This window comes from Streptomyces bluensis (genome assembly GCF_014650715.1).
Classification (GTDB): domain Bacteria; phylum Actinomycetota; class Actinomycetes; order Streptomycetales; family Streptomycetaceae; genus Streptomyces; species Streptomyces bluensis.
The window spans coordinates 114,509-170,782 of the sequence record NZ_BMVM01000009.1 but is presented as its reverse complement, the minus strand read 5'-3'; the positions used below and the strand labels follow the sequence as shown (position 1 = coordinate 170,782).

General features: G+C 70.4%; 52 protein-coding genes, 1 tRNA gene and 2 pseudogenes (2 of these 55 only partly in view). 27 read left to right on the top strand and 28 right to left on the bottom strand.

The window, feature by feature from the left end:
• A protein-coding gene (locus IE262_RS22690; protein ID WP_189876058.1) for a carbohydrate ABC transporter permease crosses the window boundary here: on the bottom strand, positions 1-240 show its start. Its footprint begins 774 nt before the window's first position; 240 of the gene's 1,014 nt are visible here — the first part of the coding sequence; it begins with the start codon at positions 238-240; its stop codon lies off the left edge, out of view.
• Positions 241-245: 5 nt separating this feature from the next.
• The gene (locus tag IE262_RS22685; protein WP_189876057.1) at positions 246-1,559 is read right to left on the bottom strand and encodes an ABC transporter substrate-binding protein; all 1,314 of its coding nucleotides are present in this window, start codon (positions 1,557-1,559) and stop codon (positions 246-248) included.
• 428 nt (positions 1,560-1,987) lie between these two features.
• On the opposite strand from IE262_RS22685, the gene IE262_RS22680 reads away from it, so the two are divergent.
• Both IE262_RS22680 and IE262_RS22675 read left to right on the top strand, forming a co-directional pair.
• Positions 1,988-3,043, top strand: a complete 1,056-nt coding sequence (locus IE262_RS22680; RefSeq protein WP_134035753.1) for a LacI family DNA-binding transcriptional regulator — start codon at positions 1,988-1,990, stop codon at positions 3,041-3,043.
• Positions 3,044-3,111: 68 nt separating this feature from the next.
• Entirely contained in the window at positions 3,112-3,756 is a 645-nt protein-coding gene (locus IE262_RS22675; protein WP_189876055.1) for an SMI1/KNR4 family protein, read from the top strand.
• Between the two features lie 273 nt (positions 3,757-4,029).
• On the opposite strand, the gene IE262_RS22670 is transcribed toward IE262_RS22675, so the two are convergent.
• The 4 genes from IE262_RS22670 to IE262_RS22655 all read right to left on the bottom strand — a co-directional run bounded on the left by IE262_RS22670 (position 4,030) and on the right by IE262_RS22655 (position 6,858).
• A tRNA-His gene (locus IE262_RS22670) sits at positions 4,030-4,102 on the bottom strand.
• A 115-nt stretch (positions 4,103-4,217) separates the two neighbouring features.
• Positions 4,218-4,820, bottom strand: coding sequence for an oligoribonuclease (gene orn / locus IE262_RS22665; RefSeq protein ID WP_134035773.1), 603 nt, complete (start codon positions 4,818-4,820; stop codon positions 4,218-4,220).
• Positions 4,821-4,911: 91 nt separating this feature from the next.
• A complete protein-coding gene (locus IE262_RS22660; protein WP_189876053.1) occupies positions 4,912-6,132 on the bottom strand; it encodes a helix-turn-helix domain-containing protein in 1,221 nt (406 codons plus the stop codon).
• Positions 6,133-6,510: 378 nt separating this feature from the next.
• A complete protein-coding gene (locus IE262_RS22655; RefSeq protein WP_134035779.1) occupies positions 6,511-6,858 on the bottom strand; it encodes a hypothetical protein in 348 nt (115 codons plus the stop codon).
• 348 nt (positions 6,859-7,206) lie between these two features.
• Here IE262_RS22655 and IE262_RS22650 point away from each other — a divergent pair, with 348 nt between their 5' ends.
• Complete coding sequence (locus IE262_RS22650) at positions 7,207-7,737, top strand: universal stress protein (protein WP_134035782.1); 531 nt, start codon at positions 7,207-7,209, stop codon at positions 7,735-7,737.
• Positions 7,738-7,986: 249 nt separating this feature from the next.
• On the opposite strand, the gene glmS is transcribed toward IE262_RS22650, so the two are convergent.
• The 3 genes from glmS to IE262_RS22635 all read right to left on the bottom strand — a co-directional run bounded on the left by glmS (position 7,987) and on the right by IE262_RS22635 (position 11,124).
• Entirely contained in the window at positions 7,987-9,804 is a 1,818-nt protein-coding gene (gene glmS, locus IE262_RS22645) for a glutamine--fructose-6-phosphate transaminase (isomerizing) (RefSeq protein ID WP_189876051.1), read from the bottom strand.
• Between the two features lie 68 nt (positions 9,805-9,872).
• Positions 9,873-10,130 (bottom strand): hypothetical protein, encoded by a 258-nt coding sequence (locus tag IE262_RS22640; RefSeq protein WP_134035993.1) that lies wholly within the window; start codon positions 10,128-10,130, stop codon positions 9,873-9,875.
• 133 nt (positions 10,131-10,263) lie between these two features.
• Positions 10,264-11,124, bottom strand: coding sequence for a DUF4429 domain-containing protein (locus IE262_RS22635; RefSeq protein WP_189876049.1), 861 nt, complete (start codon positions 11,122-11,124; stop codon positions 10,264-10,266).
• Between the two features lie 81 nt (positions 11,125-11,205).
• On the opposite strand from IE262_RS22635, the pseudogene IE262_RS22630 reads away from it, so the two are divergent.
• A pseudogene (locus IE262_RS22630) lies at positions 11,206-12,450 on the top strand (beta-N-acetylhexosaminidase); the annotation flags it as partial.
• A 381-nt stretch (positions 12,451-12,831) separates the two neighbouring features.
• Here IE262_RS22630 and IE262_RS22625 read toward each other — a convergent pair.
• The 8 genes from IE262_RS22625 to IE262_RS22590 all read right to left on the bottom strand — a co-directional run bounded on the left by IE262_RS22625 (position 12,832) and on the right by IE262_RS22590 (position 21,349).
• Positions 12,832-14,601 carry an IucA/IucC family protein gene (locus IE262_RS22625; protein ID WP_189876047.1) on the bottom strand — a complete coding sequence of 590 codons (1,770 nt, stop codon included), beginning with the start codon at positions 14,599-14,601 and terminating at the stop codon, positions 12,832-12,834.
• On the bottom strand, positions 14,598-15,128 hold the full coding sequence (locus IE262_RS22620) for a GNAT family N-acetyltransferase (RefSeq protein WP_189876241.1): 531 nt from the start codon (positions 15,126-15,128) through the stop codon (positions 14,598-14,600). The genes IE262_RS22625 and IE262_RS22620 overlap by 4 nt, the downstream gene beginning before the upstream one ends.
• A 20-nt stretch (positions 15,129-15,148) precedes the next feature.
• Complete coding sequence (locus IE262_RS22615) at positions 15,149-16,441, bottom strand: lysine N(6)-hydroxylase/L-ornithine N(5)-oxygenase family protein (RefSeq protein WP_189876045.1); 1,293 nt, start codon at positions 16,439-16,441, stop codon at positions 15,149-15,151.
• Complete coding sequence (desA, locus tag IE262_RS22610; protein WP_189876043.1) at positions 16,425-17,867, bottom strand: lysine decarboxylase DesA; 1,443 nt, start codon at positions 17,865-17,867, stop codon at positions 16,425-16,427. The genes IE262_RS22615 and desA overlap by 17 nt, the downstream gene beginning before the upstream one ends.
• Positions 17,868-18,000: 133 nt before the next feature.
• Positions 18,001-18,867: a siderophore-interacting protein gene (locus IE262_RS22605; protein WP_189876041.1), complete on the bottom strand. Its 867-nt coding sequence runs from the start codon at positions 18,865-18,867 to the stop codon at positions 18,001-18,003.
• Positions 18,868-18,893: 26 nt separating this feature from the next.
• The gene (locus IE262_RS22600) at positions 18,894-19,949 is read right to left on the bottom strand and encodes an ABC transporter substrate-binding protein (RefSeq protein WP_189876040.1); all 1,056 of its coding nucleotides are present in this window, start codon (positions 19,947-19,949) and stop codon (positions 18,894-18,896) included.
• Between the two features lie 302 nt (positions 19,950-20,251).
• The gene (locus IE262_RS22595; protein WP_189876037.1) at positions 20,252-20,458 is read right to left on the bottom strand and encodes a DUF397 domain-containing protein; all 207 of its coding nucleotides are present in this window, start codon (positions 20,456-20,458) and stop codon (positions 20,252-20,254) included.
• 3 nt (positions 20,459-20,461) lie between these two features.
• Entirely contained in the window at positions 20,462-21,349 is an 888-nt protein-coding gene (locus IE262_RS22590; RefSeq protein ID WP_229877396.1) for a helix-turn-helix domain-containing protein, read from the bottom strand.
• A gap of 162 nt (positions 21,350-21,511) precedes the next feature.
• Between IE262_RS22590 and IE262_RS22585 the strand changes: the two genes are divergently transcribed.
• Genes IE262_RS22585 through IE262_RS22575 form a run of 3 tightly spaced genes read left to right on the top strand, consistent with a single transcriptional unit; the run spans position 21,512 to position 22,627 of the window.
• The gene (locus IE262_RS22585) at positions 21,512-21,982 is read left to right on the top strand and encodes an ATP-binding protein (RefSeq protein ID WP_189876035.1); all 471 of its coding nucleotides are present in this window, start codon (positions 21,512-21,514) and stop codon (positions 21,980-21,982) included.
• A complete protein-coding gene (locus IE262_RS22580) occupies positions 21,973-22,383 on the top strand; it encodes a hypothetical protein (RefSeq protein ID WP_134035817.1) in 411 nt (136 codons plus the stop codon). Before IE262_RS22585 ends, IE262_RS22580 begins: the two co-directional genes overlap by 10 nt.
• Positions 22,376-22,627: a hypothetical protein gene (locus IE262_RS22575; RefSeq protein ID WP_189876033.1), complete on the top strand. Its 252-nt coding sequence runs from the start codon at positions 22,376-22,378 to the stop codon at positions 22,625-22,627. The genes IE262_RS22580 and IE262_RS22575 overlap by 8 nt, the downstream gene beginning before the upstream one ends.
• Positions 22,628-22,676: 49 nt before the next feature.
• Here IE262_RS22575 and IE262_RS22570 read toward each other — a convergent pair whose 3' ends face one another.
• From IE262_RS22570 to IE262_RS22555, 4 genes are read right to left on the bottom strand one after another with little or no spacing between them, the layout of a single operon-like run.
• A complete protein-coding gene (locus IE262_RS22570) occupies positions 22,677-23,837 on the bottom strand; it encodes an acyl-CoA dehydrogenase family protein (RefSeq protein ID WP_134035823.1) in 1,161 nt (386 codons plus the stop codon).
• 6 nt (positions 23,838-23,843) lie between these two features.
• Complete coding sequence (locus tag IE262_RS22565; protein ID WP_189876029.1) at positions 23,844-24,824, bottom strand: hydroxymethylglutaryl-CoA lyase; 981 nt, start codon at positions 24,822-24,824, stop codon at positions 23,844-23,846.
• Positions 24,821-26,740 (bottom strand): acetyl/propionyl/methylcrotonyl-CoA carboxylase subunit alpha, encoded by a 1,920-nt coding sequence (locus tag IE262_RS22560; protein WP_189876027.1) that lies wholly within the window; start codon positions 26,738-26,740, stop codon positions 24,821-24,823. The genes IE262_RS22565 and IE262_RS22560 overlap by 4 nt, the downstream gene beginning before the upstream one ends.
• An 11-nt stretch (positions 26,741-26,751) precedes the next feature.
• Positions 26,752-28,368, bottom strand: coding sequence for a carboxyl transferase domain-containing protein (locus IE262_RS22555; RefSeq protein WP_134035833.1), 1,617 nt, complete (start codon positions 28,366-28,368; stop codon positions 26,752-26,754).
• Between the two features lie 86 nt (positions 28,369-28,454).
• Here IE262_RS22555 and IE262_RS22550 point away from each other — a divergent pair, with 86 nt between their 5' ends.
• The 3 genes from IE262_RS22550 (at position 28,455) to IE262_RS22540 (ending at position 31,658) form a co-directional block, all read left to right on the top strand.
• The gene (locus tag IE262_RS22550) at positions 28,455-29,066 is read left to right on the top strand and encodes an SACE_7040 family transcriptional regulator (RefSeq protein ID WP_189876025.1); all 612 of its coding nucleotides are present in this window, start codon (positions 28,455-28,457) and stop codon (positions 29,064-29,066) included.
• A 427-nt stretch (positions 29,067-29,493) separates the two neighbouring features.
• Positions 29,494-30,651, top strand: coding sequence for an acyl-CoA dehydrogenase family protein (locus IE262_RS22545; protein ID WP_189876023.1), 1,158 nt, complete (start codon positions 29,494-29,496; stop codon positions 30,649-30,651).
• A 140-nt stretch (positions 30,652-30,791) separates the two neighbouring features.
• Entirely contained in the window at positions 30,792-31,658 is an 867-nt protein-coding gene (locus IE262_RS22540; protein ID WP_134035845.1) for an acyl-CoA thioesterase, read from the top strand.
• 5 nt (positions 31,659-31,663) lie between these two features.
• Here IE262_RS22540 and IE262_RS22535 read toward each other — a convergent pair whose 3' ends face one another.
• Together IE262_RS22535 and IE262_RS22530 are read right to left on the bottom strand one after the other, a co-directional pair.
• Positions 31,664-32,458 (bottom strand): phosphatase, encoded by a 795-nt coding sequence (locus tag IE262_RS22535; protein ID WP_189876021.1) that lies wholly within the window; start codon positions 32,456-32,458, stop codon positions 31,664-31,666.
• A gap of 94 nt (positions 32,459-32,552) precedes the next feature.
• Positions 32,553-34,067, bottom strand: coding sequence for a PucR family transcriptional regulator (locus tag IE262_RS22530; protein ID WP_189876019.1), 1,515 nt, complete (start codon positions 34,065-34,067; stop codon positions 32,553-32,555).
• 198 nt (positions 34,068-34,265) lie between these two features.
• On the opposite strand from IE262_RS22530, the gene IE262_RS22525 reads away from it, so the two are divergent.
• The 5 genes from IE262_RS22525 (at position 34,266) to IE262_RS22505 (ending at position 40,975) form a co-directional block, all read left to right on the top strand.
• A complete protein-coding gene (locus IE262_RS22525) occupies positions 34,266-35,735 on the top strand; it encodes a sodium:solute symporter family protein (protein WP_189876017.1) in 1,470 nt (489 codons plus the stop codon).
• Positions 35,736-35,793: 58 nt separating this feature from the next.
• The gene (gene speB, locus IE262_RS22520; protein ID WP_189876015.1) at positions 35,794-36,816 is read left to right on the top strand and encodes an agmatinase; all 1,023 of its coding nucleotides are present in this window, start codon (positions 35,794-35,796) and stop codon (positions 36,814-36,816) included.
• Positions 36,813-38,501 carry a thiamine pyrophosphate-binding protein gene (locus IE262_RS22515; RefSeq protein ID WP_189876013.1) on the top strand — a complete coding sequence of 563 codons (1,689 nt, stop codon included), beginning with the start codon at positions 36,813-36,815 and terminating at the stop codon, positions 38,499-38,501. Before speB ends, IE262_RS22515 begins: the two co-directional genes overlap by 4 nt.
• Positions 38,502-38,697: 196 nt before the next feature.
• Positions 38,698-40,188: an FG-GAP-like repeat-containing protein gene (locus IE262_RS22510; RefSeq protein ID WP_189876011.1), complete on the top strand. Its 1,491-nt coding sequence runs from the start codon at positions 38,698-38,700 to the stop codon at positions 40,186-40,188.
• Between the two features lie 166 nt (positions 40,189-40,354).
• Positions 40,355-40,975, top strand: a complete 621-nt coding sequence (locus IE262_RS22505; protein WP_189876009.1) for a DUF7691 family protein — start codon at positions 40,355-40,357, stop codon at positions 40,973-40,975.
• 95 nt (positions 40,976-41,070) lie between these two features.
• On the opposite strand, the gene IE262_RS22500 is transcribed toward IE262_RS22505, so the two are convergent.
• Positions 41,071-41,874: an endonuclease I family protein gene (locus tag IE262_RS22500; RefSeq protein WP_134035869.1), complete on the bottom strand. Its 804-nt coding sequence runs from the start codon at positions 41,872-41,874 to the stop codon at positions 41,071-41,073.
• A gap of 429 nt (positions 41,875-42,303) precedes the next feature.
• On the bottom strand, positions 42,304-43,191 hold the full coding sequence (locus tag IE262_RS22495; RefSeq protein ID WP_189876007.1) for a septum formation family protein: 888 nt from the start codon (positions 43,189-43,191) through the stop codon (positions 42,304-42,306).
• A 129-nt stretch (positions 43,192-43,320) separates the two neighbouring features.
• Here IE262_RS22495 and IE262_RS22490 point away from each other — a divergent pair.
• Positions 43,321-43,817 (top strand): annotated as a pseudogene (locus IE262_RS22490) (YciI family protein).
• Between the two features lie 70 nt (positions 43,818-43,887).
• Entirely contained in the window at positions 43,888-44,415 is a 528-nt protein-coding gene (locus IE262_RS40555; RefSeq protein WP_373305108.1) for a hypothetical protein, read from the top strand.
• A 48-nt stretch (positions 44,416-44,463) separates the two neighbouring features.
• Here the strand turns inward: IE262_RS40555 and IE262_RS22485 are convergent, their stop codons facing one another.
• Together IE262_RS22485 and IE262_RS22480 are read right to left on the bottom strand one after the other, a co-directional pair.
• Positions 44,464-44,685, bottom strand: a complete 222-nt coding sequence (locus tag IE262_RS22485) for a DUF397 domain-containing protein (RefSeq protein ID WP_189876005.1) — start codon at positions 44,683-44,685, stop codon at positions 44,464-44,466.
• The gene (locus IE262_RS22480; RefSeq protein WP_189876003.1) at positions 44,678-45,472 is read right to left on the bottom strand and encodes a helix-turn-helix domain-containing protein; all 795 of its coding nucleotides are present in this window, start codon (positions 45,470-45,472) and stop codon (positions 44,678-44,680) included. The genes IE262_RS22485 and IE262_RS22480 overlap by 8 nt, the downstream gene beginning before the upstream one ends.
• A 138-nt stretch (positions 45,473-45,610) precedes the next feature.
• Here IE262_RS22480 and IE262_RS22475 point away from each other — a divergent pair, with 138 nt between their 5' ends.
• Positions 45,611-45,844 (top strand): hypothetical protein, encoded by a 234-nt coding sequence (locus IE262_RS22475; RefSeq protein ID WP_134035881.1) that lies wholly within the window; start codon positions 45,611-45,613, stop codon positions 45,842-45,844.
• Positions 45,841-46,179 (top strand): hypothetical protein, encoded by a 339-nt coding sequence (locus IE262_RS22470; protein ID WP_229877395.1) that lies wholly within the window; start codon positions 45,841-45,843, stop codon positions 46,177-46,179. Before IE262_RS22475 ends, IE262_RS22470 begins: the two co-directional genes overlap by 4 nt.
• 118 nt (positions 46,180-46,297) lie before the next feature.
• Here IE262_RS22470 and IE262_RS22465 read toward each other — a convergent pair whose 3' ends face one another.
• The gene (locus IE262_RS22465) at positions 46,298-46,996 is read right to left on the bottom strand and encodes a glycoside hydrolase domain-containing protein (RefSeq protein WP_189876235.1); all 699 of its coding nucleotides are present in this window, start codon (positions 46,994-46,996) and stop codon (positions 46,298-46,300) included.
• A gap of 421 nt (positions 46,997-47,417) precedes the next feature.
• On the opposite strand from IE262_RS22465, the gene IE262_RS22460 reads away from it, so the two are divergent.
• The 8 genes from IE262_RS22460 to IE262_RS22425 all read left to right on the top strand — a co-directional run.
• Positions 47,418-47,978 (top strand): RNA polymerase sigma factor, encoded by a 561-nt coding sequence (locus IE262_RS22460; RefSeq protein WP_189876001.1) that lies wholly within the window; start codon positions 47,418-47,420, stop codon positions 47,976-47,978.
• Complete coding sequence (locus tag IE262_RS22455) at positions 47,975-48,883, top strand: zf-HC2 domain-containing protein (protein WP_229877394.1); 909 nt, start codon at positions 47,975-47,977, stop codon at positions 48,881-48,883. Before IE262_RS22460 ends, IE262_RS22455 begins: the two co-directional genes overlap by 4 nt.
• Positions 48,880-49,713, top strand: coding sequence for an ABC transporter ATP-binding protein (locus IE262_RS22450; RefSeq protein ID WP_189875999.1), 834 nt, complete (start codon positions 48,880-48,882; stop codon positions 49,711-49,713). Before IE262_RS22455 ends, IE262_RS22450 begins: the two co-directional genes overlap by 4 nt.
• Positions 49,710-51,107: a hypothetical protein gene (locus IE262_RS22445; protein ID WP_189875997.1), complete on the top strand. Its 1,398-nt coding sequence runs from the start codon at positions 49,710-49,712 to the stop codon at positions 51,105-51,107. The genes IE262_RS22450 and IE262_RS22445 overlap by 4 nt, the downstream gene beginning before the upstream one ends.
• A complete protein-coding gene (locus tag IE262_RS22440) occupies positions 51,104-51,679 on the top strand; it encodes a hypothetical protein (protein WP_189875995.1) in 576 nt (191 codons plus the stop codon). The genes IE262_RS22445 and IE262_RS22440 overlap by 4 nt, the downstream gene beginning before the upstream one ends.
• A gap of 155 nt (positions 51,680-51,834) precedes the next feature.
• Positions 51,835-52,767 carry a serine hydrolase gene (locus IE262_RS22435; protein ID WP_189875993.1) on the top strand — a complete coding sequence of 311 codons (933 nt, stop codon included), beginning with the start codon at positions 51,835-51,837 and terminating at the stop codon, positions 52,765-52,767.
• A gap of 71 nt (positions 52,768-52,838) precedes the next feature.
• On the top strand, positions 52,839-53,891 hold the full coding sequence (locus IE262_RS22430) for an esterase-like activity of phytase family protein (protein WP_189875992.1): 1,053 nt from the start codon (positions 52,839-52,841) through the stop codon (positions 53,889-53,891).
• A gap of 382 nt (positions 53,892-54,273) precedes the next feature.
• Positions 54,274-56,274: the 5' portion of an ABC transporter ATP-binding protein gene (locus IE262_RS22425; protein WP_189875990.1), read on the top strand. It continues 1,845 nt past the right edge of the window; the window shows 2,001 of its 3,846 coding nt (coding positions 1-2,001); its start codon is at positions 54,274-54,276; the stop codon falls past the right edge of the window.

The following is a 56,274-nucleotide window of genomic DNA, read 5'->3' as shown; positions in this document are numbered from 1 at the left end:
CACGGTGTGCAGCGACGCCCAGGCCGTGTAGAGCAGCGGGAACAGGCCGAACGCGAGGAACAGCAGGAAGAACGGCGAGACGAAGGCGTACGGGCTCCAGCGCACGTCCCGCTGCCAGCGGCGGGAGAGCCTGGCCCGCTTCTTCGCGTCCTGCGAAGGCACGGTGTCGGAGGGCGGGCGGGCCGGGGCCGCGCCCCCCTCCTTCGCGGGGGGCGCGGCGGTGTCGTGCCGGGTGGCCATACCGGTCACTTCTCCAGAGCGTTGTCGATGGTCTTGACGGCGTTGTCCCACGCCTGCTTGGGCGACTTGCCCTGGGTCACGAGGATCACGCCGTTGTCCGTCAGACCCTGCATGATGATCTGGTCCTTCGGGCCGATGACCTGGATCGGGCTCTTCTCGGCGGCCGCCGCGAAGATCGTGCCGATCGGGGTGTCACCGGTCATCTCGTTCTTCGCGCCGGTCACTTCGGGTAGCTTGTAGGCGGTCTGCGCGCTGGGGAAGCTGCCCTGCTTGGCGAAGAGCTTCGCCTGCTGCTCGGGCGCGGTCAGCCAGGCGGCCAGCTTCGCCGCCTCCTCCGCGTTCTTCCCCGACTTGGGCACGGCCAGGAAGGAACCGCCCCAGTTGCCGGGCTTGGGCGCCTGGGCGACGTCCCACTTGCCGGCGTTCTCCGGCTTCGACTTGCCCTTGATGGTGCCGAGCATCCACGGCGGGCAGGAGATCGCGGCGAACCTGCTGTTGGCGATCGTCTGGTCCCACGCGGGCTGGAACTGCGTCTGGTTGCCGGTCAGCCCGTCCTTCGCGGCCGCGGCGGTCAGGTCGAAGGCCTTCTTGATGGCCGGGTTCGACTTGTAGACGACCTCGCCGGAGGTGTCGTAGAACCGCTCCTTCTCACCGCCGATGATGGCCTGGATCAGGCCGCCGGGCGAGTCGAGGAAGGTGGTGCCCTGCGGGGCCTTCTTCTGGTACTGCCGGCCGACGCCGACGAACTTCTCCCAGCTGCCCGCCCACAGCTTGCCCACGTCCTCACGGTCGGTGGGCAGCCCGGCCTGCTGGAACAGGTCCTTGCGGTAGCAGATGGCCATCGGCCCGACGTCGGTGCCGAGCCCGATCGTCTGGCCGTTCCTGGCGGTGGCCTGCTTCCACTTCCAGGGCAGGAAGTCGCTCTCCTTGCCGTACTTGGACAGGTCCACCAGCTTGTCCGCGTAGGTGTTCGCGACCTCGTTGATGTTGGCGACCTCGACGGCCTGGATGTCCTGGAGGCCGCTGTTGGTGGTGAGGTGGTTGACGAGAGCCGGGTAGTAGTTCTCGTTCCGCTCGATCACGGTCTGCTGGATGGAGATGTCAGGGTGGAGCTTCTCGTACTCTTTGTAGAGTCCGGCTTCCTCGAAGCCGAAGGTGCCGAAGAGCCCGAGCGTAATCTTGGTCTTGCCGCTGTCACCGCCGGACGACGAGGTGCCGCCGTCGTTGCCGTCATCGGCGCAGCCGGCCAGCAGCCCGGTGCCCAGCGCGGCGACGGCCGCGAGGACCACCGTCTTGCGGGTCCAGGTACGTGCTCGCATTGCGTCCTCCTGATGCCCTGACGTGCCGACCCCCCGGCCAACTGCGTTGTTGGTGCCCGTTGGTTCGTGCTGCGGCTCGGGCGGGGAACGTGCGGGATGTGTATGTGTCAGGTACTGTGGGAGCGCTCCCACAAGTGATGTGTTGAAGAGTCGTCGGTTCGTGCGGGGGTGTCAAGGGAGCGGACGACGAGAGATGTGTTCGGTTATCGGGCTGTTAACTAACCCGGCGGCCCTCGACCGAGCCCTCACGGCGCGGTGCGGCGCCGCTGTCCGGCCTGTCCTTCGCCGATACTCGGGGGACTGCTGAGGCTTCAGAGGGTGGGGGACCCAGGCCCGCGGCAGGCGGGCCCGAACGCTCCCGGACCGTTGTACGGGGATCAGGACTGTTAGATTCCACGCTGGCGCGGTGTTGACGGGAGGGGCGGACCATGGCTGGTCACGGAGGGCGGGGCCGGAGCGGCGGGCGCCCGACTCTGGAGGAGGTCGCCGCGCGGGCCGGTGTCGGCCGCGGCACGGTCTCCCGGGTGATCAACGGTTCGCCCCGGGTCAGCGACGCGACCCGCGCGGCGGTCGAGGCGGCGGTGGCGGAGCTCGGCTACGTCCCGAACACGGCGGCGCGGGCGCTCGCCGCGAACCGCACGGACGCGATCGCCCTCGTCGTCCCCGAGCCGGAGACCCGTTTCTTCGCCGAGCCGTACTTCTCGGACATGCTGAGGGGCGTGGGTGCCGCGCTGGCGGACACCGAGATGCAGCTGTTGCTGATCTTCGCGGGCAGCGACCGCGAGCGCCGCCGCCTGGCCCAGTACCTGGCGGCGCACCGGGTGGACGGCGTCCTCCTGGTGTCGGTCCACGCCGACGACCCCCTCCCCGACCTCCTGGCCCAGCTGGAGATCCCGGCCGTGATCAGCGGCCCGCGCTCGGAGCACGAGACGCTGCCGTCGGTGGACTCCGACAACCACGGCGGGGGCCGCTCGGCGGTGGAGCACCTCATGGCCCGGGGCCGCAAGAAGATCGCCACGATCACCGGCCGCCTCGACGTGTACGGCGCCCAGCGGCGCATCGAGGGCTACCGTCAGGCGCTGGTCGACGCCGGACGCGAGGTGGACGAGCGACTGATCGCGCCGGGTGACTTCACGGAGGTGGGCGGCCGCCGGGCGATGGCGGAGCTCCTTCAGCGGTGCCCCGACCTGGACGCGGTCTTCGCGGAGTCGGACGTGATGGCGGCGGGCGCCCGGCAGGTGCTGCGCGAGGCGGGCCGCCGTATCCCCGACGACGTCGCCCTCGTCGGCTACGACGACTCGGCGATCGCCCGCCACATGGACCCGCCCCTGACCAGCGTCCGCCAGCCCATCGAGGAGATGGGCCACGCCATGATCAACCTCCTCCTGGACGAGATCGCGGACCACCGCCCGGCGGTGTCACGGGGCCTGGAGCGGCGGCAGGTGGTGCTGCCGACGGAGCTGGTGCAGCGGTACTCGTCGTAACGGGTACCGCCGCCGGCGAACTCGCCTCGGTCGTGGTGAGTTGGGCATGCGGCGGCTACGGTGGGCGAATGTCTGTTCGGCACACCAGTGAGGTCGAGCGGGTCGCGGCTGCCTGGCGGAAGGTGACCGGCTGGCTCGCCGAGCATGCGCCCGTCTCCCACGCGTCTCTCCTTGCGCCCGCGATGGAGGAGGAGATCGCCGCGGCCGACTCCCGCCTGAGGCATGCCGTCGGGTTCGGGCTGCCCACGGAATTGGCGGCGCTGTGGCGGCTGTGCGGCGGTGTGGAGCACCAGTACATCGAGGCCAATGAGGAAGCGGGCGAGGTCGGTTCGGGGGCGTTCCTGCCGGGCGGGGTTCTGCTCGGTCCGGAGGATGCGCTCCGGCCGCGGCTGCCGGAGGTCGGGCGCGGCGATATGTGGGGCTCCGCGGTGGTGCCTTGGCTGACCGGCGACGAGGCAGGACCCGAGTCGGGGCTCTACGTGGGCGAGGACGGCGTCGGCCCCTGGTCGCTGCCGGACAATCTCGCGTGCGACAAGCCCGGGTATCCGTCGATCGCCGCCTATCTTGAGGCCGTTCACCGCACGCTCACCGAGGGGCCGGCCGACGCCATGGGCCCCGATGTGCCCGGCCTGGTGTGGGGCTGTCTGATCTGGGACGACCCCGAGGCGCCTCGGCTGGACGATGCGTTGGAGCACTGGCACCCCGTCCACTGACCGTGACTCTTCCCGGGGCCCGCCTGGCGGGCGGGCCCCGGGAAGAGTGCGGTGGCTACGGCTTCTTCATCTTCCGGCGGTGGCGGGCAGGCCGGCGGTCTCGTACGTCGAGGCGAACGGCACCTCGTCGCAGTTCACCTTGTCGGGGTTCGGCAAGGGGACCTGCGGGCGGAACTCCGGGAATCCGGCCGCGTTTGGCCGCTGTTTGGCCAAGCCGGGTGACCAAAAGGCCCCTGACCCGCGTTTCCGCAGGTCAGGGGCCATTTGCGCGAGGGTGAGTGACGGGACTTGAACCCGCGACATCCTGGACCACAACCAGGTGCTCTACCAGCTGAGCTACACCCACCACGACCGGCGGTTCTCCGAGTGGTTCACCGACCGGCCGAGAAAAAGTGTACAGGGTCCGAAGGGGTGCTCGCGCCAGGGTTTCGGCGCGGCCCGGCGGCACTCCGGTGGAGCCGTCAGCCGGCGGGCAGGACGTGTTTCGCGGCGATCGTCCGCGCCGTGTCGGAGTCCGGACCGGGCTGGGGGACGAAGATCGCCTCCCGGTAGTAGCGGAGTTCCGCGATGGACTCGCGGATGTCGGCGAGGGCCCGGTGGTTGCCGTTCTTCTCGGGGCTGTTGAAGTACGCCCGCGGGTACCAGCGGCGGGCCAGCTCCTTGATCGAGCTGACGTCCACGATCCGGTAGTGGAGGTATTCCTCCAGCTCCGGCATGTCGCGGTGGAGGAAGCCGCGGTCCGTGCCGACCGAGTTGCCGCACAGCGGGGCCTTGCCGGGCTCCTTGACATGCTCACGGATGTAGCTGAGGACCTGTTCCTCCGCCTCGACCAGCGTCGTGCCGCCGGCGAGCTCGTCCAGCAGCCCGGACGCGGTGTGCATCAGACGGACCACCTCCGGCATCGTCTCCAGTGCCTTGGCCGGAGGACGGATGACGATGTCCACGCCCTCGCCCAGTACGTTCAGCTCCGAGTCGGTGACCAGCGCGGCCACTTCGATGAGCGCGTCGTCGGACAGCGAGAGCCCGGTCATCTCGCAGTCGATCCACACCATGCGATCGTTCATGTGTCTCACCTTACGGCCCGTGACAACCGAACGACCCGGTCCTGCACCTGGGTGATCAGGGCGGGACCGGGCCGATGGCGTCCGAGGGCGGCTACGGGGCGCTGCGCTGGCCCGGCAGACGGCCCGTGGCGTACAGCTCGGGCTTGGCGCCCTCCGTGGAGAGCGAGGCCGCCGGAGCCAGGGCGCTCGCGGCCGCCGTACGGCGGGTCTGGAGCGGCAGCGCGGCGGACTCCTGCGGCACCGGCTGCGGCCCGCCCGAGCCCGGGGAGCCGTCCGTGTCCGGCTTCTCGCCCTGGGGCCGCCGCGCCCGGTACGCCGCCCGGTAGGCCGCCGGGGACGAGCCGAGCTGCCGGCGGAAGTGTCCGCGCAGCGCGACGGGGGAGCGGAAGCCGCAGCGCCCGGCGACCTCGTCCACGGAGTAGTCCGACGTCTCCAGCAGACGCTGGGCCTGGAGGACGCGCTGGGTGATCAGCCACTGCAGCGGGGCGCTCCCGGTGAGGGAGCGGAACCGGCGGTCGAAGGTGCGGCGGCTCATGTACGCACGCGCGGCGAGGGTCTCCACGTCGAACTGCTCGTGGAGGTGCTCCAGCGCCCAGGCGACGACCTCGGCGAGCGGGTCGGCGCCGATCTCCTCCGGTAAAGACCGGTCGAGGTAGCGTTCCTGGCCGCCGCTGCGGCGCGGGGGGACCACCAGGCGGCGGGCCAGCGCGCCGGCCGCCTCGTTGCCGTGGTCCGTGCGCACGATGTGCAGGCACAGATCGATACCGGCCGCCGTACCGGCCGAGGTCAGCACGTCTCCGTCGTCCACGAAGAGTTCGCGTGGATCGACGTGCACCGACGGGTAGCGCTTGGCCAGCGTCGGCGCGTACATCCAGTGGGTGGTGGCCGGGCGGCCGTCCAGCAGGCCGGCGGCGGCCAGCACGAAGGCGCCGGTGCACAGCCCGACGATGCGGGCGCCCTCCTCGTGCGCCCGGCGCAGGGCGTCCAGCGCCTCCTCCGGCGGTGGCGAGGTGATCGAGCGCCAGGCCGGCACGACGACGGTGCCCGCCCGTGAGATCGCCTCCAGGCCGTTCGGCGCGGTGAGTTCCAGGCCCCCCGTGGTCCGCAGCGGGCCCTCTTCTCCGGCGCAGACCAGCAGCCGGTAGCGCGGTACTCCGGCGTCCTGGCGGTCGATCCCGAACACCGAAAGTGGTATGGAACTCTCGAAGATGGGGCCGCCGCTGAACAGCAGCACCGCGACGATCTCCTTGCGGCGTCGCCCGGAAAGCTTCCGGGCCGCGGCTTCCGGCGCGGCAGTGGAGTCGTGGCTCATCCTGCTAAGCCCCCCTCGGTGGTCGCGGCTCCTCGGTTGTGTCGCTCCTGCACGTTTCCCCTTGGTCCTGCACGAGTCCCCCGCCGTAAGACAGTCAAGATCGAATCTACTGTGTCCCGTGGTGCCGGCGTGACCAGTTCGGCAACCGGCACATTGTCGACTTGGCAACTTGGCGTGAAGCATTCGATCACGAAGCGTTGCACTCGTGGGCCCTACAGGGAAGTGCGCCTCGTCGCAGTGGCCAATCCACGTAGGGTGCGCGCGCCCTACGGGCCCCTTTCAGTGCAGGTCGAACGGGTGGTGTGGGGGTGTTCGAGCAACACATGCACAGGGACCCGAAGTTGGCTGAAAAGGTGCGGTAGTGTGCGCGGAAACCGGTCAGTCGACCGAAGTGCTTCCCCCCGAGTGGCGCCCGCCCCTGTGCGCCCCCGAGCCGACCCGGCCGTGCCGGCCCCGCCGTGGCGCGCCCTTCTCGGCCGGCACGCGCGCCGCTCCCCGCTCCGACTGGCGCAGCAGGAGCCGGCACGCCGCGGTCACGGCCGCCAGCCCCAGGGCCGCGCCGGCCGCACCGGTGAGCGAGATGCCGTACCCGAGGAGGACCACGGGTACGAGGGCACAGCTGAAGGAGGCCCAGCGGATGAGGTCTCCCGCCGTGTCGGGGGCGGGACGCTCCGTGGGGCGCGGGCGTGTGGGGGCGGACCGGGAGGCCCTCGGGTGTCCGGGCACTGCGTGCTCCCTGGAGGAGTGACGTACCCGGATTCAACGCGTGTTCGACCGCTCGGTCACTGCCAGAGGGTGGATCCGGGCCGGAGTGGCTCGTACTCTGAGTGGGCCCCACGCCGCACACCCGGGTGAACCCGGGGCAAACCGCCTGTACGGGGCAGCGACCATTGCGTTACGGCTGTCCCCTCGTGCATGCTCCCTGGAACCCCGCGCGGCATGTTGCGGGGCATGGGCTTAAGGAGGCGTGGCGCCGTACCCTTGGGGGTATGGGGTTGGGAAGATGATTCCCGGACACAGCTCCGCCGCACACTGTCGTCCCACACCCACAAGGACCCGAACGCCGAGACATCCATGGCCGGTCACGAATTCTTCGACCCCGCTGACCGCAAGCGGCGGCCGGTAGCCGATCCCACGGCGGCCGACCCGCTGGCGGCGGAAGAGGCACGCCCCACCCGCGATCCCGCTTTCCAGCACGGCGTCGTCGTCGGCTTCGACGGCTCGACGTCCAGCGAGCGCGCCCTCGCGTACGCGATCGGCATAGCCCATCGCTCCGGCTCGGGCCTGATCATCGTGCACGTCGCCAACCGGCTGCCCACGACCGTGTGGGCGGGCTGCGAGCCGCCCGTGTTCGTCGACGTCCCCGACCACCGCACCGAGGTCCTCGGCCTCGAACTCGCCTGCGCCGACTACCTCGCCGAGGTCCCCTGGATCCTCGTCGAGCGCGGCGGCGACATCTGCCACGAACTCGAAGAAGTGGGGCGGGAGTACGAGGCGGACGCGATCGTGGTCGGTTCCACGCACGGGATCGTGGGGCGCATTTTCGGGTCGGTCGCGGGGCGGCTCGCGAAGCGGGCGCAGCGGCCGGTGATTGTCATTCCGTGACGGTTGGCTCCGCCCTTCCCCGTAACTCGTGGTTGGGCTGGGTGAGATGTGCTCCGAGGGTGGCGTCCACGGGCTGACCCTGGCGAGATGACGGACCCCCACGTGTGGTGGCATACGTGGGGGTCGGGTCTGTTTGTTTTGCCTGTGCGGGTGGGTGGGGGCTGGTCGCGCCCACGCGGCGGAGCCGCATATCTATACAGCCCCGCGCCCCTTTTGGCGCCCCGTTGGGGCGCCTTCAGGGGCGCGTTCCTACTCCACCGTCACCGACTTCGCCAGGTTCCTCGGCTTGTCGATGTCCCGGCCCAGGGCCAATGCCGTGTGGTAGGCGAGGAGTTGGAGGGGGATGCCCATGAGGATCGGGTCGAGTTCGTCCTCGTTCTTCGGGACGATGATCGTCTGGTCGGCCTTCTCCTGCTCCTGGTGGGCCACCGCGAGGATCCGGCCGCTGCGGGCCTTGATCTCCTCCAGGGCCGCGCGGTTCTTCTCCAGCAGGTCGTCGTCCGGGACGATCGCGACCGTCGGCAGGGCGGGCTCGATGAGCGCCAGCGGGCCGTGCTTGAGCTCGGAGGCGGGGTAGGCCTCGGCGTGGATGTACGAGACCTCCTTGAGCTTCAGCGAGGCCTCGCGGGCCACCGGGTAGCCCCGGACACGGCCGATGAAGAGCATCGAGCGGGCCTCGGTGAACTGCCCGGCCAGCTGCTTGATCTCCTCCTCCTGCTTCATGATCGCGGAGATCTGCCCGGGCAGCCTCCGCAGGCCCTCGATGATCCGCTTGCCGTCGCGGACGGACAGGTCACGGGTGCGGCCCAGGTGCAGGGCGAGCAGCGCGAAGGCGACCGTGGTGTTCGTGAAGCACTTGGTGGAGACCACGCAGACCTCGGGGCCCGCGTGGACGTAGATGCCGCCGTCCGCCTCGCGGGCGATCGCCGAGCCGACGACGTTCACGACGCCCAGCACCCGCGCGCCCTTGCGCTTGAGCTCCTGCACGGCGGCCAGCACGTCGTACGTCTCACCGGACTGCGAGACGGCGACGTACAGCGTGTCGGGGTCCACGACCGCGTTGCGGTAGCGGAACTCCGACGCCGGCTCGGCGTCGGCGGGGATGCGGGCCAGCTCCTCGATCATCTGGGCGCCGATCATGCCCGCGTGGTACGAGGTGCCGCAGCCGAGGATCTTCACACGGCGGATCTGGCGCGCCTCACGGGCGTCCAAGTTCAGGCCGCCGAGGCGCACGGTGGAGAACCGGTCGTCGATCCGGCCGCGCAGCACCCGGTCCACGGCGTCGGCCTGCTCGTGGATCTCCTTGTGCATGTAGGTGTCGTGGCCGCCCATGTCGTACGACGCGGCCTCCCACTCGACGGTGGTCGGCTCGGCGGTCGTGCGGGTGCCCTCGGTGGTGTACGTGCGGAAGTCGTCGGCCTTGAGGGTGGCCATCTCGCCGTCGTCGAGGGTCACTATCTGCCGGGTGTGGGTCACCAGGGCGGCGATGTCCGAGGCGACGAACATCTCCTTCTCGCCGATGCCGAGGACGACCGGCGAGCCGTTGCGGGCCACCACGATCCGGTCGGTGAAGTCGGCGTGCATGACGGCGATGCCGTAGGTGCCCTCGACGATCCTGAGCGCCTGGCGGACCTTCTCCTCCAGGGTGTCGGCCTGGGAGCGGGCGATCAGGTGGGTGAGGACCTCGGTGTCGGTCTCGGAGAGGAACACGACACCGTCGGCCTCCAGCTTCCGGCGCAGCTCGGAGGCGTTGTCGATGATGCCGTTGTGCACGACCGCGACCTTGTTGTCGGCCGACATGTGCGGGTGCGCGTTGATGTCGGACGGGGCGCCGTGCGTGGCCCAGCGGGTGTGGGCGATGCCGGTGGTGCCCTTGAAGCGCGCGGGGACCCTGGCCTCCAGGTCACGGACCCGGCCCTTGGCCTTGACCATCTTCAGGCCGGCCGTCTTCGGCGACGTCACGACGATGCCCGCCGAGTCGTAGCCGCGGTACTCCAGCCGCTGCAGCCCCTCCAGCAGCAGCGGGGCCACATCGCGCTTACCGATGTATCCGACGATTCCGCACATACAGTTCTCCCTTTGTTTCCCCGTTTGCGGCCATGCATCACGTTTGTGGTCGGTCGTCCCCGGCGGTCTCAGCCGTAGACGATGCGGCGCAGTTGTCTGAGCGTGAGCTCGGGCGGTGCCACCGCGCGGTACTTCAGGTCCGCCTCGATCCGTTCGAAGATCGCCGAGTTCACCAGGCCCTGGGTCTGGAGTTCTCGGTGGCGGCGACGGACGTAGTCCTCGGTCGTCTCGTCGAAGTACGCGAGCACGTCCTGGATCACGCGCAGCGCCTCCCCCCGGCTGAGGGGCGTGGACCGCGTCAGATGATCAACGAGTTCGTCGTGCACCCGGTAGATCCTGAGGTACGGGCGGCCGTTTCGCAAGAATCCTGCCCGATTCCGGGCAGGAGTGTGGCGAAACTCCTCCTGAGTCAGGCGGGTGGTCCTGTGGGATGTGACACATTCGCCATCGGCGGATGTGTCACATTCGTTTGAGGACGGCCTGCTTGGCCAGCGTGAATTCCTCGTCCGTGAGGACGCCGGACCTGTGCAGCTCGCCGAGCTCGCGCAGACGGCGCAGCAGGGCGTCGGGATCGGAGCCCGCCTGGGAGAGCTGCTTCGGGGGTTCGTCCTCGGGCGGGGTCGACGGGTGCGGGAGCCGCGCCTGCACGGCCGCCGCGATCAGGGTCATCAGCGGGTCCTTCTTGAAGCCCCACAGCTCCACGGCGTTGGGGTCGTACTTCGGCGGGGCCTTGGTGGGCGCGTTCTTCACGGTGAAGCGGAGGTAGCCGTTCTCCAGGCCCACCGCCGGGTGCCACTCCACGGACCGGATGTCGGCGAGCGCGAGGGTGCGTGAGCCGGCCGCGGCCTTCGCGTCCTCCGTCTTCCAGTTCCACTCCAGGCGTACGTGCTCGCCGTCGAAGTTCGCGGTGCCGTCCCCGGCCGAGACGGAGAGCGGCACCGCCGGGCCGGGGAGCAGATAGTCCTCGACGGCGTCGGTCGGGACCTGGTCGAGGAGCAGGGCGTTGCGAACCTCGTCCACGAAGTACTCCGCGACGCCGTAGCGGTCCGACTCGACGGTGAGCTGGTACGGGTCGAGAGAGTCGGTGAGCCGGCCGCCGGTCGCCTGGAGGAGGGGGTCCGCGCCGTCGCGCAGCCTCAGCCGCAGCCGCCCGGACCTCTTCCCCTGTTCCAGGGAGACGCCCGCCAACGCGGCCAGCGGGACGGTGAGTTCACCCAGGGTCTTGCGCAACAGGTGCACGTTCTTGTCGCGTCCCGGTGTCAGCCTCAGGGTGTCGCCGTAGAAGGCCCACGTGCCGTCGCGCTGGATGATTTCCGCCATGAGGGGATTGTTCCACCGCCTGTACGGGGAGGTTGGTCTGTACCTTTTCGCTGGCACGTGGGTCGATGGAGGGACGCTCAGGTGAGACAGCACCGCAGAACCACGCGCATTCTCGGATCCCTGCTGCTCGTGACGGCGGCCGGAGCCTTCGCCGTTGGGGCGGCACCCCCCGGGGAGACATCCGCGGGGGACACGCCCACCCCGCTCGGGCGCGTGATCCCGGCCCCGGCGTCCGTGAAGGCGGGCGGAGCCCCGTACCGCATCACGAACAGCACCCGCATTCACGTGGACGACTCACGCGAGGCCCGCCGGATCGGCACCTACCTCGCGGACGTCCTGCGGCCCTCTACCGGCTACCGCCTCCCGGTGACGGCCCGTCAGGGCCCCGGGATACGCCTGAAGCTGGGCTCCAAGGACGCCTCCCTCGGCGACGAGGGCTACCGCCTCGACAGCGGCCGGCACGGGGTCACGATCAGCGCCCGCAAGCCCGCCGGGCTCTTCCACGGCGTGCAGACCCTGCGTCAGCTCCTGCCGGCGGCCGTCGAGAAGGACTCCGTGCAGCCCGGCCCGTGGCTCGTCGCGGGAGGCACCATCAAGGACACGCCGCGCTACGGCTGGCGCGGCGCCATGCTGGACGTCTCGCGGCACTTCTTCACCGTGGACCAGGTCAAGCGCTACATCGACCAGTTGGCGCTCTACAAGGTCAACAAGCTGCACCTGCACCTCAGCGACGACCAGGGCTGGCGCATCGCGATCGACTCCTGGCCCCGGCTCGCCACGTACGGCGGCTCCACACAGGTCGGCGGCGGCCCCGGCGGCCACTACACGAAGGCCGACTACAAGGAGATCGTCCGGTACGCCTCCTCCCGCTATCTGGAGGTCGTCCCGGAGATAGACATGCCCGGCCACACCAACGCCGCGCTCGCCTCCTACGCCGAGCTGAACTGCGACGGCGTCGCACCCCCGCTCTACACCGGCATCGACGTCGGCTTCAGCTCGCTGTGCGTGGACAAGGACGTCACCTACGACTTCGTGGACGACGTGATCCGCGAACTGGCCGCGCTCACCCCCGGCCGCTACCTCCACATCGGCGGTGACGAGGCGCACTCCACCAGCCACGACGACTACGTCAAGTTCATGGACCGGGTGCAGCCCCTCGTCGCCGAGTACGGCAAGACGGTGATCGGCTGGCACCAGCTGACCGGGGCGACCCCGGCGAAGGGCGCCCTCGCCCAGTACTGGGGCCTGGACCGCACGAGCACGGCGGAGAAGGAACAGGTCGCGGCGGCGGCACGGGCCGGTACGGTGCCGATCCTCTCGTCTGCTGTTCTCCCGGAACGGTGAGCCGCGTGAGTGTGTCACTCGTGCGGGTGGTAGTCGGGCGTATGGTCGGGGAAACGGCACGGGCATGGAAGGCGGAGGCTACTGTGACGAAAGTCCGCTGGCGACAACCAGGTTGGCGGACATGTCGGAGGGGTCCCTGACCCATCCCGGTTGCCGGCAGGGCAGTCGTCAGGCGGACGCAAGTGCCGTCCAACTCGCTGGAGCGATCCAGGGGAGAGTCTCCGGCGGAGCGCCGGAGAGAGCTGCAACTCGACATGAAGTACACATGTCGCACGGGCCGGGAAACGGCCGAGCAAGAGAAGACGGGCACCCCCGGAGGACCGTACTCCGGGGCTGCCCGCCCGTCTGTTTGGAGCCGTTGCCTTACAGCCCCGCGATGGGGTTCTTCAGATGGCCGACGAGCTGGAGCGCGCCCGCCGGGTCGGCGAGGTCGACCATCTGCTTGTTGTTGCGCAGCTGGAGCCGGTTCAGGCAGGAGAGCGCGAACTCCGGGGCGAACATGTCGTACTGCGCGAACCTTGCGGAGAGCTCGGGGACCTGAGCCTGGTACGCGCGGACGGTCTCGGCGACCGTGCGCCAGAAGTCGTCCTCCGCCAGGACACCCTCGTCCGCGAGGTTCGCGGCGAGGAAGCGGAAGAAGCAGTCGAAGACGTCCGTGAAGATCGACAGGAGCTTCTTCTCCTCCGGGACCTCCACGCGCAGCCGCTCGACCGCCGGAGGCAGCGCCGCGTCGGGGTCCATCACCGCGATCTCCTCGGCGATGTCCTTGTAGATCGCGCGCTGCACGACACCGTCCTTCAGGACGAGGATGACGTTCTCGCCGTGCGGCATGAAGACGAGGTCGTACGCGTAGAAGCTGTGCAGCAGCGGTGTGAAGTACGCCCGCAGGTAGCGGCGCAGCCACTCCACCGGGGTGAGGCCCGAGCGCTCGATCAGCGCCGTCGCGAAGCCCCTGCCCTCGTGGTCGACATGGAGGAGGGACGCCATGGTGGCCAGCGACTCGCCCTCCTGGAGCGAGGGCACCGGGCTCTCGCGCCACAGCGCGGCCAGCATCTTGCGGTACGGGGAGTAGCGGTCCGTGGCCGCCTCGTACTCCAGATGCCGGTAACCGACCGCCGCGCGCTCGCGGATGATCGACAGTCCCGTGGCCTTCAGTACCGGGTCGCCCTCGATGAGCTGGGCGAGCCAGTCGTTGATCGCCGGGGTCGCCTCCATGTACGCGGCCGAAAGTCCCCGCATGAAGCCCATGTTGAGGACGGACAGGGCTGTCTTGACGTAGTGCCTCTCGGGCCGGGACGTGTTGAAGAACGTCCGGATCGACTGCTGGGCGAGGTACTCGTCGTCGCCTTCGCCGAGGCACACCAGGTGCCGCTGGGCGATCTCCGCGGCGAAGGTGACGGTGAGCTTGTTCCACCACTGCCAGGGGTGGACGGGGATGAGGAGATAGTCGGCGGGGTCGAGGCCCTGCGCCGAGAGTGTGTCGCGGAAACGGTTCAGCGTCACCTCCCCCAGCTCGTCCCGCAGGAAGGACTCGTACTCGATCCCGACACCCGCCGTGAACGCCGCCCGCGAGCGGTGCGCGGCCAGCCAGACCAGCCGGAGGGGGCTCGCGGTCTCGGGGGCGTACGAGAGGTACTCGTGGACGCCGAAGCCGAGGCGTCCGTTGTTGGCGACGAAGCAGGGGTGGCCCTCGGTCATGCCGCTCTCGATGGCCTGGAAACCGGAGCGGGCCAGCTCGGCGACGGGGATCTGCGGCTTGCCGAGCTTGTAGCAGGTTCCGGAGAGGGTGGAGGAGATCTCCTCCAGATAGACGGGCAGGACCTCGTCGCTCAGGCCCAGCGTCTCCTTCAGCTCGATGAAGAACTCCAGGGCGGCGAGCGGGAGTTCGCGGCCGTCGCGATGGCGGGTGACGGAACCGGCGTCGACCTGCCAGTGGTCGAGGGCGCGGACCACGGCCGTGAAGGTGTACCGGGTGCGGCCGTCGTCGCTGTGGACGGCGTACCGGTCGCCGTCCTTCTCCGGTGTGATCAGCCGCTCGTGGGCGAACTCGGCGAGTGCCTTGCGGACGAGCAGGCGGTTGGCGCGGTCCCAGCGCTCGGGGGACAGGTGGGCCACGGCGTCGGACAGGGTCATACCGTCACTCCTCGTGCCGCCAGGTACTGCTCACGTGTGCAGAAGCTCAGCAAGGCCTTCTTCTCCGGCGTCTGGATCTCTCGTTCGGGCACGAAGCCGACCGCCTCGTTCAGGGCGTGGACGGCCTTGTTGGACACGTCCGGTTCGACGACCACACGGGCCGTGGCCGGGTCCTCGAAGAGGTGGGTCATCACCGCGGTGATGACGGCCCTGGTGAACCCGTGCACGGGTGTGTCCGTCGGCGGCACCAGGAAGTGCATCCCGACGTCTCCGGGCTCGGGCTCGTACAGGCCGACCAGTTCACGGTGGGCGGGGTCGTACTTCTCCATGAGGAAGGCGGGTTCGCCGTCGAGCAGCCCGAGCAGCGCGTGGTGGTGTTCGTCGGCCGCGATCTCCGTGTAGGCGCGTTCGACGTCCGCCGGCCTGGCGTCCTGCATCATCCAGTAGGCCGCCTTGGGGTGGGTGACCCAGGTGTGCAGGAGCTCGGCGTCGTTCGGGGGATCGACGGGACGGAAGGTGAAGGTCATACCGAAGGTCGTGCGGAAGGTCATACGGCGAACTCCTGGAACGCGATGGTCTTCTCGACGGGGTAGTACTCGGTGCCGAGCAGCTCGCGGATGATCGACGAGTTCCGGTACGCGCCCATGCCCAGGTCCGGGGACGTGACGCTGTGCGTGTGCACGCCCGCGTTCTGCAGGAAGATCCCGCGTCCCGTGGTGTCGATGGCGTAGTTGCGGCCCACGTCGAAGCGGCCGTGGCCGTCGAAGCGGAGGCGGTCGCGGATCGGGTCGAGGAAGGCCGGGGGCCGGTAGTGGTAGCCGGTGGCGAGGATCAGGCCCTCGGTCCGGATCTCGAAGTCCTTGTCCTGCTCGTCCTGGTGGAAGCCGAGGGTGTAGAGCCCGCTCCGGTAACTCGCCGTGACGAGGGAGGAGTTGGTGATGAGGCGGGTGGGGACGGGGCGGCCTCCGGCCGTGACGTTCTTCTGGTACAGCAGGTCGAAGATCGAGTCGATCAGGTCCGAGTTGATGCCCTTGAACAGGCCCTTCTGCTGCTTCTCCAGCCGGTAGCGGGTCTCCTCGGGCAGCGCGCGGAAGTAGTCGATGTAGTCCGGGGACGTCATCTCCAGCGTCAGCTTGGTGTATTCGAGGGGGAAGAAGCGCGGGGAGCGCGTGACCCAGTTGAGCTGGTAGCCGTGGACGTCGATCTCGGTGAGGAGCTCGTGGTAGATCTCCGCGGCGCTCTGGCCGCTGCCGACGATCGTGATGGACTCCTTCGCGCGGAGCTCCGCCTTGCGGTGCGTGTACTGCGCGTTGTGGAAGAAGTCGCCGTCCAGGTCCCGGCACGCCTCGGGGATGTACGGGACCGTGCCGGTGCCGAGGACGAGGTGGCGGGCGCGGTACGTCTCGCCGCTCCCGGTCCGTACGGCGTACAGCCCGGCCCCTTCGTCGTACCGCACCTCGTCGACGGTCGTGCCGAAGCGGACGCTGCTCAGTTTCCCGGCGGCCCAGCGGCAGTAGGCGTCGTACTCGACCCGCAGGGGGTAGAAGTTCTCGCGGATGTAGAACGAGTACAGACGGCCGGACTCCTTGAGGTAGTTGAGGAAGGAGTACGGGGACGTCGGGTCGGCCAGCGTCACCAGGTCCGACAGGAACGGGGTCTGGAGGTGGGCGCCGTCGAGGAACATGCCCGAGTGCCACGCGAAGTCCTGTTTCGACTCCAGGAAGATTCCGTCGAGTTCGGCGATCGGTTCGGTGAGGCAGGCCAGGCCGAGGTTGAACGGGCCGAGCCCGATGCCCACGAAGTCGTAGGTCTTCTTCGTGGCGTCAGGAAGCGCGGTCAAGGGACTCTCCCAGGTACTGCTCGGCGTGGCCGGCGATCAGGTCGAGGACGGCGGCGATGTCGGCGGCCGAGGTCTCGGGGTTGAGCAGGGTGAACTTCAGGTAGTGGCGCCCGTCGGCCTTGGTGCTCGCGACCACCGCGTCACCGGAGGCGAACAGGGCCTTGCGCGCGTACAGGTTGGCGCGGTCGATCTCAGCCGGGTCGGTGACGGCACGGGGGATGTAGCGGAAGACCAGCGTGGACAGCCGCGGCTCGACCACGACGTCGTAGCGCGGGTCGGCGGCGAGCAGTTTCCAGCCCTCCTCCGCAAGGTCGCAGACCTCGTCGAAGAGCCGCCCTATGCCGTCGGCGCCCATCGTGCGCAGGGTCATCCACAGCTTGAGCGCGTCGAAGCGGCGGGTGGTCTGGAGGGACTTGTCGACCTGGTTGGGGATGCGCTCGTGCACCATGCGGCGCGGGTTGAGGTACTCCGCGTGGTAGGTGGCGTGGCGCAGCGTCGCCGCGTCCCGGACCAGTACGGCGGAGGAACTCACCGGCTGGAAGAAGGACTTGTGGTAGTCGACGGTGACGGAGTCGGCGCGCTCGATGCCGTCGAGCAGCGCACGGCGCCTGAGGGAGGTGAGCAGACCGCAGCCGTAGGCCGCGTCGACGTGCATCCACGCCCCGAACCGGGCGCACAGCTCGGCGATCTCGGGCAGTGGGTCGATGGAGCCGAAGTCGGTGGTGCCGGCGGTGGCGACGACGGCCATGGGAATCAGGCCGTCCCGGGCGCAGCGCTCCAGTTCGTGGGCGAGGGCGAGGGTCTGCATGCGCTTGTCGTGGTCGACGGGGACGGAGACCACGGAGTCGGCGCTGAGGCCCAGCAGCTTCGCGGACTTCCTGACGCTGAAGTGGCTGACCTCGGAGGCGAAGACGCGCAGTGTGGCGAGGGAGCCGGCCTTCGCCTCCTCGCGGGCCAGCAGCAGCGCCTGGAGGTTGGACTGGGTGCCGCCGGAGGTGAACACGCCGTCGGCGGCCGGGCCGAGGCCGATGCGCTCGGCGGTCCAGTCGATCAGCTTGCGCTCGATGAGGGTGCCGCCGGCCGACTGGTCCCAGGTGTCGAGGGAGGAGTTGACGGCGGACAGAACGGCTTCGCCGAGCAGGGCCGGGATGACGACCGGGCAGTTGAGGTGGGCCAGGTAGCGCGGGTGGTGGAAGTAGACCGCGTCCCGGAGGTAGACCTCCTCCAGCTCGTCCAGTACCGCTGTGGTGTCGTGCAGGGGCCGGTCGAGGTCGATCTGTTCGATGCGGGGGGTGAGGGCGTCGACGGTGACGCCCGTGAACGGACGGTCGGTGGTGGCGAGTTTGGCCGCCACCCGCTCGATTCCTTCGGTCACGGAGCGGCGGTACCGCTCCGCGGTCGTGTCATTGAGCAGGTGCGAGCGCATGGTGGGCGTTCCTCCGAGCGGGGACGGTCCGTGCGGACGGGGAGAGGGGAACAGGGGATTGCCAGGCCCCTAGGTACTTAGGTAAGGCTAACCTAACTAACTGCCCGGAAACGTGCCCCACCTGTGACTGCTGTCACTCTCCTCGCTCACGCAACTGCTCCTCCGTGAGCCCCTTTCGCCAGTAACCGACAAACGTCACACGCCTCTTGTCGATCCCGCGCTCGCGCACGAGATGGCGGCGCAGCTCCTTCACGCGGCCGGACTCGCCCGCGATCCACGCGTACGGCCGCTCGGCGGGCGGGAGTTCGGCGTCGCGGATCGCGTCCAGGGCCGAGGGGGACTTCTCGTCGCGTACGAGCCAGGTGATCTCGGCGTCGGCCTCGGTCGCCAGGTCCTGGATGTCCCCGGCGTGGTGGACCTCCAGCCAGACCCGGGCGCGGGTGCCCGCCGGCAGTGACTCCAGGATCGCGGAGGCGGCGGGCAGGGCCGTCTCGTCGCCCCACAGCAGCACCAGGTCGGTGCCCTCGGGCGGACGGAAGCGGATCGCCCGGTTGTCGGCGAGGGCCGGGCCGAGCACCAGGACGCGGTCGCCGGCCTGGGCGAGGGACGCCCACCGGGAGGCGGGCCCTGCGGGCGCGGCGGCGCCCGGCTCCACCCCGTGCAGCACGAAGTCGATGTCGATCTCGGCGGTGTCTTCGGTGTCTCCGTGTGCGTCACGGCGCAGCGCGCGGAGCGTGTACGAGCGCATCACCGCGCGTACGTCGTCCGGCAGTTCACGCCAGCCCTGCCACCATCCGTCGCCCAGCTCGACGGGTACGGCGGGTGCGGGCTGGCCGGGGTGCGGCAGGAACAGCGACAAGGACTGGTCCCTGCCGTCGGAGCGGAACTCCCGCAGGTCGTCACCGCCGAAGGTGACCCGCACGAGAGACGGTCCGAGCCGCCTCGTCCGTACGACCTGAAGAGAGAAGAAACGGAAAGGGGCGGCTACAGCCGTCGTCATCGGGGCTCCCAGGGTGGCTACGGCACTCAGCTGACCTTCTTGGCGTTCTCGATGGCCTCGGCGAGGTTTTCGAGCAGCGGCAGGCACTTGTCGTAGGAGAGGATCGGCTCCGGGTCACGCGCGATGACCTGCCCTGCCTTCACCGCGGGCAGCTTCTTCCAGGTGGCCTCGGTGATGTCGTCCGGCTGGATCGCCGAGGAGCGGTTGTCCATCATGATGATGTCCGCGTCGTACTTGTCGGCGTTCTCCCAGCTCAGGTTCTCGAACCAGCCGCCGCTCGCCTTGAGGGTCGAGGCGGGGGGCTCGACCAGGTTCACGCCGAGGGCCTTGAAGTACTCCAGGTCGATGGAGAGGTTCGAGCCGGAGACGTAGAAGATGTCCTGGGCGGCCGAACCCGCCAGCACCTTGATGCCGGGCTTGGCCTTGGCGGCGGCGCGCAACCGGGCGGCGGCGTCCTCGAAGCGCTTCTTGGCCGTGGTGACCTTCTCCGCCTTCACGTCGGCGCCGAGGGACTCGGCGAGCTCCAGCATGCGCCGCAGCGGCTCGGTCAACTGGCGGTCGAACACCGAGATGCCGACGCTCGGGACGTCGAGGGCGAGGATCTTCTCCTTGGACTCCTCGGGCACGTACCAGAGGGTGCCCGCGTCGTCGAACATCGTCGTGAGGAGCGCGTCGGGGGCGAGGGCCGCGTACTTCTCGATGTTGAACTGGCCCCACTCGTTGCCGAGAACGGTCACCTTGCTGATGTCGAGGTCGCCGGCCTGGACGTCGGCCTTGCCGTCCTTCGTCCTCGTCGGGCCGAAGACGCCCTTGACGTCGATCCCGTAGTCGTGCAGCGCGGCGGCGACGCCGACGAACGCGACGATGTTCGTCGGGATACGGTCCGCCTTCGCGGTCTCGCCGCGGTCGTCCTTGAAGGACCAGGGACCGGACTTCGCCGCGGCCGTCTCCGTGCCTTTGCTCGAACCACCGCTGCCGGCGTCTTCGTCACCGCAGGCGGCGAGCACGGAGCCGAGACCGAGGGCACCGCCGGCGGCCAGGATGCCGCGGCGGGTCGGGTGGGTGGCACGGGCGTGGGACATGAGTGGCTGCTTTCGAACAGGGCGGGATCGCCCGGGAACAGGTTCGAAGGTAGGTTAGCCTAACCTCAGTGATTGTCCAGGGGGTGTGGTGCCATTCGAGGTTGAGCGGTGACTTTCCATGGGTGATTGGCAGGTGTCGGCCACCAGGGGTCCAAGCCGGGCCTGGTGAGGCGCCTCGGTGCTGGCCAAGAACTGCCAATTGCCGATCTGCGTCACGGCCGCAGGTGCACCGCCCGTCGGGTCATGCACCGCTCGACCTCGAAGACCCGCCCCCTTGGTTCACGCCAGGGATGACGGGACCGTCACTGCGGCACTGATTCCTTTGTTGCCGGCGAGCGTGCTGCGAGCGCCGTGAAGTGGGTCCAGGCGGTGGGGGTGAGGCGGAGTATGGGGCCGTCGGGGTTCTTGGAGTCGCGTATGGCGATGGTGTGGGGGATGTTGCGGGCGACTTCGATGCATTCGCCTCCTGTGTTGCTGTAGCTGGACTTCATGAAGTCGAACTCGGGCACGGATCACATCTCCTGGCGAATGGTGTCAATCAGTAGAGCTGAGTCGTGCTGGGCGAGGCTCAGCCGGGCCGTACGGTCGAAGAACGCGCTGTGTGCGGCGCTTTCGGCCTCGTTTTCCACCCACACGGTAGACGCGATGGTGTCGGCGTGGACCACGTCCACAGCTTCAGTTTCGGCGAACGAGATGATCGTGAACGGTCCCGTGATGCACGGGTGACCGCCTGCGCGGAACGGAAGTACTTGCAGACGTACGTTCGGGAGCTCGGCCAGCTCCAACAGCCGCTTCAGTTGGGCGCGCATCGTCTCTGGGCCTCCGATCAACTGCCGTAGCGCCGCTTCCCAGATGACGGCGTACACCTGAAGTGGGCGCTCATCGTGCAGGCGTTCCTGGCGGCGCATACGGATCTCGACGAGGCGCTCGATGTCGTCGGGGTCCTCCCACACCCCCGCGCCTTCACTGACCGCAAGTGACCGGGCGTACTCGGCAGTCTGGAACAGGCCAGGGATCAGGGAGAGTTGCCAGGTGTGCACGTGGCTCGCGGCGCCCTCCAGCGCGATGTACTCGGAGAGTGTCCCCGGGTGGGGCGATTCCTGCCACCACCCCTTGGCCTTGCGGCGCTCGCGGTCCAGCCTGGCCAGGTCCAGGAGCCTGGCGAGTGTCTTTGGGTCGTCCAGGCCGTAGAACTCGCACAGCACCCGAATGTCCGGGTCTCGCATCGGCACCCAGCCGCGCTCCATCTTCACGATCTTTGTGCCGGTCGCGTTGATCGACTCGGCGGCTTGCTGCTGAGTCTTCCCTGCGGCGTCACGCAGCCGCAGCAACTCGCCACCGAGCCTGCGTCCCAAGACTGTTGACGCTCGGTTTCCTGCGGATTGGGCTGATCGCTTCACCGTCACAGTCTGTCGTGGAAGCGTCACCAAGTCGACAGGCTTCACGCTTTGGGGAAGAACTTCCCCGAGTTGATTGCCTTCGGGGTGAGCTTCTCGCTACGGTCAGTTCTCAGTCGCTCACTCAGCGGCATCACGCCTGACCGCCATGGAGGTGGCCGCACTATGCCAGAACCCGCCCCCAACCCCGCCCCCGATCCCGTCCTCCACGAAGACCGCCTCGACTACACCCCCGTCCTCCGAAGCGTCACCCTCGCCCGTCGCCGTACCGCTCGACTGGTCGCCGAATGGGGGCACCCCGGCGTCGCCGGGGACGTGGCCCTCGTGGTGTGCGAGTTGGCCACCAACGCCCTGCTGCACGGCAGCCTGAGGGGCCGCCTCATCCGCGTAAGGCTCGCCGCCACGGCCGCCACACTCCGTGTCGAGGTCAGCGATCCGCGAGGCGACCGGCTCCCCGAGGCCCGTAAGCCCGAGGACACGGAGCAGTTCGGGCGGGGGCTGCTGCTGGTCGAGGCGCTGGCCGATCGCTGGGGGCACCGGCCCCGCACCGTCGGCAAGACCGTTTACGCGGAGTGGGACCTGATCGCGACGTCCGTTCAGCTCGTGGACGGGAAGGAGCGACGGGAATGGCGCTAGCGTGGGCACGTGCCGGAAGGGCGCTGGACGAGCAGAAGGGACGGCCGATGACCATGCCGTACGCGGACGAGGACGGTCCGGTCATCCCTCGACCCGAGCTCACGCTGCCGGCCCTGAGGCAGGCTGTCGCCACGGTCGCCCCGTCCCGGCTGCCCGAGTTCTTCGAGGACCTGCAGAAGGCGTTCGTGAGAGCCGGGGACGAGGACAGCGTCGTACCGATCCGGATGTTCTACCGGCAGTGGGCCGTCGTTGTGGAGATCGAGCGCCACCCCAAGACCGCGCATCGTCTGCACGCCGCTGAGCAGGCCATCAGCAGCCCGGACCCCGCTGTGCGGGACCGTGCGATCCGTGAGGCCGGTGACATCGTGCGCGCGGCGCATCGCGAGGTCGCCGGTGGCTGACTGGCGCTGGGAGCCGTTCTGCGACGATCTGCTGGACGGCCTTCCCGAGGCCGCCCGCACCGAGACCGAGCGGCTGGCCAACGAAATCGCCGTACGTGAGTCCATGGTCTTTCTGGAAGGGGCCGCCTACACCGGACCGGGGCCCGGTGTGCGGACCGAGAGCCGAGGTCTGCTCATGCTCACCTACCTGACGGACGTGCGGGGGGAGCGGATCGTCGTGGTGCAGGTGAGCTGGTTCGACTGACCCCGGCCGTGGCGGAAACGCAGGCCGATGGAGAAGAACGGGGGCGGTGTCAGCCCGCCAGCCCCAACTCCCTCGCGATCAGCATCCGCTGGACCTCACTGGTCCCTTCCCCGATCTCCAGGATCTTGGAGTCGCGCCACATGCGGGCCACCGGGTACTCGTTCATGAAGCCGTAGCCGCCGTGGATCTGGGTGGCGTCGCGGGCGTTGTCCACCGCGATCGTCGACGAGTACAGCTTCGCCAGGGCCGCCTCCTTCTTGAAGGGTTCCCCGGCGAGCAGGCGGCTTGCCGCGTCGCGCCAGGCCAGGCGGGACGTGTGGGCCTTCATCTCCATGTCGGCGATCTTGAACTGGATGGCCTGGTTAGCTCCGATGGGACGGCCGAAGGCCTGGCGCTCCTTCGCGTACTTCACCGACTCGTCCACGCAGCCCTGCGCCAGGCCCGTCGCGAGGGCCGAGATCGCGATGCGGCCCTCGTCGAGGATGCGCAGGAACTGGGCGTAGCCCCGGCCGAGTTCGCCGAGCAGGTTCTCCGCCGGGACCCGTACGTCCGAGAAGGACAGCTCGCGGGTGTCCGAGGCGTTCCAGCCGACCTTGGAGTACGGTGCCGCGACCGTGAAGCCCGGTGTGCCGGACGGGACGATGATCGAGGAGATCAGGGGCTTGCCGTCCGGCTTGCGGCCCGTCACCGCCGTCACCGTGACCAGGCCCGTGATGTCCGTGCCCGAGTTGGTGATGAAGCACTTCGTGCCGTTGATCACCCACTCGTTCGTCTCCGGGTCGAGCCTCGCCGTCGTGCGTGTCGCGCCCGCGTCCGAGCCGCCGTCCGGTTCCGTCAGGCCGAAGGCGCCCAGGATCTCGCCCGAGCACAGGCGGGGGAGCCACTGCTGTTTCTGGGCCTCGGTGCCGAAGAGGTGGATCGGCATCGCGCCCAGTGACACGCCTGCTTCCAGCGTGATCGCCACCGACGAGTCCACCCGCGCCAGCTCCTCCAGCGCGAGGCCCAGCGCCAGGTAGTCGCCGCCCATGCCGCCGTACTCCTCGGGGAACGGCAGCCCGAAGAGCCCCATGCGGCCCATCTCGCGCACGATCTCGTACGGGAACTCATGGCGCTCGTAGAAGTCGCCGATCTTGGGGGCCACGACGTCGTGCGCGAACTCCTCCACCGTGCGGCGGAGTTCTTCCAGTTCCGGGGAGAGCTTGTGGTCCATCGGTCGTCACTGCTCCTTGTGGGAGTCTTCGGAAGCGGCGGGCGCTTCGGAGTCCTTGTGGGTGAGGGCTCGTACGGTGCGGGAAGGGCTGGGTCGGCCCAGTTGGTCGGCCATCCACACGCTGGTGGCGGTGAGACGGCCGAGGTCGACTCCCGTGTGGATGCCGAGGCCCCGCAGCATCCACACGAGGTCCTCGGTGGCGAGGTTGCCGGTCGCGGACTTCGCGAACGGGCAGCCGCCGAGGCCGCCCGCCGACGCGTCGATGGTGGTCACGCCGTGCTGGAGCGCCGCCAGGGTGTTGGCGAGCGCCTGGCCGTACGTGTCGTGGAAGTGCACGCCGATCGCCGAGGTCGGCACGCCCTCCTCGTTCAGCTCGGACAGCAGGTCCAGAACGTGGCCCGGGGTGGCCACGCCGATCGTGTCGCCGAGGCTCAGCTCGTCGCAGCCGAGGTCCATCAGGGCCTTCGACACCCGTACGACCTGGTGGACGGGGACCGGGCCCTCCCAGGGGTCGCCGAAGCACATCGACAGATAGCCGCGCACCCGCATCCGCTCGTCCTTCGCGCGCCGCACCACCGGCTCGAACATGGCCAGCGCCTCGTCCACCGTCCGGTTCAGATTGGCCTTCGCGAAGGACTCCGTGGCGCTGGCGAAGACCGCGACCCGCCGCGCGCCGAGCGCCATGGCGCGGTCCAGGCCGCGCTGGTTCGGCACGAGGACGGGGAGGGCCACCGGGAGGTCGCTCACCAGCGGGAACAGCTCTTCGGCGTCCGCCAGTTGGGGCACCCACTTCGGGTGGACGAAGCTGGTGGCCTCGATCGTGGACAGGCCCGCGTCGGCCAGCCGGTGGATGAACTCCGCCTTGACCGCCGTCGGCACGGTCGCCTTCTCGTTCTGCAGGCCGTCCCGCGCGCCGACCTCGTGGATCGTGACGCGGGCGGGCAGATCCATGGCCGGTACGGCCATGGGGAGTCCTTCGACGGTCATTCCGTCACCTCCTCGTGCGGCTCGATCACGGCCAGCACCTGGTCCATGGCGACCGTCGTGCCCGGTGAGACGTCCAGTTCGGCGACCGTTCCGGCGTGCGGCGCGGAGATGACGTGCTCCATCTTCATCGCCTCCACGACCAGCAGACTCTGACCGGCGGTCACCTCGTCGCCCACGGCCACCTTCACGACGGTCACCGTGCCGGGCATGGGCGCGGTGAGCGAGTCGACGCCGCCCGCGTGGGCCCCGGTGAGCGAGGCGGCCACCGGGTCGTGGTCCCGTACGTGCCACGCGTCGCCGTCGCGGCCCAGCCAGTCGGCGGCGCGGTGGAAGGTGTGGCGGACGCCGTCGAGCGTCACGGACACCTGGTCGTCGGTGACGGTGTGGGTGCCGTGCGGGGTGTGCGCCACGGGGTCGCCGAGGGCTCGCAGAGGGAAGGTCACGGGCCGGGGCTCCCCGCCGAGGCGCCAGCCGCTCGGCATGGAGAAGGGGTCCGTCCAGCCCTCGCCGCGGGGTCGCAGGGCGTCCAGGCGTACGGCTGCCGCCGCCTCGTAGACCTCGGCCGGTACGTCCGCCGGGACCAGCCCGTCGACCTCCCGCTCCACCAGTCCCGTGTCCAGTTCGCCCGCGACCACCGCCGGATGGGCCAGCAGCCGCCGCAGGAACCCGGCGTTGGTCTGCACGCCCAGGGTGACCGTCTCCGTGAGGGCGGCGCGCAGCCTGCGCAGGGCGGTCGCGCGGTCGGGGCCGTGGGCGATGACCTTGGCGAGCATCGGGTCGTACAGGCTGCCGACCTCGGTGCCCTCGCTGAGCCCGGAGTCCGTGCGGATGCCGTCGCCCCGGGGCTCGTGCAGCCGCAGCACCGTGCCGCCGGACGGCAGGAACCCGCGCGCCGGGTCCTCGGCGCAGACACGGGCCTCGATCGCGTGCCCGGAGAGGGTGATGTTCTCCTGGCCGAAGGCGAGCTTCTCGCCCGCCGCCACCCGCAGCTGCCACTCCACCAGGTCCAGGCCCGTCACCAGCTCGGTCACCGGGTGCTCGACCTGGAGGCGGGTGTTCATCTCCATGAAGTAGTACGACGAGGGGTCCCCGCCCGGGACGATGAACTCGACCGTGCCCGCGCCCCGGTAGCCGCAGGAGCGGGCCGCCTGGACGGCCGCCTCGCCCATGGCCGCGCGGGTCGCGGAGTCGAGAAGCACGCTGGGCGCCTCCTCGATGATCTTCTGGTGACGGCGCTGGAGGGAGCACTCGCGCTCGCCCAGGTGCACCACGTTCCCGTGCCCGTCGGCCAGGACCTGGATCTCGATGTGCCGGGGGCGGTCGATCCAGCGCTCGACAAGGAGGGTGTCGTCGCCGAAGGAGGCGCGGGCCTCGCGGCGGGCGGCGGCGATCTCCTCGTCCAGCACGGACAGGTCCCGTACCAGCCGCATGCCCTTGCCGCCGCCGCCGGCGGAGGGCTTGAGCAGCACGGGCGCACCCAGATCCCGTGCCGCCTCGGCCAGTTCGGGGTCACGTCCGCCGGGGACGACCGGGACTCCGGCCGCCTTCACCGTTTCCTTGGCGCGGATTTTGTCGCCCATCAGGGCGATGGCCTCCGCGGGCGGCCCGATGAAGACCAGCCCCGCGTCGACGCAGGCCCGCGCGAAGGCGGCGTTCTCCGCGAGGAAGCCGTACCCGGGATGGATGGCCCGCGCCCCGGTACGCGCCGCCGCCCCCAGGATCCGCTCCACGGACAGATAGCTCTCGGCCGCCGGCGCCGGGCCGATCCGTACGGCGGTGTCGGCCTCGCGCACATGGCGTGCGTCGGCGTCCGCGTCGGAGAAGACCGCCACCGAGCGCACGCCCAGCGAGCGAAGCGTACGGATCACACGGACGGCGATCTCGCCCCGGTTGGCCACGAGCACTGTGTCGAACATGGGTCCCCTCCTCACATCCGGAAGACGCCGAAGCGGGGCTCGCCCAGCGGCGCGTTGGCGCACGCCGTCAGAGCCAGGCCCAGCACCTGCCGGGTCTCCATCGGGTCGATCACGCCGTCGTCCCAGAGGCGGGCCGTCGCGTAGTAGGCGTTCCCCTGGCGCTCGTACTGGTCGCGGATCGGGGCCTTGAAGGCCTCCTCGTCCTCCGCCGGCCAGTCCTCCCCGCGCGCCTCCAACTGGTCCCGCTTGACCGTGGCGAGGACCGACGCCGCCTGCTCGCCGCCCATGACCGAGATCTTGGCGCCCGGCCACATCCACAGGAACCGCGGCGAGTACGCCCGGCCGCACATCGAGTAGTTGCCCGCGCCGTACGAGCCGCCGATCACCACCGTGAGCTTCGGTACGCGCGTGCAGGCCACCGCCGTCACCATCTTGGCGCCGTGCTTGGCGATGCCGCCCGCCTCGTAGTCCCGTCCGACCATGAACCCGGAGATGTTCTGGAGGAACACCAGCGGGATGCCGCGCTGGTCGCACAGCTCGATGAAGTGGGCGCCCTTCTGGGCCGACTCGGAGAAGAGGATGCCGTTGTTGGCGACGATCCCGACCGGGTGGCCGTGGATACGGGCGAAGCCGGTGACCAGGGTCTGCCCGAACTCGGACTTGAACTCGGCGAACCGCGAGCCGTCCACCACGCGCGCGATGACCTCGCGTACGTCGTACGGGGTGCGGGAGTCGACCGGGACCGCGCCGTAGAGCCCGTACGGGTCCACCTTCGGTTCGACGGCCGGCTCGACCGGCCAGGGCAGGGGCCCGCGTGCGGGGAGGGTGGAGACGATCGTGCGCACGATGCGCAGCGCGTGCGCGTCGTCCTCCGCGAGGTGGTCCGTGACACCCGACACACGCGCGTGGACCTCGCCGCCGCCGAGCTCCTCGGCGGTCACGACCTCGCCGGTCGCGGCCTTCACCAGGGGCGGGCCGCCGAGGAAGATCGTGCCCTGGCCGCGCACGATCACCGCCTCGTCGCTCATCGCCGGAACGTACGCGCCTCCGGCGGTGCAGGACCCGAGGACCGCGGCGATCTGCGGAATCCCCGCCCCCGACATACGGGCCTGGTTGTAGAAGATCCGCCCGAAGTGCTCGCGGTCGGGGAAGACCTCGTCCTGCATCGGGAGGAACGCGCCGCCGGAGTCGACGAGGTAGACGCAGGGGAGGCGGTTCTCCAGCGCCACCTCCTGCGCGCGCAGGTGCTTCTTCACCGTCATCGGGTAGTACGTGCCGCCTTTGACGGTGGCGTCATTGGCGACGATCACGCACTCACGCCCGCTGACGCGCCCGATCCCGGCGATGACTCCGGCGGCCGGGGCCTGCCCGTCGTACATCCCGTCGGCCGCCAGCGGGGCCAGCTCCAGGAACGGCGAGCCGGGGTCGAGGAGCGTGTCGACGCGGTCGCGTGGCAGCAGCTTTCCGCGCGCGGTGTGGCGGGCGCGCGCCTTCTCCCCGCCGCCGAGCCGGGCGGCGGCCAGTTTGGCGCGCAGCTCCTCGCCCAGCGCGCGGTGCGCCGCCTCGTTGGCCCGCCAGGCCTCCGACGCGGGGTCTGCCGCGGTCGTCAGCTCCGGTGCCTGGTGCATCCTGCGGTCCCCTCACCCTGTTAATGAGCGTTAACGCATTTCCTTCAGGTTAACGACCGCTAACCTCCCTGTCTAGAATCGATCCCATGGCCACGCGAACCGACGCCCCCACCCGCCGTGAGCAGATCCTCAAGGAGGCCGCCCGGCTCTTCGCCGAACGCGGGTTCCACGGGGTGGGTGTCGACGAGATAGGGGCCGCCGTCGGGATCAGCGGTCCCGGTCTCTACCGGCACTTCCCGGGCAAGGACGCGATGCTCGCGGAGCTTCTGGTGGGCATCAGCGGGCAGTTGCTGACCGGGGGGAAGCGGCGGGTTGCCGAGGCGGCGGGGGGTGCGGAGGGTGCGGAGGCGGTCCTCGACTCGCTCATCGAGGGGCACATCGACTTCGCGCTCGACGACCGTCCCCTCATCACCCTGCACGATCGTGAGCTGGACCGCCTCCGGGACAGTGACCGCAAGCTCGTCCGGCAGCTTCAGCGGCAGTACGTGGAGCTGTGGGTGGAGGTGGTGCGGGAGGTGTATCCGGGGTTGACCGAGCCTGCCGCCCGGTCGGCGGTGCACTCGGTGTTCGGGCTGCTGAACTCGACTCCGCATCTGGGGCGACCGGGGTCGCTTCCCGGGCGGGGGGACACGGCGGCGCTGCTGCATCGGATGGCTCGGGGGGCGTTTGCGGCGGCGGGGTCGCCTGCGGCGGGCTGAGCGGTGGGGGTGGGGTGGGGTGGCGTGCGGCGTCGGGTGCGGCTGGGGTTTTTTCCTCGCCCCCGCCGCCCCTGCCCGTCCCATCCCGGGGGCTCCGCCCCCATGCCCCCGTGGGGGGGGGTGTCTGGGGTGGGTGAGTTGTGTGCGGGCCGGTGGGGGCTGGTCGCGCCCACGCGGCGGAGCCGCATATCGATACAGCCCCGCGCCCCTTTTGGCCTTGCGGCCTCGTCCTCGAACGCCGGACGGGCGGTGTGGCGTGATGAGCGTTACGGGACTGGCGGTCTGGACGAGTGTTCGTACTCGCCGGTACGGTGGCTGAGCAAGCGCTTAGCCGAGTCGGACCGCGACCATCAATTGAGGAACCCGGACGGCGAGCAACCAGGTACGCGAGAGCGGCGCCGGTTTAGGCGCAAAGGAGGGCGGCGGCGTGCGCCGTACGGTGTTCAACGAGGATCACGAGGCGTTCCGGGAGACCCTTCGGGCCTTCATCGAGGCCGAGGTCGTCCCCGTTTACGACGAGTGGCTCGCCGCCGGCCAGGCGCCGCGCGACTTCTACTACAAGCTCGCCGACCTCGGCGTCTTCGGCATCCGTGTCGACGAGGAGTACGGCGGCGCGGGCATCGACTCGTACAAGTTCGAGGCCGTGGTGTACGAGGAGACCGCCCGCGCGGGCGTGACCTTCGGCGGCTCGGGCGTGCACGTGCTGCTCGGCCTGCCGTACATCAAGATGCTCGCCAGCGACGAGCAGAAGAAGCGCTACCTGCCGAAGTTCGTCACCGGCGAGGAGATGTGGGCCATCGCGATGACCGAGCCGGGCACCGGCTCCGACCTCGCGGGCATGAAGACCACCGCCAAGCTCAGCGAGGACGGGACGCACTACGTCCTCAACGGCGCCAAGACCTTCATCACCGGCGGTGTGCACGCCGACCGCGTGATCGTCTGCGCCCGGACCTCCGCCCCGAGCGCCGAGGACCGCCGCCACGGCATCTCCCTCTTCGCCGTGGACACCAAGTCCGAGGGCTATTCCGTCGGGCGGAAGCTCGACAAGCTGGGACTGAAGACCTCCGACACGGCCGAACTGGCCTTCGTCGACGTCAAGGTGCCCGCCGAGGATCTCCTCGGTGAGGAGAACAAGGGCTTCCACTACCTCGGCCACAATCTGGCCTCCGAGCGCTGGGGCATCGCCTTCGGCGCGTACGCGCAGGCCAAGGCGGCCGTCCGGTTCGCCAAGGAGTACGTGAAGGACCGCGTCGTCTTCGGTCAGCCGGTCGCCCACTTCCAGAACACCAAGTTCGAACTGGCCGCCTGCCAGGCCGAGGTGGACGCGGCGGAAGCCGTCGTCGACCGGGCACTGGAGGCCCTGGACGCGGGTGAGCTCACCCCCGCCGAGGCCGCGAGCGCCAAGCTGTTCTCCACCGAGGTCGCACACCGCGTCATCGACCGCTGCCTCCAGCTGCACGGCGGCTACGGCTTCATGAACGAGTACCCGATCGCCCGCCTGTACGCGGACAACCGCGTCAACCGCATCTACGGCGGCACCAGTGAGATCATGAAGTCGATCATCGCGAAGGACATGGGCCTCTAGAACCGGCTCCTGGAACCAGGCTCCTGGAACCAGGCTGCTCCTGAGACCGGGCTCCGCCGCCGCGTGTGATGTTCAACCGATCTCTACTCGGCGGTAACACTCCGCGGCCTGCTGTAACACGGGGCTGGCAGACTCGCGGCATGAGTCAGGCACCACTGCAGTCTCTCCTCGATCTGCTCGACCTCGAACAGATCGAGGAGAACATCTTCCGCGGCCAGTCCCGGCCCGGCGTCGTCCCCCGCGTCTTCGGCGGACAGGTCGCGGCCCAGGCGCTCGTCGCCGCCGGGCGGACGGTCCCCGAGGACCGTCTCGCCCACTCCCTCCACGCGTACTTCCTGCGCGTCGGCGACGCCGGCGCGCCCATCGTCTACACCGTCGACCGCATGAACGACGGCCGCTCCTTCACCACGCGCCGCGTCGTCGCGGTCCAGCACGGGCAGCCGATCTTCGCCCTGTCGGCGTCCTTCCAGCGGTACGAGGAAGGGCTCGACCACCAGGCGCCGATGCCGCCCGCGCCCGATCCGGAGACCCTGCCCGCCGCCGAGGAGCGGCTGCCCGCGTACGGTCTCGATCCCCGGGTCGTGGACAAGCTCCTGGAGGCGCGGGCCGGCGTCGACGTCCGCTATGTCGACGACCCGCCCTACGGCCGGTACGGCCGGCCGCGCGAACCGCGCTCCCAGGTGTGGTTCCGCACCAACGGCAAGCTCGACGACGACCCCCTCCTGCACGTCGTCCTCGCCACCTACGTCTCCGACATGACGCTCCTGGACTCCATCCTGCTCGCGCACGGGCGCGGCGGCTGGGCCGTCGGGGACGTCGTCGGGGCCTCGCTCGACCACGCGATGTGGTTCCACCGGCCGTTCCGGGCCGACGAATGGCTCCTGTACGACCAGGAGTCACCGTCCTCGTCCGCCGGGCGCGGGCTCGGCCAGGGCCGCATCTACACCCAGGACGGACAGCTGGCGATCTCGGTGATCCAGGAGGGGGTCGTACGGGTCCCGAGGTGAGCCCGTCAGTCCTGGACGAGGCCCGCCTGGTCCAGCAGGTACGCCGTCATCGGGTCGTAGTGGCGCGGGCTCACCACATGGTCGTCCAGCGGGACCACGACCTGGACGGTGCCCTCGGACTCGGCGAGGAAGAGCGCCGGGTCGTTGCAGTCCGCGTAGCCGACGGAGTCGACGCCGTGCTGCCCCGCGTAGCCGGCCCAGCCGTGGTCGGCCACGACCAGGTCGGGCAGCGGGCGGCCCTCGCGCTCCAGGCCCGTGAGGATGGCCTTCATCGGCTCGCCCGAGTGGGTGTGCCAGAGGGTGGCACCGTGTTCGAGGACGGCCACGTCGGCGAACTGCATCACGTACCCCTCCTCCGTCTGGAGACCGTCCGGGATCACCACGATCTCGCAGCCCGCGGCCCGCAGCGCGGCGGCCGTGGCGCGGTGCACGTCGAGCAGGCCGCCGGGGTGGCCGGTGGCGAACAGGACGCGCTGCTCGCCGTCCGCCGCCTTGCGCAGCCGCGCCGCCATGCGCTCCAGCGCGGACACTGTCAGCTCGGGGTCGATGGTGTCCTGCCCGTAGCGGTGCTCCGCGTCGTCGTTCACTCCGACGCGCTCCGCCATCACCGCGAGGACGTCCTGCTCGTCGGTCCAGCGGTCGCCGAGTTCCAGGCCCAGCCAGTAGTGGCGGTTGCCGTTGGCCAGCTGGCGGTAGTGGGAGAGATTGTTCTCGCGGGGCGTGGCGACGTCGCCCGCGATACGCGTCCGGACAAGGTGGTCGACGAGTTCGGCGCGGCTGGGGGTCCCGGATATCGGCATGGCACCCATTGTGGGGCAGACGACTGCGCGTGACCCCGACGTCCCGAACGCTGGGACACGGGTCACTCGGTGTTCACCGCCCTTGACGGGCCCCTCAGCGCTGCCGTAGGGCGAACCACAACTCCATGCGCACGTCGGGGTCGTCGAGATCGGCGTCGAGCAGCGCCGCGCACCGCGCGACGCGTTGGCGGACGGTGTTGCGGTGGACGGACAGCGCCACCGCCGTACGGTCCCAACTGCCGTGCAACGACAGCCAGGTACGCAGGGTCTCCGTGAGGGCGGGCGTACCGGCGACGGGCGCGAGGAGGGCGCGGGCGTGGGAGACCGCGTCCTCGGCGGGGACGAGGTCGGCGAGCGCGGGGCGCGCCGCGTGGTGGACCAGCGGTGTGCGGGTGGCACGGGCACGGGCCAGCGCGCGGGCGGCCTGCGTGTCGGCCAGGGCCCACTCACGGGGATCGGCTGGCGCGCTGACCCCGAAGGTCCAGCCCGGCTGCGGGGTCGTCTCGCGGTCGGCCGGGACGAGGACGCGTACGACGTCCCGCGCCAGGTCGACCAGCGGGGAGCCGAGGGCCGCACCGAGCGCGGAGGCCGCCATGGCGTCGGGAGCGTGCGTGTCCGGGCGGGCGGTGTCCGGGCGGGCGTGCACGACGACCCACCGCCCGGCTCCGAGCAGGGGCGCGACCGCCTCCGGCGCGGCTCCCAGCAGCAGCCGCACCAGCGCCGAGGAACGTGCCGCGCCCGCGCCGCTGTGGTGCTCGCCGGTGAGCAGGGAGAGGAGCACGGCGGCGAGAGAGGCGATGATGTGGTCGCCGGGGTCCCGCCGGGGCGCCGCCGCACCGAGCACAAAGCCCTGACCCGCGCCCAGGGCGTAGGCCGCGAGGTGGGTGCCCGCGAGGGTGTCGGTGGCGGAGGAGGGGGAGCCCGGCCGTACGACGCCTGCCAGCTCCGTCAGTGCCGTCCGCGCCGCGTCGCCCGGCTCCCGGCCCGCCGTCGCGAGCTCCGCGCCCTCCGGCCCGTACAGCACCGCCCAGCCGGCCACCCGCCGGGCCAGTTGCCGCAGGACCGCCGGTACCGGGTCCGGGCGGGCCGCCGCCGCGGCCAGGCTCTGCTGGGCCTCCGCCACACGGCGCAGTTCCGCGTGCCGGGCCTGCGCCATCAGCTGCCAGACGGCGCGGGCGACGGCCGCGAAGGTGGTCCGGGGCGGGACCTCGACGAGCGGCAGTTCATGGGTGTCGCAGGCCGCGACCAGCGCACGCGGCACCGTGTCGTGCACGGGCGCGACACCGAAACCCAGCGCGGCACCGCCCGCCGCCACGATCCGGGACACGTAGTCGTCGAAGTAGGTGCCCGAACCGACCGCGTCCGGGATGTGCACCCCGGCCGTCAGCAGCAGCTCGCCGCCCAGCAGATACGGGTACGGGTCCGCCATCTCCGACGTCTGCGCCCAGTGGATCACCGTGCCGGTGTCCGGCGGGCCGGCGATCAGGCGCAGGGCGAGGTCCTCACGGGCCAGCAGCGCCGAGAGGGGGACCGGCGGAGTGGGAGGTACCGCGGGGACTGACGAGGCCACCGGGACCGGCGAGGCCACTGGTACGGACGGGTCCGGCATGGTGGACGTTTCCTCCATCTGCTGGGCGCGGAATGGAGGAAACGTACACTTCAGCGTTGCTTTCCGGCCACCTAGTGTCAGTGCCGACCGGTAGCCGCGGGTACGGGCGGATGTCCCCGCGGCCGGCCACCGGCCGTCCCCCCTCTCCACCCCCACCCCCTGCACGACACGCCACCGAGGTGCGCGAAGGAGACCCGTATGACCATCGACTACACCGTCATCGTCGTCTATCTGGCCGGCATGCTGGCCATGGGCTGGTGGGGCATGCGCCGCGCCCGGTCCAAGAGCGAGTTCCTCGTCGCCGGGCGCCGCCTCGGGCCCGCCATGTACTCCGGGACCATGGCCGCCATCGTCCTCGGCGGAGCCTCCACCATCGGCGGGGTCGGGCTCGGCTACAAGTACGGGCTCTCCGGGGCCTGGATGGTGTTCACCATTGGCCTCGGACTGCTCGCGCTGAGCGTCTTCTTCTCCGCCCGCATCGCCCGCCTCAAGGTCTACACCGTCTCCGAGATGCTCGACCTGCGCTACGGCGGCGGCCGGGCCGGAGTGATCTCCGGCGTGGTCATGTGGGCGTACACCCTGATGCTCGCGGTCACCTCGACGATCGCGTACGCCACGATCTTCGATGTCCTCTTCGACCTGAACCGCACGGTCGCGATCGTCCTCGGCGGCTCGATCGTCGTCGCGTACTCGACCCTCGGCGGCATGTGGTCGATCACCCTGACCGACATGGTGCAGTTCGTCGTGAAGACCGTCGGTGTGCTGCTTCTGCTGCTGCCCATAGCCGTCGTCAAGGCGGGCGGCTTCAGCGAGATGAAGGCCCAGCTGCCGGCCGACTACTTCGCCCCGCTCGGCATCGGCGGCGAGACCATCTTCACCTACGTGCTGATCTATACGTTCGGCATGCTCATCGGGCAGGACATCTGGCAGCGCGTGTTCACCGCGCGCAGTGACAGAACCGCCAAGTGGGGCGGCACGATCGCGGGCACGTACTGCCTGGCGTACGCCCTCGCCGGAGCCGTCATCGGTACGGCGGCCAAGGTGCTCTACCCGAAGCTGGGCAGCGCGGACGACGCCTTCGCGACCATCGTCAAGGACGAACTACCGGTCGGCGTACGCGGACTGGTGCTCGCCGCCGCCCTCGCCGCCGTGATGTCGACCTCCTCGGGCGCCCTCATCGCCTGCGCGACCGTCGCCAACAACGACATCTGGTCCCGGCTGCGCGGAGCCGTCCGCCCCGGAGGCGACCGGGACGCGCACGACGAGGTCAGGGGCAACCGCGCCTTCATCCTCGTCATGGGCGTCGCGGTGATCGGTACGGCCATCGCGATCGACAACGTCGTGGAGGCGCTGACCGTCGCGTACAACCTCCTCGTCGGCGGGCTCCTCGTCCCCATCCTCGGCGGCCTGGTGTGGCGGCGCGGCACGGTGTACGGCGCCCTCGCCTCCGTCGTGGCCGGCGGTCTCGCCGTGGTCGCGCTGATGGCGACGTACGGGATCCTCGCCAACGAGCCCGTCTACTACGGGCTGCTGTCCTCGCTGGCCGCGTACCTGATCGTCTCCCTGGCCACCCCCGCCACCGACGCCGCCGTACTGGCCGCGTGGCGGGAACGGCTGGCGGGCCGCGGCGAGAGCGCCGCCCCGGAACCGACCGCCGTCAGCGCGTAGGACGACCCGTAGTACCCGTAGTTCCAAGCGCACCCGCACCCCCTGGAGAACCCCCTCAATGAGCATCGAGAACGCGGCAACCGGCGGCAGCCACCCCCGCGGCCCCGTCGACTCGTCCCGCATCCCGCGCTACGCCGGGCCCGCGACCTTCGCCCGGCTGCCCCGGCTCGACGAGGTCGGCGGACGTGCCGACGTCGCCGTGGTGGGCGTGCCGTTCGACTCGGGTGTCTCGTACCGGCCGGGCGCCCGGTTCGGCGGCAACGCGATCCGCGAGGCGTCCCGGCTGCTGCGCCCCTACAACCCGGCGCAGGACGCCTCCCCGTTCGCACTGGCGCAGGTGGCGGACGGCGGCGACATCGCCGTCAACCCCTTCGACATCAACGAGGCCGTGGAGACCGTCGAGGCGGCGGCGGACGAACTGCTGGGCACGGGTGCGCGCCTGATGACGCTGGGCGGTGACCACACCATCGCGCTACCGCTGCTGCGCTCGGTGGCGAAGCGGCACGGCCCGGTGGCGCTGCTCCACTTCGACGCCCACCTCGACACCTGGGACACGTACTTCGGCGCCGAGTACACGCACGGGACGCCTTTCCGGCGTGCGGTGGAGGAGGGCATCCTCGACACCGAGGCGCTCTCGCACGTGGGCACGCGCGGGCCGCTGTACGGCAAGCAGGACCTGGATGACGACGCCAGGATGGGCTTCGGCATCGTGACGTCGGCGGACGTGATGCGACGTGGTGTCGACGAGGTGGCCGACCAGCTCCGGCAGCGCATCGGCGACCGCCCGCTCTACATCTCCGTCGACATCGACTGCCTCGACCCGGCCCACGCGCCCGGCACCGGCACCCCGGAGGCGGGAGGCATGACCTCCCGGGAGCTCCTGGAGATCCTGCGCGGGCTGGCGTCCTGCAACCTGGTCTCCGCCGATGTCGTCGAGGTGGCGCCCGCGTACGACCACGCCGAGATCACGTCGGTGGCGGCCTCGCACACGGCGTACGAGCTGACGACGCTCATGTCCCGCCGGATCGCCGGGGAGAAGGCGGCGAAGGTGAAGGCGGCGAAGGCGAAGGCAGTGAAGTGACCCACGACCACGACCTGGTGCTCCGCCCGACGGCGGCGCAGATCTCGGCGGCTCTGAACCCTCCTCCCGCGCGCAACGGCGGAGACCTGGTCGTGGAGACCCTCGCGGGCCTCGGCGCGACCACCGTCTTCGGCCTGCCCGGCCAGCACGCACTGGGTGTGTTCGACGCGCTGCGCCGCTCGGACCTGCGGTACGTGGGCCTGAGGGTGGAGAACAACGCCGGGTTCGCGGCGGACGCGTACGGCCGGATCACCGGCGAGGCCGCGCCGCTGCTGCTGTCGACGGGGCCGGGCGCGCTGATGTCGCTCGCGGCGTTGCAGGAAGCGGCGGCCGCCTCGGCACCCGTGCTGGCCATCAGCAGTCAGGTCCCGAGGGCCGGTCTGGGCGGCGGCCGCCACGGCTACCTGCACGAACTCCCCGACCAGGCCGCCTCCTTCAGGGGCGTCGTCAAATCCGTCCACACGGTCCGTACCCAGTCGCAGATCCCCTCGGCGATCGCCGCCGCCTGGCAGTCGGCGCTGACGGCTCCGCACGGTCCGGTGTGGGTGGAGATCCCCCAGGACGTGCTGCTGGCCACGACCCACCTTCCGGTGGTGACGGCCGTGGACGCGACACCGCACGACCTGCCCCCGCGTCCCGAACTGACGGCGGTGGCGGCGCACCTGCTGTCCCGAGCCGCCCGCCCGGCGATCATCGCGGGCGGGGGAGTCGTACGGGCGGACGCGTCGGGCAAGCTGAGGCAGCTGGCCGAGAAGCTGAACGCCCCCGTGGTCACCACCTTCGGCGGCAAGGGCGCGTTCCCCTGGACGCACCCCCTCTCCCTCCAGTCCTGGCTGGAGGACCGGCACACCACGGACTTCCTTGAGGACGCGGACGTCCTCCTGGTGGTCGGCTCGGGCCTGGGCGAACTGTCCTCCAACTACCACACGTTCACCCCGCGGGGCCGTGTCGTCCAGATCGAGGCCGACCTCGGCAAGCTGGAGTCCAACCACCCGGCCCTTGGCATCCACGCGGACGCGCGACTCGCGCTCCAGGCGCTGCTGGAGACGGTGGAGCCGCGCGAGGACGAGGCGGCGCCGGACCGGGTGCGGGCGGTCCTCGACCGGGTGCGGGCGCGCATCGCCTCCCAGCAACTCACCCTGGAACAGGGCCTGTTGGCGTCCGTACGCAGGGCGCTCCCGTCCCGCTCGCCCTCGTTCTGGGACATGACGATTCTCTCCTACTGGGCCTGGTCCGCCTTCGACGCGAAGGGTCCGGGCACCATGCACTCGGCCCAGGGCGCGGGCGGCCTCGGCTACGCCTTCCCGGCGGCCCTCGGCGCGGCGGCGGCCGACCCGACGCACCCGGTGCTCGCGGTGTCCGGCGACGGCGGGGCCCTGTACTCGATCGCCGAACTGGCCACGGCACGGCAGCACGACCTGAACGTCACCTGGCTGATCATCGACGACGGCGGCTACGGCATCCTGCGCGCGTACATGACCGACGCGTTCGGACAGGCGACGGGCACGGAGCTGGGCCGCCCGGACTTCGTGGCGCTGGCGGAGTCGTTCGGCGTGCCGGGGGTGCGTACGTCTCCCGAGGCGCTGGAGGCCGACCTGGCGAGGGCGCTGTCCGCCCCCGGCCCCTCGGTGGTCGTCCTCCCTGCCGTACTGCGGATGTTCGCGCCCACGCACCTGGGTGACTGAGCCGGGTGCGGGTGCGGGTGCGGGGTGCGGGGTGCGGGGTGCCGCTACCCGTGTGCACGGCATCAGGCGTACGGCTGGTTACACAACAATGACATTCGGGCGTACAACTGGAGGCGCATCTTCCTCGTCGAACTGTGTGGGGGCGCGGCGCGCGGCGCGTGCCGTGTTGAACTCGACCAGTTTGAGAGGCAGTTGTATGTCCCGAGCAGGACGCAGGATCCGTACCGCACGGCTGGGTTCGCCCCTGGCCGCCGCGGTGCTGCTCGCCGGAGGGCTCAGCGCCTGGGCCCTCACCGGAGCCCCGGCCCAGGCCGCCGCCGCGTCGGTGGACGTCGAGGACGACTTCAACGGCGACGGCTACGCCGACCTCGTCATCGGGGCGCCGAACGCCACGGTGTCCGACAAGGCGAAGGCCGGCTACGTGGCCGTCATGTACGGCTCGGCGGACGGGCTGTCCACCGCGAACAAGAAGATCGTGAGCCGTTCGACCAGCGGCATACCCGGCTCCGCCACCGCGAACGAGCGCTTCGGGCTGACCTTCACCAAGGGCGACCTGGACGGCGACGGCTACGGTGACCTGGTGATCGCGGGCGGCGCCGCCGGCTCCGTCGTGATGTGGGGGTCCGCCTCCGGACTCACCGGCGGCACGAACCTCGCCGGGTACGGGCAGGCCCCGCAGGCCGGTGACTTCGACGGGGACGGCAAGACCGACCTCGCGCTGTTCGCCCACAGCACCGTCGCGGGCGACGACCCGCCGAGCGCCAAGGCCGCGCTGTGGAAGGGCCCGGTCTCCCGGACCGGCACGCCCGCCGCCGTGCTCAACATCCTCGACAAGTCCGAGTGGTGGGGTTACGGCGAGGACGACGCCTCGTGCGCCACCGGCAGTGGCTGCGAGGAAGGCCCCGACTCGATCAGCGGGCCGATCCGTTCCGGCGAGGCCGGCGACGTCAACGGCGACGGCAAGGACGACATCGTCCAGTGGGTCTACACCGGCGACGGCACCTGGGGCAGCCGGATGCTGTTGGGCGGCGCGTCGGGCTTCACGAAGTCCTGGGCTCCCGGCGACACCGCGGGGGGCGCGACCCCGGGAATGGGCGTGGGCGACGTGAACGGTGACGGCTACGACGACGTCGTGGTCGGCGGCGACGACTGGAGCGGCAAGGTCCGTGTCGCCTACGGCTCGGCCTCCGGCCCGTCCTCCGCGAACACGAAGTCCTTCGACCAGAGCCTGCCCGGCTTCTACGGCGCGGAGGAGGAGGGCGACGGCCTCGGCGCCGCGGTCTCCGTGGACGACGTGAACGGTGACGGGTACGCCGACATCGCGCTCGGCATCCCCGGCGAGGACTTCAGCGCCCTCACCGACGCCGGTTCGTTCGCCCTGGTGCCCGGCAGCGCCTCCGGCTTCACCGGTACCGGCAGCCAGGTCTTCCACCAGAACACCGAAGGGGTGCCCGGGGTCGCCGAGACGGGCGACAAGTTCGGCGCCGCCACCGCGCTCCTCGACGTCAACGGTGACGGTCACCGTGACATCGCCGTCGCCTCCACCGCCGAGAACAGCGACAACGGCGCGGTCTGGGTGCTGCGCGGCACGTCCACCGGTCTGACCACGACGTCCGCCCTCGCCTTCGGCCCCGGCGACGTGTCCGCGCCCGCCACGGACGCGCTGTTCGGGTACACCCTGCGCTGACCGTCCGTACGCCCGTAACTCCCGTGGCCCCTGACGGAAAGACAGGGGCCACGGCTCGGAGGCCGCGGCTCCGGCTCAGCGGCTACCCACCCCCGTGAACATCCCCGGTCGCCTCATGTGGATCATGGAACGACGATCATGACCGGCGAAGCAGGGGGAGGACTTCATGGGCTACAGCCTCGACATGAGCACCGGTGACATGCGTGAGGTGGTCAGGCTGCTCACCGCGGTGGAACGGACCGCGGACCAGGAGCGGCGCCTCGGGCTCATACGCGAGCAATGCATGCAGACCGACCTCCGCTTACGGGAGCAGGGCATCGCCTTCGGCATCTCCGTGGCGCAGGCGCTGGAAGAACTGATCGAGGGCGTGGTCTCAACGAACGTGTGCCCCGCCTATATGTACGCCTTCCGGCACGTGGTGGCATCGCACTTCTCCGACATCACTGACCTCGGGGTGTGGCGCCAGCCCTCGTGGTTCTTCGCCCTGGGCGACGAACTGGCCCGGTACGGCGTGCCGGTGGACCTCCTGCCGGGCACGTTCCTGTTCAGCGGCCCGCCCCTCCGGCTGCCCCACCCCGGTGACGCCTTCCCGCAGATCGGCATCTTCCCGGCCCAGCGGGCCGCCGAGCTCGCCGGCTCGTACGAGGCCGTCCTCCACCGTCTGGGCCCCGACTACCGTGGCACGGCGGCCAGGTTCGCCGAACTGATGCGGTTCGAGGCCGACGAGTGGGAGAGCGCCCAGAAGACCGGACGGACCCCCGACACGATCTTCTTCTGGTTCCGCTGACGTGACCCGGTGCGGCGGCGTACTCGCCTGAACTCCCCACACCGAGTGGTGAGTTCAGGCGAACACCGGACGGAGGTACGTACGGTGGTACGTCCCTACCAGATCGCCTCCACCCACTCCGGGTGGTCGATGAACGGGTTGCGGTTGCCCTGGTACGAGTTGTAGATGACGTCGTTGCGGCGCTGCTCGAACGAGTCCGGCGGGTCCTCGTCGTTCCACTGCTTCAGGACGGAGAGGCGTCCGTGGAAGGGGACGCTGCCGTTGGTGACGGCGTCGTTGGGCTCCAGGTCGGGCCAGCTGTCGCCGCCCTCGTAGCGCACGGCCATGTAGAGGATCATGCGGGCCACGTCGCCCTTGACCGCGTCACGCGGCTCGAACGAGTTGGAGTCGGTCAGGCTGCCGCCGCTGTTGGTGAAGCTGCTGCCGCCGTTGTCGAAGTCCTTGTTGCCCCGGGTGGAGTTGACCTGGACGTCCTCGGGGCGCAGGTGGTGCAGGTCGGTGCCGGGCCCCGCGGAGGTGCCGAAGTCGCCGTGGGACTGCGCCCACACGTGCTCGCGGTTCCAGTTGCCCACGTTGCCGCCGTTCAGCGACTTGCTGCGGGAGATGCCCGAGTAGAGCAGCTTCACGTTGCTGCTGTTGTTCGGGTCCTGGTCGGTGACCTTCAGCGCCTCCCAGACCGCCGTGTACGAGATCGTCCTCTGGTTCTTGATGATCGTGTGCAGGGAGCCCTTGAGAGCCGTACCGGTCTTGCCGATCGCGCTCGCGTAGTACGTGTCGTCGTACGCGGTCGTCGTCGCGGCGGCGGGCGAGGCGGTTGCCGTCGGCAGGGTGAGACCGGCGAGCAGGGCCGAGGCCGTCAGCGCCAGGATTCTCCGGCGGCGTATGTGCGTGGCGGGCATAGGGGGTGTCCGTTCTACGCGGGTTGAATGAGCGGCCGACGGACAGGAGGGTGACATGTGCATGTAGTCGGTTGGGTGAAGGATGGGGGGCGGTTGTGTGTCGGAATCCGGTGGGTCGGGCACAGCTGGACGAATGTGAACTTCTCGCTGTGTGCGGTGAGTTGTGCCGCGCGGCCCTGCGTGCCGAACGCGGGGCCGCGCAGCGGGACGCCGATACACGCGCAGGGGCTCCTCGTTGCCGTCCGAGGCGCGATGACGTCGCGTAGTGCAGCGCGGAGGTGAACCCGAGCACAGCCTGCGTCACCGCAAGGGTGACCAGCTCGGCGTCGGCGAGGGAGCCCAAGTCTGGCGTCAGAACCGCCCTTTGGTCTCCCTCACCTCATGCGCGCAGCCGATCCCCCGGAATCGATCATCTGGTCCGATGGAGCGTCAGCCCGCCCAGACCTCGGCCTCGTCGGCCGGGACGGTGGTGGCCAGGCCCAGTTCCTTGCGGGCGGCGACCGACTTGCTCGGGTCGATGCCGGTGAACGCCGGGTCGTAGGCGATGTAGAACGCGTCGGCGTCGGCGGCGTTCGCGGCCTTCTTCCAGTTCCCCGACGCCTTCGTCAGCGTCGCGCGGAGCTTGCCGACCTCCGTGCCCTCGATGCCGTCCAGGCCCTTGACGTGTGCGTCGAGGGCGGCCGCGACGGCCTTGGCCTGCGTCTTGTAGCCGGCGAGGTCGTCCTCGACAGTGTCCTTCTCCGGCTGGTTCGCCCACAGAGCCTCGTAGACCGCGTTCGAGCCCTTGAGGTACGTGTTCTGCTCGGGCTTGAGGGACTTCGCGGTGTCCAGCGAGCCGCTGAACGTGCCCTTCTCCGCGGTGTAGGTGCAGCTCACCGCGCGGTCACCCGTCGCCCAGCTTTCCTTGGTCGGGGTGTAGTAGAAGAGGGCGACGCCCTTGGGCAGCGCCCAGGTGTCCGGGGCGTACTTCTGCGCCTCGACCGGACAGCGGTTGTCCGCGATCGTCGAGACCCCGTCGTCGCCGGGGTACTCCTTGCCCTTGTCGATCGCGAACTCGCCGACGACCTGGCCCTCGTGCGCTTCGTCGCAGGGCACGATCTCGACGGCGTACGCCGTCCCCTCGGCCTTGCCGTTCGGGTTGTAGCAGTCGCCGATGTCCAGCGAGAACACCGAACGCTGGCGAGCCGCCTTCTTCGCGCCGTCCTTGGCGCTGTCGACGGCATCGGAGACGTCCGAGCATCCCACCGCGCCGATCGCGAGGAGGGCGGCAACGGCGGATATGCCGCGAAGAGAACGATACTGGGCGCGGACCATCATGACGTGTACATCCTCTTATGTGATCTTTATGAGGTTCGGGCGCATCGTATGCCATTCCTGCGGCCCGGTTGCGCGAGGACCCTCACCTCATCGCGGCATCTCTGACTCGCGACAGGCCGTGAGGGTTGCATCCGGGCTGCTCGCAGTCCGTCGGACGAGCCGCAGCCCGCACCGCGCACGGACCGGCTGGGCTCCCTCGCCTTACGCGAGGAGTCACTGGAGGAGCACTGGTCCTACATGGACCGGTACGCGAAGGAGCTGATCGCTCGCGGCCGGACCTTCGCCGATGATGGTGAAACGCCCACTGGAAGCGTGCACATCGTCGATCTGCCCGATCCCGCCGCTGCCCGCGCGTTCGCCTTCGACGAGCCCACCTACCAGGCCGGTGCGTACCGGGACGTGCTGCTGCGCCGGTGGCGCAACGTGCTGGGGCGCACCATGTGGGATTGTCCCGGTGACCGGAGCGGTGGCAACCGGTACCTGGTGCTCGGCCTCGGCGAGGGGCAGGCCGCCGACCTCGCCCTGCCGCCCGACCAGGACGAGCTGATCGCGTACGGGCCGCCCTGACTCCGGAGCGGTACGCGGACATCGAGGTCCACGACTGGGAGTTCGGCGGGCGTCGATGAACCACGGAGGCACCAGGCCGATGCCATCTCCGGAGCGCATTGACCTTGGACAGGAGCGGTGACGGTGGCGATGCGGGCGGTTCCATTGGTGGGCGGGCCCGTGGAGTTACGAGGTGCGCTGGACCTGGAGACCACACCGTCAGGGGTGATGCCGCGCCGGTTGCCCGCGTGGACCAAGGAGCAGTACCAGGACCCGTCGGTCTACGGAGTGACCGTGATGCCTTCGGGGGTGCGGCTGGTGTTCCGCACCGATGCGCGCGCTTTGGAGGAGCTGGTGGTGGACGGTGCCCTGGCCGGGCGTCGGCAGGCGCCGGTGGGCAACGTGCTGCGGATGGCGGGCCCCGGGGCCGTGCAGCGACTCATCCCGGGCAAGCCTGGGCCCCGCTGCTGGATCCCTATGGTGAGCTGTCCGGCCCTTGAGCAGGTTCCCGGCCCGACCGCGACCGGACCGGACGGGAGGATCGCCGCTCTGGGAGATCCGGCCGAGTTGCTGCCCATGCCTTCGCGACCGACGGTCCCTTCCGCCCCAGACCCACGCTTGGAAGGTAGGACCAGCTCAGCGCGCCACAGTCGGGATCACCCGGCGCCCCTTGGGTGACCCCTGGACTCGGTGCGTCCTGGGGTCGCCGTCGTCGGCCGTGGACGCTCAGGAGGGGAACTCGCCGCGCCTGACCGCTGTGACGAACGAGGACCAGCCGGGCGCCGAGAAGAGCAGGGCGGGCCCGTGGGGGTTCTTGGAGTCGCGGACGGGGACGCCGGAGGGGTGGTTGTCGAGGACTTCGAGGCAGCTCCCGGCGTCGTCGTTGCTGTGGGAGGACTTCCGCCAGCCGCTCAGCGTGGCCGCGTTCGGGATGGTTCGGTCAGTCATGGTGCCCGTACTCCTTCGCAGTGGCCCTGAGCAGGGCCAGGGACTCCTTCAGTGGCAGGGCGTCGCTCAGCGCGAGATCGTAGCGACTCTGCATCTCGCGGACCACGGGTGGGGAGTCGTGCAGCTTCCCCATCCGGTCGCCCTCACCGTATGCCAGAGGCGGCTGGTCCTCGAACCACATCAGCGTGAGCATGCTCGACATGAGCGGGTAATGGCCCGTACTGAACGGCATCACATGGACGCGGATGCGTCCGGTCTCGGCGAGGCGAACCACGTGCGTGATCTGCTCCGCCATGACGTCCGCGCTGCCCATGGGGCGCCGCAGTACCGCCTCGTCCAGCAGCGCCCACACCACAGGCGTCACCGGATCTTCGAGAATCTTCGCGCGTTCAAGGCGTGTTACGACGAGCCTGTCACACTCCTCCTCGCTCACCGGAGGGAACGCCGAGCCCAGCACCGCACGTGCATACCTTTTCGTCTGGAGGATGCCCGGGACGAACGCCGGGGCGTACTCGCAGATCATCACCGCCTGTTGTTCGAGTACGCGCACCGCCTCGAAGTAGTCGGCGGTCGCCACGTCGTTCTGCGGCAGGAAACTGCTCAGCACGTTCCCCGTGCCCAGCGCCCTGTCCAGCCGCCGCGCGTCCTCCTTCGAAGGCACCCGGCGCCCCGCCTCGATATGGGCGATGTGCGAGCGCGTCATGATCGCCGTGTCGGCCAGTTGCTGCTGCGTCAGCCCCGCCGTCTCGCGCTGTTCCTTGAGCCAGTCGCCGTAGATGCTGCCCACCGTGTCAACTCCCTCGTGACCAGTGCTTCGTCACCTGCTACCCCCTGGCGAGCCTAGCCCGGCAAGTCCCACCGTGTAACCGGACAGCTACACAAAGCGACACCCTCGTCGCCTGCACGGATACACGGAGTTGACCACGTGAGTCACCGCACCGCCCGTCTCCTGGAGCCGCTGCTGCGGCGCCTGCTTCCCGGACGCGGGCGCCGCCGCCTCCCCGCCGCCCGAGTGGCCCGGCGCCCCAGGGCTCGGCATGCCGCGCGTCCCACCACCCGGGGCGTCGGCTCCCGCCTCCTGCGCGGCGAGGACAACGCCCTGGTACGCCCCTACCTCGTCGCCCACGAGCTGAGCCACGGACTGGAGGTGGCGGGGTGACGTACGACATCGAAGGCAGGGGCGAGGCGCGGCTGTTGCCCTGGGTGGGGCCGGAGGGCAAGCGCTGTTACGTGGTGACGGACGGCGTCGGATACGTCTCCCGGGTGGCCGACACCGTCGAGAGGCTCCAGCTCGGCATGGCCGACGGCCTCCTCGACCACGCGGCCGAGATGCTGGCCGACCATCGGGCGACCTCCGCGCAACTCCGGTTCCTGCTCGCCCGGATGGCCGAGTCACTGGCCGACGTGCGCCGGATCGCCGAAAGCCGCGGCGCCCGTCTCCCCGTACCCGTCCACCGCGATCCCGATGTGGCGAGCTTCGAGACATCAGGTTGAAGATCAAGCCAGAAGAAACGCCCGCTCCCCGCGGCCCGCGTCGAATCGGGCAAGCGTGCGTGGTCGACCCGACCGTGACTCAAGGAGGGTCATGGCCGGGCCGATCATTCAGTACCTGCTATCCGGTGATGGCGACGGGGGCGTCCCAGGCGTTGCGGTCGACGGTGATGGTGTGGCCGCCGCGGGTCTCCTTGCTGTTGACCATGTACTGGTGGGCGCGGCTGTGGTCGGTGTACAGCTTGGGGTCCCAGGGCCAGCCGGCGGTGGTGGTGTTCTTGTTGTTCCACAGCGCGTACCAGAGGTTGCCGGGGAGGTCGGTCCGGTTGGTGGCGGTGGCGATGGCCTTGGCGCTGGAGCTGCTGAAGCCGTAGAGCCCGGCGCGGTACGTATTGGCCCGCAGGGTCTTGGTGAAGGAGCGCACATACGTCAGGGTGGCGTCGTTGCACGCCTTGTTCGTGATGTCGTACGACTCCATGTTGAGGTAGACGGGGCTGCCGGGCTTCATGCCCAGGGCGGTCGCCTTGGCGACGGCGTCCTTGGCGTTGCTCGCCCCGAGGGAAGCAGCTGTGGAGGCGGTGAACCTCTCCGGGTTCCTGCTGGTCTGGCAGGGCGGCTGGGCGCCGACATAGAGCGGGATCAGCTTCCAGCCGGCAGCGCTGACGGACTTCACCCAGGACGCGGTGAGGTTGGGCTGGGCGCAGCCACGGTTCTTGCCCCCGATGTAGACGGCGGCGGCTCCGTAGAAGCCGGTCTTCCAGGCCTTCATTGCCGCGAGGGAAGGGGCCGTGCAGGTGTCGAACGCCCGGCCCCACCCCATTCGGATCGCGGCTCGCGGCCGCACTGTTGCATCGGCGCAGGCCGGCGAGCGCGGTGTCACACCATGGGGTGTGGCTACAGCCCTCGACGTCTTCCCTCTACCGGCGCGGTCCAGCTTCGGCAGCCAGAGCGCTCCGCACCTTATCCAAGATTTACATGCTGGTTGTGGCCGAGGGCGTCCATGTGCTGCCAACTGCCGCACGGCGGTGCCACCACCGCGCAGGGGAGGCCCCAGCCCGCCGTTTCGAGAGGTCACATAGTGGCCTGTGGCGACGGTGGCGACTGCGTGACCGGCGATGGCCGCTGTCGCTGTGACCAGGAAGCCCGGGCCGAACGGCGTCCAGGCGGGGCTGTCTGTCCCGCGTGTGACGCAGGTCACGCTGTGCAGAAAACCTGGCGCGCGGGCCCCGCGTCTTGCGGGTGTGAGATCACTCAGGAAGGCACCGGGTGAGCTGGACGAGGAGGGTCTCGTCCGGCTGGTGGCCAAGGGCGACCGTGCGGCGTTCGAGGAGCTGTACCGGCGCACCGCGCCGTGGATGGCCGTGCGGCTGAGGCGCCGTTGCGCCGACGAGCAGATCGTCGCCGAGGTCATGCAGGAGACGTATCTGGCGGTATGGCGCGCGGCGGGCGCGTTCGCCGGGTCCGCGGCCGGAGGGACCGCCGTCGGCTGGCTGTGGACGATCGCGGCGCGCCGCCTCGTCGACGCGTTCCGGCGCAGGGCCCACCACGCGGAACCGCCGCTCGCGGCCGCCTCGCAGCCCATGGTCCCCGCCGCCGAGGAGGAAGCGCTCGCGGCGACCGTCGGCGGTGACGTCGGGGACGCGCTGCGGCGCCTCGCGCCGGAGCTCCGGCAGGTACTGCAGGCCATGGTGCTCGACGGACTGTCCGTCCGGGAGACGGCGGTCCTGCTCGGGCTGCCCGAGGGCACGGTCAAGACCCGTGCCCGCCGGGCCCGGATCGCGATGCGGAAGGCACTGGCATGAGCGGGGAACACGCGTCGAGTGGGGAACACGCGTCGATGCGGATGATCGACGGTTACGCGCGCGGCGACACGGACATGGCCACCGACGAGGTGTGGGCCCTGGAGGCCCATCTGGAGGGGTGCCGGGTGTGCCGTGACCGGCTGTCGGCAGCCGTCATGGCGCAGGCGACCGCCGCCGCGGCGCAGGCCTCCGGCGTCGCGGTGCGGGGGCCGGACGACACCGGGTGGGGGCCGGACGTCACGGCGCTCGTCGACACCGTGTGGTCCGGACTGGAACCGCAGTTGGCCGCCATCGTCCCGACGCCGCGCCGACGGCGCTGGACGGCGCGGCTGTCGAGGTGGCTGACGCCCACGGTGGTGCCGTGGCTGGCCATGGTCGCGAGCGTGACGCTGCTCGCGCTCCTGCTCGACCTGGTCGACACCGGCTACCCCGGCTCCGGCGAGGTGTCGCTGGTGCTGCTGCTCGCCCCGGTCCTGCCCGTGCTCGGCGTCGCGGCGTCGTGGTCGCGCGGCCTCGACCCGGCGTACGAGCTGACGGCCTCGGCGCCCAGAGCCGGGCTGTACCTGGTGCTGCGGCGCACCGCGTCCGTGCTCGTCGTGGTCGTACCCGTGCTCTCCGTGAGTGGCTGGGCGACGGGGGTGACGGCCGCGCAGTGGCTGCTGCCCTGCCTGGCCTTCACCTCGGCGACCCTGGCGCTCGGCGGTGTCGTCGGCGTGCACCGTGCAGCCGTCGCGCTGGTGACCGTGTGGGCCGGCGTGATCGTGGCGCCGACCCTGGCCACGAGCCGTACGACCTTCGCCCTGCAGACGGACGGTCTGCCCGCGTGGGGGCTGATCCTCGCGCTCGGCATCGGTGTCGTGATCGCCCGCAGGGGCGCCTACTCCGTGCTGGGAGCCCATCGATGACCATCGGAAAGGACCATCACATGATGCCCGCGTTCAGCGCGGCCGACATCGCACCGACGCCCTACGCCTGGGAGATCCGGGCCGCCGGGCTGAAGGTCAGAGCCGGCAGGAAACGGATGGCGGTCGACGGGCTCGACCTCTCGCTGGGCACCGGCGTGCACGGCCTGCTCGGACCCAACGGGGCGGGCAAGACCACCCTCATCCGGGCGCTGGCCACCGTACTGCGCCCCGCCGAGGGCACCCTTGAGCTGCTCGGCGAGTCCGTGGGCGGCCGGGGCGAGCACCGTGCGCTGCGCCGCCGGATCGGCTATCTGCCGCAGGAGTTCGGCTACTACAAGCGCTTCACGGTGCGCGAGTTCGTCGAGTACATGGCGTGGCTGAAGGAGGTGCCCAAGGCGGACATCCCGGCGGCGGTGCAGCGCGCCGTGGAGCGGGTGGGACTGGCGGACCGCGCCGACGAGCGGATGAAGGCCCTGTCGGGCGGCATGGTGCGGCGGGTCGGCATCGCCCAGGCCATCGTCAACGACCCGACGATCCTGCTGCTGGACGAGCCGACGGTCGGCCTGGACCCGGCGCAGCGGCTGCGCTTCCGCGAACTGCTGCTGGAACTGGGCACGGACACCTGCGTGGTGGTCTCGACCCATCTGGTGGAGGACGTCGCCGCCGCCTGCACCGACGTGGTGCTCTTCGCCGAGGGCCGGCTGGTCTTCCAGGGCACCCCGGACGAACTGGCCGCGGCGGGCGGCCCCGAGCACGTGGGCGACAGCCCGCTGGAGCGCGGCTACTCGGCGCTGCTGAAGGGGCCCGAGCAGGGAAGGGGCACCTGGTGAACGGCCGTGTTCTGCGCATCGAGTTGAGGCGTTCCGTCGCCCCGTGGGCCGGCATTGTGGTCCTGACGACCGCGCTGGCGTTCCTGTACCTGGTGAGCACCGCGTGGTGGAGGGGCACCACGGCGTGGACGGCCCAGTGGACGTCCCTGGCCCTGTGGACCCGCGCCCTGCTGTTCTACCTGTGGCCGCTCGCCGTGGGGCTCGGCGCGTTGCAGGGCCTGCGCGACCACCGCTCGACGATGCCCGAGCTGCTGACGACCACACCGCGGCCCGCCTGGCACCGCGCCGCCACGCTGGCGGGCACCACGGCGATCACCCTGGCCTCGGCCTTCGCGCTCGTCGTCCTCATCGGCGGGGTCCAGGTGCTCGCCCACACCGAGTACACGCACCTCGGGTGGCTGCCGATCTCGCTGGTGGGGGCACTCTTCCTGGTCGCGGGCGCCGTGCTGGGCATGGGTGTGGGGCGGGCCCTGCCGTCCGCGCTCACCCCGCCCGTGCTGACCATGGTCGCCTTCGTGTTCACGGCCCTCATGAACTCGACGCTGGGCCGGACGCGGACGACCACGGCGGAGGGGGTCGACATCACGGAGCCGAACCGGGTCTCCCTGCTGTCACCGGCGGTGGACGAGGTGCGCAACGTGCTCCTCACGTTCTCCGCCTCCGTGCACCTCGGGCAGACGATCTGGCTGCTCGGCCTGGCCGCGACCGGCTTCGCGCTGCTGGTCGCCGCGACCCCGCGCGCCCGGCTGGCCGCCCTGACGCCCGTCCTGGCGGGCGCGCCGCTCGCCCTGCTCGTCCTCCCCTCCGAGCCGAGCCGGATGTACGTCGTCGACAAGGCCGCCGCGGAGCTGGTGTGCGACGGCCCGGTGTGCGTGACCAGGACGCACCAGGACCGACTCGCCGAACTGGCGGGTCCCGGTAAGGAGGCGCTGCGCCTGCTGCACGGCGCCCTGGGCGGCCGGGCGCCGGTCTCGGTCCGGGAGAACACCGCCGTACCGCCGGACGGCGCCACGCCGCGGTGGTCCCGTAAGACGGTGCTCCTCGACTTCGACGACGACCTCATCGCCGCCGCGAAGGGCGAGGAACTGACCCGGGCCCTGATCGCCAAGGGCATGGTGCCGGGGTGCTCCCCCGTCGGCTGGAGCGGCACGGGGGGAGACCTGTACGCGCAGACCGTCGCGGCAGGCTGGGTCCTCGGGGACCTCAGGCAGCTTCCCGGCACAGTGGCGGCAATTTCGCGCCGCGAGGTCGACACCGAGACCCGCCCGGTGTGGAAGGAACTCAAGGCGCTCGGGCGGACCGAGCAGCTCTCGCGGATCAACGCGATGCGCGCCGCCGCACTCTCCTGCGAGGGCGAGCCCTTCGACGCGCTGAAGGGCGGTGCGTCCCGGTGAGATGGCTGACGCTGTACGCGCGCTCGCGTCAGGTCCCCGCGTCGCTCGCCGCGGTGCTGATCAGCACGGTGGCGGTGTGGGCACTCGCCCGGGACGGCGGCGGGGGGCCCGGTGATCCGCGACCGCCCGTGCTCGTCCTCGCCACCGGGGCGATGGCCGCCTCGATCGGCCTCAGCGGGCAGGACCTCGCGCTGGACCGGACGGCCGCGATCCGCTGGGTGCCCCGCAGAGCGGCGCACGTGCTGCTCGCCGGCGCGGTCGTCGCCGCGATGCTGCTCGCCGTGCAGACCATGGGCGAGTCCATGGCCACCACCGCGTTCATCGTCCGGGACAGCGCGGGCCTGATGGGACTGGCCGCCCTGGGCGCGGCGCTCCTGGGCGGTCAGTACGCGTGGACGCTGCCGTTCGCCTGGCTCTCGTTCTCGTTCTTCGCCCCGCCCCCGACGAGTGTGCCGACGCAGGTGGCGGCCTGGATGCTGCTGCCGCCCGGCACGGCGGCGGGCACCTGGACGGCCGTGGTCCTCGTGGTCGCCGGCACCGCGGTGTACGCCGTCGCGGGGCCGCGACGGTAGGCCCGAGACGGTAGGCCCGAGACGGTAGCGGCTTGGCGAGCAGAGCAGGTCCCGGTGACCAAACGCACGTACAACTCCCGGCCATCCCCGCGAGTCGAAGGAGGCGAGTGCGCCGACAGCGCGCTCGCCTCGCTTCTAGGGGATGGGAAGCCTCCATGACGTACCGGGCAACGAGACGTGCACGTGTGATCGCCGGGGCCCTCGGCGCCGGACTGCTTCTGCCGTGCGTGGCCGCCGCGACACCGGCAGCGGCTGCCACGCCGCAGGTCAGCTGTACGTCCGGACGGGCGGGCCTGGCCGCGAAGTTGCAGAAGGACATCACCGCGGCCCTCGCGAACCGCAAGGGGACCATAGCCGTCGGGCTCTACGACCGGGCCACGAACACCACCTGCACCCTGCGCGGCAGTACGGCCTTCGACTCGGCCAGCGTCGTCAAGGTGACCGTGCTCGCCACGCTGCTCTGGGACGCGAAGAAGCACAACCGTTACCTCACCCAGCGTGAGGCGGATCTCTCCAAGGCCATGATCACCAAGTCGGACAACGCGGCCACCAGCACCCTGTGGCGGCAGCTCGGGATGACGAAGATCAAGGGCTTCCTGGCCGCCGCCGGCATGACGCAGACCAAGCCGGGCACGAACGGCTACTGGGGGCTGACCCAGATCACCGTCCAGGACGAGCAGAAGTTGCTCAAGCTCGTCACCGCGAAGAACTCCGTGCTGAGTGACAACTCCCGTGCGTACATCCTGAAGCTGATGGGCCAGGTCATCTCCTCGCAGCGCTGGGGTACACCGGCCGGGGCGCCCTCCACCGTCTCCGTGCACGTCAAGAACGGCTGGCTGTCCCGTGCCACGCACGGCTGGCGCGTGCACAGCATCGGCACCTTCAACGGCGGCGGACACGACTACATGATCTCCGTGCTCACGCACGGCAACAGCACCATGACCTACGGCGTGACCACCATCCAGGGCATAGCGAAGGCCATCCACAAGGACCTCGTACCGGTCACCGGCAGCGCGGGCGCCCAGCGGTACGTCCCGACGAACCAGCCCAGCGAGGCCTCCGTGCCCGTGCCGCCGGCGGGCGGTTGAAATCTCCCGAAACCCCCAGCATTCACGGGGAGTCCACCCGGCAGCACGCCACCCGTTCTACCGTGACGGGCATGCGCTCCAGAAGCCTCAGAACCCGCCTCGCGACCGTCACCGCCGCGCTGGCGGCAGCCACCACGCTCGGTACCGCCGGACCCGCCCACGCCCACGCCACCGTCAACGCGTCACCGTCACACGCCTGTTCGCCCGCCGTCTCCATCGACGGCTTCTCCGACGCGCTCGACAAGACGACGTACGAGGGCACCTTCGTCGGCAACTTCTCGGCCCTCGCCGTGAACCGGGACGGTTCCCTCGCCGCGGTCTCCGACCGCTCCGCCCTCTTCACCCTGGATGCCCGCACCCTGCGCCCGACGGGCGTCGTCCCGCTCGCCGACGACAAGGGCGCGGAGCTCGACTCCGAGGGCCTGGTCGTCGACCGGGACGGCACGCTGCTCGTCAGTTCCGAGAAGGAGCCGTCGGTACGCCGGTACGACCGCGAGGGCCGCCTGCTGGGCGGGAGCCTGCCCGTACCGGAGGCGCTCCGGGTCGCTCCGGCCGGGCGGGCCGTCACCAACGGCACCTTCGAGGGCCTGACCCTCCTGCCCGGCGGGCGCACCCTGCTCGCCTCCATGGAGTACGCCCTCTCCGGCGACAGCGCCGGGATCGTCCGCTTCCAGACCTGGGACCGGGGCCGCGGCCAGGACTTCCGGCTCTCGGACCAGTACGGCTACCGCGCCGACAGCGGCCTGGGCGTCGTGGAGACCGCCGCCCTTCCCGACGGGCGGCTGCTGGTCCTGGAGCGCGGCTTCACCTCCGGCGTCGGCAACACCGTCCGCCTCTACCTCGCGGACCCGCGGCACGCCACGGACACCAGCGGGGTCGAGAACCTCACGGGCCAGGCGGACGTACGGCTGGTGAAGAAGACCCTCCTCACCGACCTCGTGACCTGCCCCACACTCGGAGCGACCGCCAAGCAGCCCCAGCCGAACCCGCTGCTCGACAACATCGAGGGCATGACGATCACCGGTTATGGCTCCGGCGGCCTGCGCGTCCTCCTGGTCAGCGACGACAACCAGAACCCGGCCCAGACGACCCGCTTCTACCGACTGAACGTCCGCCTGCCGTAACGGCGGAGTTCTCGCCCCCGCCGCCCCTACCCGTCCCATCCTGTCCCTGGGGGCTGCCGCCCCCAGACCCCCGCTGTCGGCCTGAACGGCCTCGTCCTCAAACGCCGGACGGGCTGACGTTCAGCCCCTCCGGCGTTTGAGGAGCGGGGGTCCGGGGGCCGGCCCCCGAAACGGGGTCCGGGGCGGAGCCCCGAAGCCCTGGGGGTCCAGGGGGCGTAGCCCCCTTGGCGGGGTCGAAGGGGCGGAGCCCCTGGGGAGGGGACGGGTAGGGGCGGCGGGGGCGACGAAACCCCCGCGCCGCCCCGCAGGTTCATTGCAGCGGCATTGCAGCGGAATGAAACCCGCACCCTCCCGCGTTGGTGCCTCCGGCACATCAGCACAGATGGGAGGCGCCGCCGTGGCAGCGGAGCAGGGGGAGACGGGGGAGACAGGGGAGATACAGGGCTGGGCGCGGAGACTCGCCGGGTACGCCTGGCGGTACCCCAAGGACGTCGTCCTCGCCCTCGGTTCCTCCCTGGCGGGCATGGCCCTCATGGCCGTCGTCCCCCTGATCACCAAGGTGATCATCGATGACGTCGTCACGAACCACACCCGGAGCATGGCCCCCTGGGCCGGCGCGCTGATCGGGTCCGCCGTCCTCGTCTACGTCCTGACCTACATCCGCCGCTACTACGGCGGACGTCTCGCCCTCGACGTCCAGCACGACCTGCGGACCGACATGTACGAGACGATCACGCGGCTCGACGGGCGCCGTCAGGACGAGCTGTCCACCGGCCAGGTCGTCGGGAGGGCCACCAGCGACCTCCAGCTGATCCAGGGCCTGCTCTTCATGCTGCCGATGACCCTCGGCAACGTCATGCTCTTCCTGATCTCCCTCGTGATCATGGCCTGGCTGTCGCTGCCCCTCACCCTGGTCGCGATAGCCGTCGCCCCCGCCCTCTGGTGGATCGCCAAGCGCAGCCGCACCCGGCTGCACCCGGCCACCTGGTACGCGCAGGCCCAGGCCGCCGCCGTCGCGGGCGTCGTCGACGGTGCCGTCAGCGGTGTCCGCGTGGTCAAGGGCTTCGGACAGGAGGAGCAGGAGACCGGGAAGCTCAGGGAGGTCGGCCGCAAGCTGTTCGCGGGGCGGCTGCGCACCATCCGGTTCAACTCCCGGTACACCCCGGCGCTCCAGGCCGTCCCCGCCCTCGGGCAGGTCGCCATGCTGGCGCTCGGCGGCTGGCTCGCGGTGCGCGGGCACATCACGCTCGGCACGTTCGTCGCCTTCTCCAGCTACCTCGCCCAGCTCGTCGGCCCCGTCCGCATGCTCGCCATGGTCCTGACCGTCGGTCAGCAGGCACGGGCGGGCACCGAGCGCGTGCTGGAGCTGATCGACACCGAGCCGACCCTCAGGGACGGCACGAAGACGCTTCCCGCCGACGCCCCCGCGACCGTCGAGTTCGACGACGTGTCGTTCGCGTACGGGGACGTTCACCGGGACGCCTCCGCGGGCTCGGACAAGGCCCCCGTCCTCGACGGCCTCAGCTTCGAGATACGCCCCGGCGAGACCCTCGCCGTCGTCGGCTCCTCCGGCTCCGGCAAGTCCACGCTCTCGATGCTCCTGCCGCGCTTCTACGACGTCACGCACGGCGCCGTCCTCATCGGCGGCCACGACGTCCGGGAACTCACCCTCGACTCCCTGCGCGCCGCCATCGGGCTCGTCCCCGAGGACTCCTTCCTCTTCTCGGCCACCGTCCGCGACAACATCGCCTACGGCCGCCCCGACGCCACCCAGGAGCAGATCGAGACCGCCGCCCGCGCCGCCCAGGCGCACGGGTTCATCACCGCACTGCCCGAGGGATACGACACCAAGGTCGGCGAGCACGGCCTGACCCTCTCCGGCGGCCAGCGCCAGCGCGTCGCCCTCGCCCGTGCCATCCTCACCGACCCGCGCCTCCTCGTCCTCGACGACGCGACCTCCGCCGTGGACGCCCGCGTCGAGCACGAGATACACGAGGCGCTCCGGCAGGTCATGGAGGGCCGTACGGCCCTCCCGTCGCCCGACCACCACCCCTCATCGAGCGCTACCGCGCGCACCACCTTGTTGATCGCCCACCGCCGCTCCACCCTCAACCTCGCCGACCGCATCGCCGTCCTCGACCACGGCCGCCTCGCCGACCTCGGCACCCACGAGGAACTCCAGGAGCGGTCCGCCCTCTACCGTTCGCTGCTCACCGACCCGGACGAACTGGGCGGAGTCTCACCCGGCCACGTCAATCCGGCGTCCCTGACGGAAGACACCCTCACCGCGGACACCTCCGTACGGGACGAACTGGACGCCGAGTTCGACGCCGAGCGCGGCATCACCCCCAGGCTGTGGACCGGCGACCGGGAGCCCAGGGAC

Bases quoted from the DNA above. Each gene is read 5' to 3' on its own strand.
- IE262_RS22685 (WP_189876057.1), bottom strand. From the start codon at position 1,559: ATGCGAGCACGTACCTGGACCCGCAAGACGGTGGTCCTCGCGGCCGTC.
- IE262_RS22680 (WP_134035753.1), top strand. From the start codon at position 1,988: ATGGCTGGTCACGGAGGGCGGGGCCGGAGCGGCGGGCGCCCGACTCTG.
- IE262_RS22675 (WP_189876055.1), top strand. From the start codon at position 3,112: ATGTCTGTTCGGCACACCAGTGAGGTCGAGCGGGTCGCGGCTGCCTGG.
- orn (WP_134035773.1), bottom strand. From the start codon at position 4,820: ATGAACGATCGCATGGTGTGGATCGACTGCGAGATGACCGGGCTCTCG.
- IE262_RS22660 (WP_189876053.1), bottom strand. From the start codon at position 6,132: ATGAGCCACGACTCCACTGCCGCGCCGGAAGCCGCGGCCCGGAAGCTT.
- IE262_RS22650 (WP_134035782.1), top strand. From the start codon at position 7,207: ATGGCCGGTCACGAATTCTTCGACCCCGCTGACCGCAAGCGGCGGCCG.
- glmS (WP_189876051.1), bottom strand. From the start codon at position 9,804: ATGTGCGGAATCGTCGGATACATCGGTAAGCGCGATGTGGCCCCGCTG.
- IE262_RS22635 (WP_189876049.1), bottom strand. From the start codon at position 11,124: ATGGCGGAAATCATCCAGCGCGACGGCACGTGGGCCTTCTACGGCGAC.
- IE262_RS22625 (WP_189876047.1), bottom strand. From the start codon at position 14,601: ATGACCCTGTCCGACGCCGTGGCCCACCTGTCCCCCGAGCGCTGGGAC.
- IE262_RS22620 (WP_189876241.1), bottom strand. From the start codon at position 15,128: ATGACCTTCACCTTCCGTCCCGTCGATCCCCCGAACGACGCCGAGCTC.
- desA (WP_189876043.1), bottom strand. From the start codon at position 17,867: ATGCGCTCGCACCTGCTCAATGACACGACCGCGGAGCGGTACCGCCGC.
- IE262_RS22605 (WP_189876041.1), bottom strand. From the start codon at position 18,867: ATGACGACGGCTGTAGCCGCCCCTTTCCGTTTCTTCTCTCTTCAGGTC.
- IE262_RS22600 (WP_189876040.1), bottom strand. From the start codon at position 19,949: ATGTCCCACGCCCGTGCCACCCACCCGACCCGCCGCGGCATCCTGGCC.
- IE262_RS22585 (WP_189876035.1), top strand. From the start codon at position 21,512: ATGCCAGAACCCGCCCCCAACCCCGCCCCCGATCCCGTCCTCCACGAA.
- IE262_RS22580 (WP_134035817.1), top strand. From the start codon at position 21,973: ATGGCGCTAGCGTGGGCACGTGCCGGAAGGGCGCTGGACGAGCAGAAG.
- IE262_RS22570 (WP_134035823.1), bottom strand. From the start codon at position 23,837: ATGGACCACAAGCTCTCCCCGGAACTGGAAGAACTCCGCCGCACGGTG.
- IE262_RS22565 (WP_189876029.1), bottom strand. From the start codon at position 24,824: ATGACCGTCGAAGGACTCCCCATGGCCGTACCGGCCATGGATCTGCCC.
- IE262_RS22560 (WP_189876027.1), bottom strand. From the start codon at position 26,740: ATGTTCGACACAGTGCTCGTGGCCAACCGGGGCGAGATCGCCGTCCGT.
- IE262_RS22555 (WP_134035833.1), bottom strand. From the start codon at position 28,368: ATGCACCAGGCACCGGAGCTGACGACCGCGGCAGACCCCGCGTCGGAG.
- IE262_RS22550 (WP_189876025.1), top strand. From the start codon at position 28,455: ATGGCCACGCGAACCGACGCCCCCACCCGCCGTGAGCAGATCCTCAAG.
- IE262_RS22540 (WP_134035845.1), top strand. From the start codon at position 30,792: ATGAGTCAGGCACCACTGCAGTCTCTCCTCGATCTGCTCGACCTCGAA.
- IE262_RS22535 (WP_189876021.1), bottom strand. From the start codon at position 32,458: ATGCCGATATCCGGGACCCCCAGCCGCGCCGAACTCGTCGACCACCTT.
- IE262_RS22530 (WP_189876019.1), bottom strand. From the start codon at position 34,067: ATGCCGGACCCGTCCGTACCAGTGGCCTCGCCGGTCCCGGTGGCCTCG.
- IE262_RS22525 (WP_189876017.1), top strand. From the start codon at position 34,266: ATGACCATCGACTACACCGTCATCGTCGTCTATCTGGCCGGCATGCTG.
- speB (WP_189876015.1), top strand. From the start codon at position 35,794: ATGAGCATCGAGAACGCGGCAACCGGCGGCAGCCACCCCCGCGGCCCC.
- IE262_RS22510 (WP_189876011.1), top strand. From the start codon at position 38,698: ATGTCCCGAGCAGGACGCAGGATCCGTACCGCACGGCTGGGTTCGCCC.
- IE262_RS22505 (WP_189876009.1), top strand. From the start codon at position 40,355: ATGGGCTACAGCCTCGACATGAGCACCGGTGACATGCGTGAGGTGGTC.
- IE262_RS22500 (WP_134035869.1), bottom strand. From the start codon at position 41,874: ATGCCCGCCACGCACATACGCCGCCGGAGAATCCTGGCGCTGACGGCC.
- IE262_RS22495 (WP_189876007.1), bottom strand. From the start codon at position 43,191: ATGATGGTCCGCGCCCAGTATCGTTCTCTTCGCGGCATATCCGCCGTT.
- IE262_RS40555 (WP_373305108.1), top strand. From the start codon at position 43,888: ATGCGGGCGGTTCCATTGGTGGGCGGGCCCGTGGAGTTACGAGGTGCG.
- IE262_RS22485 (WP_189876005.1), bottom strand. From the start codon at position 44,685: ATGACTGACCGAACCATCCCGAACGCGGCCACGCTGAGCGGCTGGCGG.
- IE262_RS22465 (WP_189876235.1), bottom strand. From the start codon at position 46,996: ATGGGGTGGGGCCGGGCGTTCGACACCTGCACGGCCCCTTCCCTCGCG.
- IE262_RS22455 (WP_229877394.1), top strand. From the start codon at position 47,975: ATGAGCGGGGAACACGCGTCGAGTGGGGAACACGCGTCGATGCGGATG.
- IE262_RS22450 (WP_189875999.1), top strand. From the start codon at position 48,880: ATGACCATCGGAAAGGACCATCACATGATGCCCGCGTTCAGCGCGGCC.
- IE262_RS22435 (WP_189875993.1), top strand. From the start codon at position 51,835: ATGACGTACCGGGCAACGAGACGTGCACGTGTGATCGCCGGGGCCCTC.
- IE262_RS22430 (WP_189875992.1), top strand. From the start codon at position 52,839: ATGCGCTCCAGAAGCCTCAGAACCCGCCTCGCGACCGTCACCGCCGCG.